The organism is Nonomuraea sp. LP-02, from assembly GCF_036289125.1.
Classification (GTDB): Bacteria; Actinomycetota; Actinomycetes; order Streptosporangiales; family Streptosporangiaceae; genus Nonomuraea; species Nonomuraea bangladeshensis.
The window spans coordinates 4,062,038-4,118,259 of record NZ_JAXCLK010000001.1 but is presented as its reverse complement, the minus strand read 5'-3'; the positions used below and the strand labels follow the sequence as shown (position 1 = coordinate 4,118,259).

Below are 56,222 nucleotides of genomic sequence, written 5' to 3'. Positions count from 1 at the left end.
CCTCTTCGTTCTGAACGCCGTCCTCCGTCTCGTCTGGAAGCAGGTTTGATCATGGGTAAGCACGTCGTCGTCGGATCCGGCCAGGTCGGCGGCCATCTGGCCGCCAAGCTCCTCGACCAGGGGCACGAGGTCGTCGTCGTCACCCGCTCCGGCCGCGGCCCGCGGGGCGCGGTCAAGGTCGCGGCCGACATCGCCGACCAGGCCAGGCTCGTCCAGGTCGCCCAGGGGGCGGACGTCCTCTACAACTGCGTCAACCCCGCCTACCACCGCTGGCTGACCGACTGGCCGCCGATGGCCGCGTCGTTCCTGGCCGCCGCCGAGGCGAGCGGCGCCGTGTACGTGATGCTCGGCAACCTCTACCCCTACGGCCCGGTCGCCGGCCCGATGACCGAGGACCTGCCGCTCGCCTCCACCGACCCCAAGTTCCGGGTACGCGCCAGAATGTGGGAGGACGCCCTCGCCGCCCACCGGGCCGGCCGGATCAGGGTCACCGAGGTGCGCGGCTCCGACTACTACGGCCCCGGCGCCACCGACCAGTCCTACCTCGGCGACCGCTTCCTCAAGCCGCTGCGCGCCGGCAAGGCCGTTCCGATCATCTGGCCGGCCGACATGCCGCACGCGTGGACGTACCTGCCGGACGTGGCCGACGCGCTCATCGTGGCCGGGGGCGACGAGCGGGCCTGGGGCCGGCCCTGGCACGTGCCGACCGCCGAGCCGCTGACCTTCCGGCAGATGGGGGAGCGGATGGCCGCCCTGCTCGGCAGGCCCGCGCCGCGGCTCGTCCAGATCCCGTGGCCGCTGCTGCGGGTGGCCGGGCTGTTCTCGCCGATGATGGGGGAGCTGGGGCACGTACGCCACCAGTTCACCGCGCCGTACGTGCTGGACTCCACGGCCTTCCAGCGGACGTTCGGCGTCGCGCCCACCCCGGTCGACGAGGCGCTGAAGGCTACGCTCGACGCGTGAAGACAGCAATCATCGGCCTGGGCGACATCGCGGAGAAGGCCTACCTGCCCGTGCTCGCCGCCCAGCCCGGCCTCGACCTGCACCTGTGCACCCGCAACACCGCCCGGCTGGACCGGCTCGGCGACGCCTACCGCGTCGCCCACCGGTCCACCAGCGTGGACGAGGTCATCAAGGCGGGGGTGGAGGCGGCGTTCGTGCACGCGGCCACCGAGGCCCATCCGGAGATCGTCGAGCCGCTGCTGGCCGCCGGAGTGCACGTCTACGTCGACAAGCCGATCGCGTACACGCTGGCCGAGTCGGAGCGCCTGGTGCGCCTGGCGCGGGCCGAGGGCAGGTCGCTCATGGTCGGCTTCAACCGCCGCCGCGCCCCCGGCTACGCCGCGCTCGCCGCGCTGCCCCGGCACCTGGTCGTCATGGAGAAGAACAGGGAGAACCACCCCGACGACCCGCGCAGGGCCGTCTTCGACGACTTCATCCACGTCGCCGACACGCTGAGGTTCCTGCTGCCCGGCCCGGTCACGGACACCACGATCAGGACCAGGGTCAGGGACGGCCGCATCGAGCACATCGTGCTGGAGCTGTCCGGCGACGGCTGCACCGCCCTCGGGATCATGAACAGGGTGAGCGGCGCGAGCGAGGAGTCCTGCGAGGTCATGGGCGACGGCGTCAAGCGGCGGGTGGTCAACCTCGGCGACGTGGTCGACTACCGCGGCGGCGAGACGCTCACGCGGCGGCCCGACTGGGTGCCGGTGTCCCGCCAGCGCGGCATCGAGCAGGTCTGCGTGGAGTTCCTGGACGCGGTCCGCGAGGGCCGGGTGCTGGACGCGGGCGACGCCCTCGCCACCCACGCCCTGTGCGAGCGGATCGTCACGCAGGCAGGCTGAGGTCAGTCACGGCGTTCGGCGCGCATCTCCCGGTCGGCCCTCGCCAGCATCCGCTCGAAGGGCCGGCCGCCCAGCCGGGTCAGCACCGTGTAGCCCTTGGCGTCGCTCAGCGGGCTCGACGACGACACCACGCCCGCGACCGCGCCGCCGTACAGCGCGGGCCCGCCGCTGCCGCCCGCGGCGGCGTGGCAGTTGCGGGTGACCATGAGCCCCGGCCCCTCGGAGACGCCCTCGGTCGTGTCGCCCAGGCACCGGTGCAGCCGCACTCCCGGATAGCCCTTGCCGGCCGGGTAGCCCAGCAGCTCCAGGCCGCGCAGCGCGGTGCCGCGGGTGGTCGGCATGGCCGTGAGGCCGCGCCCGGTGACCGCCTCCAGCGGGCGGGCCCCCCGTTCGACGCCGACCAGCCCCACGTCGTACGGCAGCAGCTCCGTCGAGTACGGCCGGTTCCGCCACCGCGCCGGCACCCACGAGCGCACCACCGGCCACACGCCGTGCCGCGCCTGCCCCCGGTCGTAGCCGGGCAGGAAGGCCAGCCGCCCGAGCTGCCGCCCCTGGTGGTAGATGCAGTGCGCGGCCGTCAGCACCAGGCTGCGGCTGCGCGAGCCGATCACGGTGCCGCCGCACATGATGTCCTGGCCGGTCGCCGCGTCACGCCCGACCAGCACGCCGGTGAGCTGCCGCGCCCCGGTGAAGGGGCGCGGCACAGGGGCGTAGCCGAGGCGGTCGCCGTCGGGGGTGAGCACGCGCGGAGCGGGGATGTTGCGTTGGGACACCTCGATGACGGCGCTTGGATCGAGCAGGAGCAGGGACAGCACCAACCTGAGCACCCTCCAACAGGTAGCAGAAGATGATCAGCGCCCCGACCTGCGACATCCGGGTTTACTAACTCGTGTACTGGGAACCGAGCGCGCGCAGCCGCTGGTGCGCGGACTCGTAGACGCCCGGCCCGCCGAGGTACGCCTTGGGCAGCTTGGCCACCATCGTGTAGTTGGTGTCGCACACGTTGCCCACCGGCGCCTCCCCGGCCTGGCTGACGAGCTGGTAGGCGTCCAGGGTGTCGAGCCCGGTCAGCTCGGCGGCCCAGGTGACCAGGTCGTGCTGGCTGATCCGGTAGGCGTCCTCCAGCGGCCGGGCCGAGCCCGTGGACATCAGGTGCAGGTCGTCCTCCAGCCGCGGCCACGGCGTGGCCACGCCCTTGATCAGCTCGACCGCGACCACGGTGTTCATGGCGGACTCGACCGCGGTGCCGCACACCTCGCCGTGGCCCTGCCTGGCGTGCCCGTCGCCGATCGCGAACAGGCCGCCCTCGACGTTGACGCCCAGGTAGACGGTGACGCCCGCGCGCAGCTCGGGGGTGTCCATGTTGCCGCCGTGCGCGTCGGGGGTGATGGTCATGCGGGCCTCGTTCGCGCCGGGGGCGACGCCGACCGTGCCGTGCATGGGGTCGAGCGGCAGCTCCACGCTGAAGTCGCTGGAGCGGGCGTGGTAGACGGCCACGCCCTTGTCGAGGTCGAGGTCGTAGCGCCAGACGCGCTCCTCGAGCGGCGGCTGGAGCATGGCCGTGGTGTGGGTGCCGGTCAGCGCGCCGAAGTGGGGGAACGTCGTGGACACCGCCCAGTCCCGCGCCGGGGTGATGCGTACGAAGTGCAGCGCCAGCGTGTCGCCGGGCTCGGCCCCCTCCACGTGGAACGGCCCGGTCACCGGGTTGAGGTAGGGGAACTCGCACACCCGCGACGGCAGGTCGTCCACCGTCCGCACCAGGCCGCCGAAGCAGTCCTCGGTGAAGATCTCGAGGATCGTGCCCGGGCGCACCTTGCCGACCGGCGGCCGGCCGCCGAAGGTGTAGCTGAGCTCCTCGGGCTTCGGGCGGTAGGAAACGACGTTCACACGACCTCCTTGGGAAGCTCGGGCCGGCGGCCCGCCAGATAGGTGATGCCGAGCACGACCAGGCCGAGCAGCAGCCACAGGCCGCCGACCCACTGGGCCGCGACGTTCTGGTTGATGACGACGGCGGCCAGCACGAGGAAGCCGACCACGGGCACGACCAGGTGCGCCAGCAGGTTACCGCTGCGCTTCCTGATCAGGTAGTGGACCACGACGGAGACGTGCAGCACCAGGAACGCGAACATGGCGCCGAAGTTGACCAGCGAGGCCAGCTCCCCGATGCCGTTGTCCCGGGTGCTCATGAAGATGCCGAGGACGAGCGAGATCGCGGCCACCACGAGCGTGGCGTTGACCGGCACCTTGTGCTTGGGATGCACCTTGGCGAGGAACGACGGCAGCATCCGGTCCCGGCCCATCGCGAACAGCAGCCGCGAGGTGGCCGCCTGCGCGACCAGCGAGTTGGCGAAGCCCCACGCGACGGCGGTGGCCACGGCGGTGAGCACCGCCAGCCAGGGCCCGCCGGCGAACTCGGCGGTGTCGTAGAAGGCGTTGCCGGCCTCGTCGCCGTTCGCGATGAGGTCGGCCCGGCCGGGGGTGAGCAGCGCGGCCACCCACGTCTGCACCACGAAGAGCACGGCGGCGACGGCGAGGGCGGCCAGCATGGACCGGCCGAGCCTGCGGGCGTCCTCGCGGTTCTCCTCGGCGAGCGTCGAGATGCCGTCGAAGCCGAGGAACGACAGCACCGCGACCGACGCCGCGGCCAGCACCACGCTCCAGCTGAACCCGGCGGAGTCGAACAGCGGCGTGAGCGCGCCGGTCTGCGCCTTGCCCTGCGCCAGGGCGACGCCGCCGACCACCAGGAAGATCGCCAGCACGGCCAGCTCGGCGGCCAGCATGATCCGGGTGATCCTGGCGGTCATCTGGATGCCGAGGTAGTTGACGACGGTGTTGAGCACCACGAACGCCACCAGCCAGCCCACGACGGGGACGGCGGGCACGAACGAGTTCATGGCCACGCTCGCCACCAGGTAGAGCAGGGCAGGCACGAGCACGTAGTCGAGCAGGATCGCCCATCCGGCGATGAACCCGACCGGCGCGCCGATGCCGCGCCCGGCGTAGGTGTAGACGGACCCGGCCATCGGGAAGGCGCGGGCCATCTGCGCGTACGACAGCGCGGTGAACGCCATCGCCACCAGGCCGATGAGGTACGCCAGCGCGACCATCCCGTGCGAGACGGCGAAGACGTTGCCGAAGATGCCGAACGGCGCGATCGGCACCATGAAGATCAGGCCGTAGATCATGAGGTCGGCGAAACCCAGGGACCGCTGTAGTTCCTGGCGATAGCCGAACTGCTCGACGGTGCTCATGGACGTGGCTCCTAAGCTGCGTCAGGGGGGCGATTGGCACCTTAGAGCCAAAGCTTTCTAGAGAAAAGGTTTCTCCAGAAAGAATTGAAGGCCGTCCGCGCGGGCGAGGTGGACCGGGTGGGCCACCTGCCGGTCCCGCAGCGTGAGCCGGCCCCGCCCGCTGGTGATCGTGGCGCCCTCGGCCACCGCGTCCAGGGCGGGCACCGCCAGCGAGCCCGCCCGCCCGCACAGCGCCGCCAGCATGGCGATCGCTTCGTAGCAGCCGTGGCCGTGCGCGTTGAGCATGGGGGCGTCGGGGCCGAAGCGGGCCGCGTACCGCTCGGCGAAGTCCAGTGCCGGCTCGGTCGTGAGGTCGCGGAAGTAGCCCATGGACGCGTACAGCTCGCCGGTGCCGTCGCCGCCGATGCCGAGCAGGCCATGCTCCTCCAGCGCCCCGCAGAGCCGGGCCGCGCCCAGCCCGGCGGCGGCGTACGCCCGGTTGAAGGCCACCAGGTCGCTGCCGATCAGCGTGAGCAGGATCGCGTCAGGCCGGGCGCCGGCCACCCGGTCCAGCCAGCGCGTCGCCTGCCCGTAGCCGGCGAGGCCCTCGCCGACGACGCTCGCCCCGGCCGCGCGCAGGCGGGCGCGGGCGGCCGCGTGCACCAGCCGGGGCCAGACGTAGTCGTTGCCCAGCAGGAACCAGCGGCGGGCCCGGCGGGTGCGGATCAGCCAGTCGATGGCCGGTTCGAGCTGGCGGCGCGGGGTCTCGCCCAGGAAGTAGACGCCGGGGGCGTGGCCGCCGCCCTCGTACGGGGGCGCGTACACGAACGGCACCCGCCCGGCGAGCGCCGCCACCACCTCCACCCGCACGTCGCTGGCGTGTGTCCCGGCGACCGCCTGGACCGTGCCCGAGGCGACCAGCCCGGCGACCTCGGCGGCCACCTCGCGGCCCGGCCGGCCGCCGTCCACCAGGACCAGCTCCAGCGGCCTGCCGAGCACCCCGCCGGCCGCGTTGAGCTCCTCGGCGGCCAGCACGGCGCAGTTGATCGCGCAGGGGCCCACCAGCCCGAGCACCCCGGACACCGGCACGACCAGGCCGATCCTGAGCGAGTCGGAGGGAAGGAGCCGCGCTTCTAAGGGATCGACGACCGCCGCCACGCCGACGAGTATCCTCCGGAATAGCTCCCCTAAGAAAGGACCTTCTCCATGAACGACTCCGGTCTCGGGTCCTCACTCGCCTACCTGCTGAGCTGTGCGGAGCGGAGCGTCACCCGCGGCCTCGCCGCCGTGCTGGCCGGCGAGGACGTCACCGTCGAGCAGTGGCGCATCCTGCGGGCGCTGGCCGAGGGCCGCGGGCATTCCATGGGCGAGCTGGCCGAGGCCGTGCTGATGCCGCATCCGACGCTGACCAAGGCGGTGGACCGGCTCATCGACCGGGCGCTGGTCTACCGGGGGCCGTCGAAGGGCGACCGGCGGCGGGTGGCGGTGTTCGTCTCCGACCGGGGGGCCGAGCTGCTGGCCCGCACCGACGGCGCGGTGGCCGAGCACCACCGGCTCATCGCCGACGCCTTCGGCCACGAGCGTACCGAGCGGCTGATGCGCGACCTGGAGACGCTCACGGCCGCGCTCGACTACGCCGAGCTGCGCGCCTGATACACGACGGCCCGGCCGCCCGCGGAGGGCGGCCGGGCCTTTCGAATCCCGGTGTCAGCTCACGGGTAGAGGCCGCGCATCTGGTGGGCCTCGGCCACCCGGCCGACGCCGATGACGTGCGCCGCCTGCCGCAGCGTGAGCCCGCGGGCCCCGGCGAGCGAGCGCACCTCGGCGAAGGCGTTCTCCATGAGGTCGCGCAGCTTGAGCTCGACCTCGCCGGAGCTCCAGGAGTAGGCCTGCATGTTCTGCACCCACTCCAGGTAGGAGACGATCACCCCGCCGGCGTTGGCGAGGATGTCCGGCACGACCGTGGCGCCGCTCGCGTTCACGATCTCGTCGGCCTCGGGCGTGAGCGGCCCGTTGGCGCCCTCGACGATCAGGCGGGCGCGCACGCGAGGCGCGTTGGCCTCGGTGATCGCGCCTTCCAGCGCCGCCGGGACCAGCACGTCGACGTCCAGCTCCAGCAGGTCGTCGAGCGGCAGCTCGTCGGCGTGCGGGTAGCCGCGCACGCTTCCGTGCTCCGCCGCGTGGGCGCGCAGGCGGGAGACGTCGAGGCCGCCGGCCGCGTGGACGGCGCCGCCGACGTCGGAGACCGCGACGACCTTGCAGCCGGCGTCGGAGAGGTACTGCGCGGCGAGCGCGCCCACCTTGCCGAAGCCCTGCACGGCCACGCCCACGCCCTCGGGCGAGCGGCCGAGCGCGGCCAGCGTGGCGATCTGCACGCCGCGCGAGGTCGCGCCGGCGCGGCCGAGCGAGCCGCCCAGCGTCATCGGCTTGCCGGTGACCACCCCGGGCACGGAGTAGCCGGCGCTGACGCTGTAGGTGTCCATGATCCAGGCCATGGTCTGCTCGTCGGTGCCGACGTCGGGCGCGGGGATGTCCTTCTCCGGGCCGATCAGCGGCAGGATCTCGTTGACGTAGCGGCGGGTGAGCCGCTCCTGCTCGCGGACGGTGAGCGTGGCCGGGTCCACGGCGACGCCGCCTTTGGCGCCGCCGTACGGGATGCCGACCAGCGCGCACTTCCAGGTCATCCACATCGCGAGCGCGGTGACCTCGTGGATGTCGGTGCCGGGATGAAAGCGGATGCCGCCTTTGGCGGGGCCGCGGGAGACGTTGTGCTGGACGCGGAAGCCCTGCACGACGTCGAGTCGTCCGTCCTCGCGCCGCACCGGGACCGAGACGGTCAGCGAGCGGCGCGGCGTCGCCAGCATCGTACGCAGTCCGTCGTCGAGCCCGAGGTGCTCGGCGGCCTGGTGGAGCTGGTGAAGGGCGGAGTCGAGGGCCTGCTGGCCCGGGGTGATCAGGGCCGGCGTCTTTGACGGCACCATGATGCTCATGGAAGAGTGTCCTCCTGGTATTTACGCCCGTTTTGCGGGGAAAGCGCCATTGCTTTCCACAAAGGGCGATGTTGTCACGATCATCCTAGGGCGGGGCGTTTCAGCTTGCCTAGTCGTTGGTAGAAATCCAAGCCGATGATCGAGATGCCGTGACCCTGCCACTCTGGCAGGCTGGGCTGCGACAATGTGCCGAAACATCGAAACGGAGGGTCGGATGCCCGCACTCGTGGTGGGGCCGATGCTCAGACACGTCGATTCCCATAGCGCCTCGATCTGGGTGGAGACCGCCGAACCCTGCACGGTCGCCATCGAGGCGGAGGGCAGGACTTACCGGTCGCCTACCTTCACCGTGCACGGACACCACTATGCGATCGTGGATCTCGTCGAGCTCACCCAGGATATCCCGTCGTATTCCGTCACCCTCGACGGGGAGCGCGTATGGCCGCTGGCGGGTCGCCCGCCGAGCCGGATCCGGCTGACGCCCGAGAGCGGGGCCCGGCGGCTGGCGTTCGGCTCGTGCCGCACCAGCGTGCCGCACGACCCCGCCACCGTGCGCGTCCACGGCGAGGACGTGCTGCGCTCCTACGGCCGCCGGCTCTACGAGGCGCCCGACGAGGAGTGGCCCGACCTGCTGCTGCTCATCGGCGACCAGGTCTACGCCGACGCCCCCTCCCAGGACATCCTGGCCTTCATCCGGGCCCGCCGTGACACCGCGCCGCAGGACGAGATCGCCGACTTCGAGGAATACGCCGAGCTCTACCGCCAGGCCTGGACCGAGCCCGACATCCAGTGGCTGCTGTCCACCGTGCCGACCGCGATGATCTTCGACGACCACGACCTGCGCGACGACTGGAACACCTCCCAGCCCTGGCGCGAGCAGATGGCCCGCACCACCTGGTGGCAGCGGCGGGTGGTCGCCGGGCTCGGGGCCTACTGGGTCTACCAGCACCTCGGCAACCTCTCGCCCGCCGAGCGGGCCGCCGACCCGCTCATGCGCACGCTGCTTGACCTCGGCGGCCGTGACGGCGCCGCCGAGCTCGACGCCTTCGCCGAGAAGGCCGACGCCGAGCCGAGCAGCAACCGCTGGAGCTACGCGCGCGAGCTCGGCGGCGCCCGGCTGATCATGGTCGACACCCGGTGCGCCCGGCAGCTCACCCCCGGCGACCGGCGCATGCTCGACCCCGACGAGTGGGCCTGGCTGGAGGAGCAGCTCGCCGCGCCGGCCGAGCGCCTGATCATCGGCTCGTCGATCCCGTTCCTGCTGCCCGAGGGCGTCCACGGCGTTCAGAACTGGAACGAGGCCCTCGCCGACGGCAAGTGGGGGTCCCGGGTGCGGGAGTGGTCGGAGCGGTTCAGGCAGGCGATCGACCTGGAGCACTGGGCGGCGTTCCGCCGCTCGTTCGAGGACCTCGCCAGGCTGCTGATCAAGACCGGCAAGCCGGTCATGATCCTCTCCGGCGACGTCCACTACTCCTACCTCGCGAGGACCAACAAGGGGCAGATCTTCCAGATCGTCTGCTCGCCCATCCGCAACCCGCTGAGCCGCCTGCTGCGCTGGGCCAACGTGGTCACGCAGTTCTCGGTCGCCACGCTGGTGGGCGGCCTGCTGGCCCGCCTGGCGGGCGTCCGGCGGCCGCCGTTCCGCTGGCGGATCACCAAGGGGCCGTTCTTCCAGAACGCCATCGCCACGCTCACCCTCCCCGACGAGGTGAGCTGGTACGAATCCCGCAACGACACCCTGCGCCGGATCGACTCGGTGCGGCTGCGCTGAGCCGCCGGCGCAGGGTGCGCCTTTTAACCCTTGTTTCTGAACTCGTAGACGGCGTCGGCGAGCTGGTCCACCGCCCAGACCAGGTCGTCCTCGCTGATCACGATGGGCGGGGCCAGCCGGATCGTGGAGCCGTGCGTGTCCTTGGCCAGCACGCCCCGCTTCATCAGCGCCTTCGACACCTCGCGCCCGGTGGCGAGGTCGGGGTCGATGTCCACGCCGGCCCAGAGGCCGCGCCCGCGTACCTCGACCACGCCCTTGCCGACCAGCTCGCGCAGCCGGGTGTGCAGCACCTCGCCGAGCTTGGCGGCCCTGGCCTGGAACTCACCGGTGCCGAGGATCTCGATGACGGCGTTGGCGACCGCGCAGGCGAGCGGGTTGCCGCCGAAGGTGGAGCCGTGCTGCCCGGGGTGGATCACGCCGAGCACGTCGCGGTTCGCGGCAATGGCCGACACCGGGACGACGCCGCCGCCGAGCGCCTTGCCCAGCACGTAGATGTCCGGCACGACCCCCTCGTGGTCGCAGGCGAACGTCTGCCCGGTGCGCCCGAGCCCCGACTGGATCTCATCGGCGATCATCAGGACGCCCTCGGCGGTGCACAGGTCCCGGATGTCGCTCAGGTAGCCGTCCGGCGGCACCAGCACCCCGGCCTCGCCCTGGATGGGCTCGACCAGCACGGCCACGGTGTTGGCGTCCACCGCCGCCCTGATCGCCTCGATCGACCCGTACGGCACGAGCCGGAACCCCGGGGTGTACGGCCCGAAGCCGTCGTGCGCGTCAGGATCGGTGGAGAAGCTGATGATCGTGGTGGTGCGGCCGTGGAAGTTGTCCTCCATCACGATGATGTTCGCCTGGTCGGGCTCGACGCCCTTGACGTCGTAACCCCACTTGCGGGCCACCTTGATGGCGGTCTCGACGGCCTCCGCGCCGGTGTTCATGGGCAGGATCAGGTCCTTGCCCGTGAGGTCGCCCAGCCCGGCGCAGAACTGCGCGAACTGGTCGTGGTAGAACGCCCGGCTGGTCAGGGTCAGCCGCTGGAGCTGCTCCTGGGCCGCCTCGATGATCTTCGGGTTGCGGTGGCCGAAGTTGAGCGACGAGTAGCCGGACAGGCAGTCCAGATATCGCTTGCCGTCCACGTCGGTGACCCAGGCCCCTTCGGCCTCGTGGACCACCACGGGAAGCGGGTGATAGTTGTGCGCGCTGCGGCGCTCGCTCAGCTCGATCAGCTCTGCGCTGCTGGTCATGTTAGTTTTCCCCCCTGATTTCCAGTGTGCAGCACTTCGGCCCGCCGCCCGCCTTGCGCAACTCCGACAGGTCGACCGGAATCACCTCGTACCCACGACGCTTGAGCTCCAGCTGCAGGGAGGACGCCTCGGCGTTGATCACCACGTTCCTGCCGTCGCTGACCGCGTTGAGGCCCAGCACCTCGGCGTCCTCGGCCCCGGCGAGCACGGCGTCCGGGAACATCCGGCGCAGCACCTCCTGGCTGCCGGGCGAGAACGCCTGCGGGTAGTAGGCGACGTTGCGGCCGTCCAGCGGGAACAGCGCCGTGTCGAGGTGGTAGAAGCGCGGGTCCACCAGGGTCAGCGAGACGACCGGGCGGCCCAGGAACTCCTGCGCCTCCCGGTGGGCCACCACGTCCGTGCGGAACCCGGTGCCGGCCAGCACGATCTCGTCGAGCGTGAGGAAGTCGCCCTCGCCCTCGTTGACGTGCGCGGGCTCCAGCACCGGGTAGCCGCGCTCGGCGAACCACCGCAGGTAGGCCGGGCCCTCCGGGCCGCGCTGCGGGAAGGCGAAGCGGGCTCCGTAGACGCGGCCGCCGACGACCAGCGCGCCGTTGGCGGCGAAGACCATGTCGGGCAGGCCGTCGATCGGGTCGATGAGGTCGACCCGGTGCCCGAGCTCCTCGTAGGCCGCTTTCAGGCCCTCCCACTGCCGGATCGCGACCTCGCGGTCCGCGCCGGCCTCGGGATGCATCCACGGGTTGATGGCGTACTCGACCGTGAAGTAGTCCGGGCGGCACATCAGGAAGTGTTTGGGCATGCGGCTTCTCCGTCGCACTTATGCGGGCACATGGGGACGGACACAGCCTAGGAATCACATTTGCGCAGGCCAAGCGGGCGGCATTGCGTGCTCGCGCGGGTCTGTTGCGAGTTTCACCCGATCAGCCGCGTTTCGTTGCGCAGCACCCCGGAAGGGGCGTCCACCAGGCGTGACAGCACGATCGCGCTCTTGGTGCGGACCACGAACGTCTCCGCCGCGATGCGCTCGATCACCCGCTCCACGTGGCGCACGTCGGTGGCCCTGATGTGCAGTAAGGCGTCCGCCTCGCCGGTGATCGTGGCCGCCCCCACCACCTCGGGGAACTTGGCGACGGCCAGCGCGATGTCCGACGGCTTGGTCTTGCCCTGGCAGAACAGCTCGACGTACGCCTCGGTGGTCCAGCCGAGCGCCTCCGGCGCCACCCTGGCGCTGAACCCGGTGATCGCGCCGCTCTCGCGCAGCCGGTCGACCCGCCGCTTGACCGCCGAGGCGCTGAGGCCCACGAGCTGCCCCACCTCCGCGTAGGTCGCGCGGGCGTCGTCCACGAGCGCCGCGATGATGTCACGATCAAGCCGGTCCAGTTCCACGCGCCCTGTATACCGCCTGGCCAGGCTGGCGCGCGACGAGCGGCGCGCGGGAGACTGGACCCTCGTGATCGATGACGAAGGGTTTCCGCCGTAATGAGCACCGCAGCCTTCCCCGAGGGTTTCGTCTGGGGAGTGTCCACCTCGGCTTACCAGATCGAGGGGGCGACCTCGGCAGACGGGCGCGGCCGGTCCATCTGGGAAACCTTCTCCGCCGACGGCGCCGAGGCGTGCGACCACTACCACCGCTACCGCGAAGACGTGCGGCTGATGAAGGACCTGGGCATCGCCGCCTACCGCTTCTCGGTGAGCTGGGCGCGGGTCTTCCCCGAAGGCTCGGGCAAGCCCAACGACGCCGGGCTCGACTTCTACGACCGGCTTCTGGACGCGCTGCTGGAGGCGGGGATCACGCCGTACGCCACCCTCTACCACTGGGACCTGCCGCAGGTGCTGGAGGACGCGGGAGGCTGGCCGGAGCGCGAGACCGCGCACCGCTTCGCCGACTACGCGGCGGTCGTCGGCGCGCGGTTAGGGGACCGCGTGGACACCTGGTTCACCGTCAACGAGCCCTGGGTCGCGGCCTTCCTCGGCTACGGCTCCGGCATCCACGCCCCCGGCCGCACCTCGCCCGCCGACGCCTTCCGCGCCGCCCACCACCTGCTGCTCGCGCACGGGCTCGGCGTCCAGGCCCTGCGCGCGGCCGGGGCGGCGAAGGCCGGCGGCGTGCTCAACATCTCGCCGGTGCTGACCCCGGGCCAGGTCGGCGACCCCGGCCGGCCCCTGTCGGAGGAGGACGCCGAGGCGGTGGCCCGCATCGACGCCCTGGTCAACCGGCAGTTCCTGGACCCGATGCTGCGCGGCGCCTATCCCGCCGAGCTGCTGCCCATCGTCGAGCGCACGGCCGGGCTCGGCCACGTGCGCGACGGCGACCTGGAGCTGATCTCCCAGCCGATCGACCTGCTCGGCGTCAACTACTACACCCCGCTCGTGGTGCAGGCCCAGCCCAGCGAGCCCGCCGACCCCACCTATCCGGGCAGCGAGGGCGTGCTGTTCTGCACCGTTCCCACGGCGGTCACCGCCATGGGCTGGCCCATCGTCCCCGGCTGCCTGTCGCTCGTGCTGCGCCGCCTCGCCGCCGAGTTCCCCGGCACCGAGCTGATGGTCACCGAGAACGGCGCCGACTTCGTCGACGTCGTCACCGGTGACGGCATCCACGACGTCGAGCGCATCAGCTTCATCGAGGAGCATTTGCGCGCCGTGCGCGTGGCCGTCCAGGAGGGCGTGCCGGTGCGCGGCTACCTCGTCTGGACGCTGCTGGACAACCTCGAATGGGCCGACGGCTACCGGCGTAAGTTCGGCCTCGTGCACGTCGACTTCGCCACCCAGCGGCGGCGGATGAAGGACAGCGCGCTCTGGTACCGCGACGTCATCCGGCGTAACGGCCTGCTGGAGTCGCGCCCGAAGCGCCCCACCCTGGAGACCGTGGCCGCCCGCGCCGGCGTCTCCCGTGCCACCGTCTCCCGGGTGGTCAACGGCGAGGCGTCCGTCCGCCCCGAGGTCCGCGAGACGGTGCTGCTGGCGATCAAGGAGCTCGGGTACGTGCCCAACGCCGCCGCCCGCAGCCTCGTCACCCGCAGCACGAACTCCGTCGCGCTGGTGCTGTCCGTGCCGCGCCAGGGCGGCGACCAGCTCACCGCCGCCGTCGTCCAGTACGTCACCAGCGTGCTGGAAGGCGCCGGCAAGCAGATCACGCTCATGCTGGCCGACACCGCCGAGAGCCACCGGCGCATCGTCCAGCACGTCGAGGCCCGGCTGGTGGACGGCGTCGTGCTGCTGCCGCCCGACCGCGGCGACACCCTGGCCGAGCGGCTCTCGCGCACCGGCGTGCCGGTCGTGCTGCTGGGCAAGCCCGCGATCGCCTCGCTGGTGCCGTACGTGGACGTCGACAACACCGGCGGCGCCGCGGCCGCCACCGAGCACCTGCTGACCGGCGGCCGGAGCCGGATCGGCATGGTCTGCGGCCCCCTGGACCTGATCGCCATGCAGGACCGCCTGGCCGGCCACCGCGACGCGATGCGCCGGGCCGGCCGGCAGCCGCTGCTCGCGCCCGCCGAGCTCACCCGCTCCTCCGGGGCAGCGGCCACCCGCCGGCTCCTCGGCGACGAGCCCGCGCTCGACGCGGTCTTCGCCGCCACCGACCAGCTCGCGCTCGGTGCGCTGCAGGCGGCGCGGGAGGCCGGGCGGCGGGTGCCCGAGGATCTGGCGGTCGTGGGCTTCGACGACGTGGACGCCGCCTCGGCGGTCGTCCCCGGGCTCACCACGATCAGGGTGCCGGTGGCCGAGCAGGCGCTGGCGCTGGCCCGGCTGCTGCTGTCGCGGCTGGAGGGCCGCCACACCGAGTCGGTGGTGCTGCCTGTGCGGCTGGTCGTGCGGGAGTCGGCCTAGCAGTGCTGTCTAACTGGGTGGCTCGTCGAGGGTCTGGAACAGGCGGGGGAAGACCTTGGAGACCTTCGCCAGCAGGTACTCCCCGTACGTGCCGGTGAAGTCCACCTGGCCGTCCCAGCGGTGGCCGGGCGCGTAGGGGAGCGGCGGCACCTCGCTGTCCCAGCCGGGGTCGAAGAAGAACGGGAAGCTGAGCCGCTCGTTCCCGCTGAGGTTGCGCACCCGGTGCGGGGTCGAGCGGTAGTGGCCGCCGGTCAGCTTGTCGAGCATGTCGCCGATGTTGCACACGAACGTGCCCTCCAGCGGCGGCGCCTCGATCCAGCCGTCCCGGGTGCGGACCTGGAGGCCGCCGTTGGCGTCCTGCAGGAGCAGCGTGAGCAGGCCGTAGTCGGTGTGCTCGCCGACGCCCCAGCTCTCCGGGTCCGGCGGGGCGGGCGGGTAGTGGAAGACGCGGAACAGGATCGTCGGGTCGGCCGTGTAGCCGGTGCGGAAGTAGTCCTCCGCCAGCCCCAGGCTGAGCGCCACGCCGGACATCACCGTCTGCGCCACCCCGGTCATCCGGTCCAGGTACGCCAGCACCGCCTCGCGCAGCTCCGGCACCTGCGCGGGGAACAGGTTGGGGCCGTGCAGCGGCAGCGGGCCGGGCGGCTCCTCCGCGCCGAAGTAGACGCCCTCCTTGAGATCGGGCCGGCCCGAGGTCAGCTCGCCGCCCACGGGGAAGAAGCCGCGCCAGGCCCGGCCGCCCCGGTCCATCGCGATCTCGTTCTTGACCGGCTCGGGCAGGGCGAAGAAACGGCGGGCGGCGGCGTCCAGGTCGGCGATCAGCCCGGCCGGCACGCCGTGGCCGGCGACGTAGAAGAAGCCGTTGTCCCGGCAGGCGGCGCCGATGGCGGCGGCGACGGCGGCCTTGCCCGCCTCGTCCGCGCCGAACAGGGGCGCGATGTCGATGACCGGCAGTTCGCTCATCGCCCCATTGTTGCCCAGATGGACGGATGCCGCGCCCGCGCGGGCCCCCCTGCGCGGGCGCGGCCGCCGGTCAGGAGGTGGAGAAGGTGAACCAGTTGACGTTGACGAAGTCGGCGGGCTGGCCGCTGCTGAAGGTCAGGTACACCGTGTGCGTGCCGGTCACCCCGGAGATGTTGGCCGGGACGGTGCGCCAGCTCTGCCAGCCGCCGGTGTTCGCGAGCGCGAAGTCGCCGATGGGGGTGGCCGTCGGGCTGTCGAGGCGTACCTGCACCAGGCCGCTGACGCCGGCCGCCGCGCCCGACGCCACCCTGGCCTTGAACTGGGTGGCCGCCGTGGAGCCGAAGTTCACGCCGTCGTAGCGGAGCCAGTCGCCGTTGCCGATCGCGCCGACGTTCTGGCCGCCGCCGCTGTCGGTGGTGGTCTCGACGATCGTGCCCGACTGCGCCTGGTAGCGCTCGGCCTGGATGGTGGAGCGGGCGTCCACGCCGCCCGGTGAGGTCGGGGTGATGGTCGGGGTCGGCGTGCTGCCGGTGCCGCTCTGCCACACGGCCACGTAGTCGACGACCATGGGACGGCCGGGCACGGTCGCCGCGGTCGGGGTCTGGCCGCCGAGGGCGTTGGGGAACGCGCCGCCCATCGCCACGTTCAGCAGCAGGAAGTAGCCGGCGTGGCCGGTCATGTTGGCCCAGGTCGTGGCGTCGAACTGGGACTGGTTGACGCCGTGGAACTGCTGGCCGTCGACGTACCAGCGGAGCTGGTTGGGGCTCACGCTCCGGTCCCACTCGAAGCGGAAGGTGTGGAAGGCCGACTGGCAGGTGGAGCCGGGGCAGGCGCGGCTGGCGCCGAGGCCGGTGGTCTCGTTGCACGGCCCGCCCGGGTTGACGCCGCAGTGCAGGACGCCCCAGACGGAGTTGATGCCGTTGACGTTCTCCATGATGTCGAACTCGCCGATCGCCGGCCAGTTCCAGTAGTTGCCCCGGTAGGGCGCGCCGAGCGCCCAGAACGCCGGCCAGTAGCCGAGGGCGGCGTCGCCAGTGACGTTCGGCATCTGGAGGCGGGACTCGATGCGCAGGATCCGGCCGTCGGCGGGCTTGAAGTCGGCGCGCCGGGTCTCGATGCGGGCCGAGGTCCACTCGCCCGAGCTGCTGCGGAGGGGCGTGATGCGCAGGTTGCCCGAGCCGTCGAGGCTGAGGTTGGAGGTGCTGGAGGTGTAGTTCTGAATCTCGCCGGTGCCCCAGTTGGCCGGGCCGCCGGGGTAGGCGTGGCCGGTGTCGATGATCCAGTTGCTGGAGGACGGGAGGGTGCCCGCGGAGCCGTTGAAGTCGTCGGACCAGACGAGCGACCAGCCCGAGGGGGTGGCCGGTACGGCGGCGGAGGCGCTGACCGCGGCGTTGACCAGGAGACCGGTGAGCGCGACCAGCGCGGTGAGCACCGTGGCCACGGGCGCCAGGCGGCGCCGCGGCCTGCTTGCTGTGGTTGTCATAGCGCGTCTCTCCTAGGGGGTGCGGGGAGGCGGGGAAGCCAGAGAGCGCTCTCTGGGATGATCTGAGCACACGGCTCACTTCCCGTCAAGCAGGCGGTGAGAGCGCTCTCCGATCTGGGCTGGTCACGTACCCACACAAAACGGACGGCGCCGCCCCCAGGGGGCGGCGCCGTCCGGAACGACAACAGGAGTCAGGCCTTCTCGGCCTCGCCGGTGGCCTGCTCCATGGCCTCCTCGGGGGACGCCTCCAGGTCCTGCTCGGCGTCGGCCCCCGCCTGCGCGCTCGCCTTGTCGAGACGCACCCAGCTCGTCACGCTCTCCACCGCGAACAGCACGAACAGGTAGGCCGTCAGCACCGCCAGCACGGGCGTCAGGAAACCGGCCGCCGCGCCCACACCGATGATGAGCAGCCGCAGCTCCCAGCCGAGGCCCGCACGGAACACCCAGGCGGGCGGCCAGATGCTCTGCCGCGTCCGGTAGACGGTGTCGTAGGTGTGGTAACCCACCACGTACACCAGCACGAACAGCAGCCACTTCGGCGCGTCGGCGGCCAGGCCGATCGCGATCGTGGCCAGGAACTCGGTGCCGCGCAGCAGCGGCGGCGTCAGCCAGTCGAGGCGGCCCAGGTGGTCACGCGGCGCCGTCGGCAGGATGAGCAGCAGGGCGATGGCGACGGGCACGAGCAGCATGGGGCCGGACTCCGGCAGCCCGGCGACCGTGACCCCGGCCACGGCGAGCAGCGCGACGAGCGCGGCCGGCACGGGCGGCAGGCCTCGCCCCAGCCGGGGCGCCAGCGCCTGGACGAGCGGGCCGTCGTCGCGGTAGGCGAGCAGGCGGGCGGTCTGGATGCGCCGGCGCTCCTCGTCGGGGTCCGGCGTGGGGGTGGCCATGGCCTGCGGTTGGGTGATCATACGAGCGACCTCATGAGGCGTCCGGTGAGGGAGTAGGCGGCGGCGACGGAGCCCCAGATCACCAGCGTCAGGAAGGTGATCCGGGCGTCGAAGAGGGCGGCGGTGATCGCGATGGCCGCGAACCGCTCACCGATGGGGAAAACAATCATCTTGCGCGCCCAGTGGACGGCCCGGAACCTGCCGGCCTTGGTCCACATCTTGAGCACGCCCCGCAGGCCCTGGCTGCGCTCTTCCCGGCGGCGCGACAGCGCGGCACGCAGCTCGCGGTCGTCGGGGGCGTCGAGCGCCAGCGTGGGCAGCTTGGCGGGCGGCTTGCGGCGGTTGGCCGCGCCGAAGGAGAAGTCGAGCAGGTGGCGTATGGACTGCAGGCCCAGCGCGGCCAGCGCGAGGATCCAGATGTCCTCGCCGTTGCCCGCGATCACGTAGCCGAGGGCGAGGCCGGCGAAGACCACGTATTCCTTGAACCGGTCGAACGTGGCGTCCAGCCACGCGCCGAGGACGCCGAACTTGCGGGCGTACCGGGCCACCTGGCCGTCGACGCAGTCGAAGACGAACGCGAAGTAGATCAGCACCCCGCCCAGCACCATCCACGGCCGGTCGCCCGTGGCGAAGCAGGCGGCCGCGGCCACGCCCAGCGCGATCGAGATCAGCGTGACCTGGTTGGGCGTCAGCCCCCGCCGGGCCGCCCAGCGGGCGATGAAGCGGGAGTAGGTGGAGACGAAGTAGGTGGTGAAGAAGCCGTCGGCGCCCTTGACCGCGTTGTTGAGCCGGGCGCGGTCCTCGTCCATGGCGGCCATCTCGGGGCCGGCCTCGTTGACCTCTTCCTGGGTGGTGACCCGGCGGTAGAAGAGGTCGCGGCGGCCCCGGATGCCGACCGACACGCCGTTGCGCACCAGGCCGAACACGACGAGCTGCACCAGGTCGTCGTCGGGGCCGAAGGTGTGGGCCAGGGCGGCGAGCTCGCGGCAGGTCTCCGCGAGCACCGGCGCGTTGCGCGCGCTGACGTGCAGCGGGCCGAGCAGTGCGCCGTTGGGACGGGTCACGGCATGGGTCGCGGTGCCGACCGAGACCACCCGTGACTTGCCGATGCGGGCGCGGACCGGCAGCCCCTCAAGCCGGTTGAGTCCGATCTCGGGATCGGCCTCGTCGATGGGGACGAGCTCGGACTCGGCCTCGGCGGGGTCCTCCGGAGCCTCCTCGTCCGTGCTGCCCGCTCGCGGCTCCTTGGCGACGAGCGCCAGCGCACCGCGCTTGGTCTTGGTGATCTGGTAGATCAGCTCGTCGTGGACGACCGAGTTCTCGGGGATGATGAGCAGGCTCTCCGTTGCCGACTCGGCGACCTCGGCCAGCGCGCGCAGGGCGGCGGCCACGTCGCCGGCGGCGATGGTGGCGGGCCGCGGGTCGTAAGAAGCCAACTGGCCACGCAGCCGCTCGGCCACGGTGGGATTGCCGGGCAGCGCGGCCAGCCTCAGGCCGGTCGGAGAGGTGTCGGGGCCGGGCGAGGCGCCCAGCAGGACCACGCGGGTCATGACTCCCTTTCGAGGCGGTAGCGGGGGGTTGAACAACGGGTAATGCGGGGACAGGCGTCAAAGTCTAGTGAGAGTCACGCAAAGTCGCGTCATCCGAGCATGCCCGTAACGCCCGACCCTTCGGCACACAGGGTGGCCATAAGATGTCGGAGTGAGTCTCTATCGTGACGAAGGCGTGGTTCTGCGTACGCAGAAGCTCGGCGAGGCCGACCGCATCGTCACGGTCCTGGCCAAGCGCACCGGCAAGATCCGCGCCGTCGCCAAGGGCGTGCGCAGGACCACCTCGCGCTTCGGGGCCAGGCTGGAGCCGTTCACCCACGTCGACCTGCAGCTTCACACCGGCCGCACGCTCGACGTCGTCACCCAGGCCGAGACGCTCAGGCCCTACGGCGAGGCGCTGGCCGCCGACTACCCGCGCTACACCGCGGGCAGCGCCATGCTGGAGACCGCCGACCGGCTGACGCACGGGGAGAAGGAGCCGGCGCTGCGGCAGTTCCTGCTGCTCGTGGGCGGGCTCCGCACGCTCGCCGAGCGCACCCATGAGCCCCGGCTGGTGCTCGACGCCTACTTCCTGCGCTCGCTGGCGGTCGCCGGCTACGCGCCCGCCCTGGAGGCGTGCGCCCGCTGCCAGACCCCGGCGATCAGGGCGTTCGCCATCGTCGCAGGCGGGGTGGTGTGCGGGACGTGCCGCCCGCCCGGTGCGGCGGTCCCCGCCGGGGAGACGATCGGGCTCATGGCGGCCCTGCTGCGCGGCGACTGGGCCACCGCCGACGCCTCCGACTCGCGCCACCGCAACGAATGCAGCGGGCTGGTCGCCGCATACCTGCAATGGCACCTCGAACACGGAATACGCTCTCTCCGACACGTCGAAAGGGAGCCAGTGTGAACGTCCGTCCTCCGACCCCCCATCCGTCCGGCGCCACGCCGCCGCCGATCCCGCGAGAGCTGGTGCCCCGGCACGTGGCCATCGTCATGGACGGCAACGGCCGCTGGGCCAAGGCACGCGGCCTGCCGCGCACCGAGGGGCACAAGGCGGGCGAATCCTCCCTGTTCGACGTCATCGAGGGGGCGCTGGAGCTGGGCATTCCCTACCTCAGCGCGTACGCCTTCTCCACCGAGAACTGGAAGCGCTCGCCCGACGAGGTCCGCTTCCTCATGGGCTTCAACCGCGACGTGATCAGGCGGCGGCGCGACGAGCTCAACGCCATGGGCGTGCGCGTGCGCTGGGCGGGCCGGCCGGGCCGGCTCTGGAAGAGCGTGATCTCCGAGCTGCAGACCGCCGAGGAGATGACGGTCGGCAACCGCAAGCTCACATTGCAGTTCTGCGTCAATTACGGCGGGCAGGCCGAAATCGTCGAGGCGGCGCTCAAATTGGCCCAGGACATCGCGGCCGGCCGGGTCAAACCCGGCAAGGTGGACGAGAAGGTCTTCGCCCGCTACCTCGACGAGCCGGAGATCCCCGCGGTCGACCTGTTCGTGCGCTCGTCGGGCGAGCAGCGCTTCTCGAACTTCCTGCTGTGGCAGTCGGCCTACGCCGAGATGGTCTTCCTCGACCGGCTCTGGCCCGACTTCGACCGGCGCGACCTGTGGGAGGCGTGCGAGATCTACGCCAAGCGCGACCGCCGCTACGGCGGCGCCCTCCCCAACAAGGTCTGACCGCCGCATACGGCCCCGGCCGTACCGCACGGGGCCGTACGCGATCAGTCCGAGGAGCGGGGCCTGAAGGACAGCAGGTCGCCGGGCTGGCAGCCGAGCACCTCGCAGATCTTGCTCAGCGTCGAGAACCGGATGGCCTTGGCGCGGTTGTTCTTGAGTATCGACAGGTTCACGTTGGTGATGCCGACCTTGTCGGCCAGCTCGACCACCGTCATGCGGCGTTCTTCGAGCAGCCGATCCAGATGCACCAGGACGACCGGCCCAAGGTGACCGTCATCCTCGACGGCAAGCCGTTCCGGCTTCACCTCACCCAGCTCCCACCGAGCCGGATGGGCGTCGACCAGACAGGGCAGAACGTATCTACACCGTCAAAGGCGGCCGCCCCGCACAACCCGGGACGACCGCCTTCAACGTTCAAGCTATCGGCCACCCCCGATGGTCAGGTAGATCGTTCCGCCGTACTTGACCAGCGCCGCCAGGCCGGCTGCGAAGAGCGCGACCCCGCCGAGGCGGATCGCCCACACGGGAATCTCCAGTGTGATCTTGATAGGCTTCTTCAAGATCAAACTCCTCCTACTTGCGTAAACGGAGGCCCGACCAGGGAAGATGCGCGTATCATCGGGAGTGCTTGTCTCATAATGATGTCCGCGCCGGGGCTCCCCGGTCGGGCGTGCGATCAGCCGGACCTCTGCCAAGGTCCGGCTTTTCGCATTGCATGCGACATCGTATCTCGGTCGGCCTCCGTGCGGAGCGCATTCCCGATTCTCCAAAGGTGCGAAAAATCTGGAGGTCCTGGAGAACCTTGAGACTCTGCAGTCGGTCAGTCAGTCACTAACGCCGGCACTGGAATCCAGAGTGCGGTAACCCCAGGTGTAAGGCGCTGTGCAACGCCCCTTACGCCGTCGCGCCCGCCGTCTCGTCAACCGTTTCGTCCTGCAAATGCGCAGTCATTTAGCGAACCATTTCTCACCGAATTTTCTCCGGTAACGAGTGGTTACCATTCATAAATAGCTGGCTGGCGCCCGTACCCCTCTACCGGGCCGCCAGAAAGGGTCCTGGGCGCTGCTCAGAGCCACGCAGAGCTGATTCGGAACAAAGGCGGCATCTCGCTGGAACGTGTACGGATCTCTGTGTATCCGTCACGGGATGCGACCTGGAGGCATGGCCGTAGGCAGTGATCTCGTCCCCCAGGTCTACACCTTCGCCGACCTTGACACCTGGTCGCACGTCTGCGCCACTGACCAGCACGGCGACTGCGCCGGCCGGTACATCAACCCGGACCCCAACTGCCCGCCCGCCAGTATCGAACTGCTCTGCACGTGGGGCCCCGTAAGACTGATGTTCGCCCACGACGACGCCCGAACAGATACGGCACGCGTGCGCTCACCTCCCGGCTCGACGCTGCCGCGTCCTCGATCGTCCGGCCCGTTGCCTTGTCCTGGCGAATGAGGCAACGGTCGGGCGGCGGCTGAGACCATGTGGGTACGCGGTTGGTCCGGTGCGTGTATGGGTGTCCCGTCCGGGGGTGTGGGGGCTTGCCCCCACAGGGCGCTGCCCGAGCGCTGATCGCGCGCGGAGCGCGCCCTGGCGGCGAGGACCTTGCGGTTGGGGGTCAGGCGCGGCGGCGGGCGCGGTAGGCGGCTACGTGCATGCGGTTGCCGCACGTACGGCTGTCGCAGTAGACCCGCGACCGGTTGCGTGACTCGTCCACGAAGACGTGGTCGCAGTCGGGGGCCGAGCAGGTGCGCAGGCGTTCGCCCTCGCCCTCCACCAGCAGCAGCGCCAGCGCCACGCCGCAGTCGGCGGCCAGGTGCTCGGCCAGGCTGGAGTCGGCGGCGAAGTAGTGGACGTGCAGGGGATGGCCGTCGTGCTCGGTCAGGCGCGGCGTGATGCGGGTCGAGGAGAGCAGGGAGTTGAGCGTGTGGACCGCGGTCGGCTGGTCGGGCGCGGTGAAGACGCGGTGGAAGGCCTCCCGGACCGCGCGGACCTGGGTCAGGTCGCGGGCCGTCAGCTCGCTGACGCCGCTGACCTCGCGGGACTCCACGAACGCCTGGAGCTCGGCCAGGCCGGGCAGCCCTTCTTCGCCGCCCGTGGCCGGTGAGGTGTTGACCAGTTCGACGACGGTGGCCAGAGAATGCACCATGTCATGGCCAAACGGCATGTTGACTCCTGTCCGCGCCGGATCCTAGCGTGGTCGAACTGTATCTCTTACGACGGCCACGGGGGTTTTCATGGGTGCACACCGTCGTATCGTGCTCATCGCGATCGTCGGCGCGCTCGTCATCTCCACCTCCGCGCCGCTGGTGCGGCTGGCCGAGGTGTCGCCGGCGACGTCGGCGTTGTTCCGCTGCGCGTACGCGATCCCGCCCATGCTGGCGCTGGCCTGGCTGGAGCGGCGCAGGCACGGCCCGCTGCCGCGCCGGGCGGTGCTGCTCGCCTGGGCGGCCGGCCTGACGTTCGCGTTCGACCTGCTGTTCTGGCACCACGCCATCGCGTACGTCGGCGCGGGACTCGCGACCGTGCTGGGCAACCTGCAGGTGTTCCTGGTGGCATTCGCTGCCTGGGCGGTGTTCGGGGAGCGGCCGTCGGGGCGGCTCGTGGTGGCGACGCCGGTGGTGTTCGGCGGCGTGGTGCTGATCTCCGGGGTGTTCGACAGCGCGGCGTACGGCGACGATCCCGTCATGGGGGTGCTCGCCGGGGTGGCCACGTCGGTCTCGTACGCGGCGTTCCTGCTGCTCATGAAGGGCGGCTCGGACCGCGCGGCCGGGCCGCTCGCGCACGCCACGGTCGTGGCCACGGTGGCGATCGCCGCGCTCAGCCCCGCCTTCGGCGGCGCGGACCTCGCCCCGAGCTGGCCCGCGCACGGCTGGCTGCTGCTGCTCGCGCTCGGGCCGCAGGTGCTGGGGTGGTCGCTCATCACGTTCACGCTGCCGCGGCAGCCGGCCGCGCTCACCGCGCTGCTGCTGCTCGTGCAGCCCCTGACGACCGTGGCGCTGTCGGCGGTGGCGCTCGGCGAGCGGCCCTCGCCCTGGCAGCTCGCCGGGTGCGCGGTGATCGTGCTCGGCGTGCTGTGGGGCTCGCGCCGCCCCGCTCAGCCGGTTGCCGAGGCGGACGGGGAACAGGACGCGCAGGTGCCGAACACCTCCACCGTGTGAGTGATCTCGGTGAATCCGTGTTCGCTGCCCACGGCCTCGGCCCAGCGCTCGACCGCGGGGCCGGCCACCTCGACCGTGCGCCCGCACTTGCGGCAGACGAGGTGGTGGTGATGGACCTCGCTGGCGCAGGCCCGGTAGACGGACTCGCCGTCGTCGGTGCGCAGCACGTCGACCTGACCGTTGTCGGCCAGCGCCTGCAGCGCGCGGTAGACGGTGGTCAGGCCGATCTTGGCGCCGTGCAGGCGCATCTCCGCGTAGACGTCCTGGGCGCTGCGGAACCCCTCGCTGCGACGAAGGGTGTCGTGCACGGCGTCGCGTCTCGTCGTCATGCGACCTCCTCGACGCGCATTGTTGGACCCACTCTGGACTCCTCGTCGCTCCGGCCTCGGCGTACGAATTTACCGACACCGAGGGCCAGGACGAAGCCGGCGAGAGCGATGAGCACGATCGAGGCGCCCGGCGGCACCTTCGGGGACACGGTGGAGGCGAGCAGCCCGCCCACCGAGGCCAGCACCCCGAACACCATCGCCGTCGCCATCGTGGCACGGAAACCCCGCGTGAGCTGCTGGCTCGTCGCCACCGGGATCACCATCAGCGCGCTGACCAGCAGCAGCCCGACCACTCGCATGGCGATGACGACGGTCAGCGCGGCCGTGATCGCGATCAGCAGGCTGAGGAAGCGCACCGGCAGGCCGCTCGCGCGGGCCATCTCCTCGTCCTGGCAGAGCACGAACAGCTCCCTGCCGAAGATCACGACCACGCCGATCACGGCCACGGCCAGCGCGGCGATGACCCAGATGTCGGCCGGGGTGACGCTCGCGATGGCGCCGAACAGGTAGGAGTTGAGCTTGGCGTTGCTGCCGCCGGGCGCGACGGCCATGAGCATGACGCCGCCCGCGATGCCGCCGTAGAACAGCAGCGCCAGCGCCACGTCCCCGCTGGTGCGCCCGCGCGCGCGTACCAGCTCGATGGCCACCGCCCCGGCGACGGAGACGAGCACGGCGGTCAGCACCGGCGCCGTGCCGGTCAGGAAGCCGAGCGCCACGCCGGTCAGCGCCACGTGCCCGATGCCGTCGCCGAGCAGCGCGAGCCGCCGCTGCACGATGAACGTCCCGACGGCGGGCGCGCACAGCCCCACCAGCAGCGCCGCGACGAGCGCGAGCTGGAAGAGCTGCTCCTGCAGCAGTTCGAAGATCACCTTGGTTCCCCCTGCCACCCGGTCAGCGGCCCGGCCACCGGCTCGGCGGCGTGCGGATGCTGGTGCTCGTGCCCCGGCCGCGCGCACTCGCCCTCGGGACGCGGCGGCGGCCCGTCGTGCGCGATCCGGCCGTCGCCGATGACGACGCCGCGCGTGATGACCGGCTCCAGCGGGCCCAGCTCGTGCGCGACCAGCACCACGGTCTTGCCGCCGAGCACCAGCCCGGCCAGCGTGTCGGCGAGCAGGCGCTGGGTCCCGGCGTCGACGCCCGCGGTGGGCTCGTCCATCACGTACGTGTCCGGCTCGCCCGCCAGGGCGCGGGCGATGAGCACCCGCTGCTGCTGGCCGCCCGACAACGACTGGACGGGGTCGCCCGCGCGGTCGGTCAGCCGTACGGCCTCCAGCGCCGCGGCGACCGCCGCCCGGTCGGCCGCGCTGGTGCGGCGCAGGCGGCGCTGGCGGGCGATGCGGCCCGAGGCGACGACCTCGCGTACGGTGGCGGGCACGCCGCCGCCGACCTGGAGGCGCTGCGGGACGTAGCCGATGCGCCACCAGTCGCGAAAGCGCGCCGGCGGGCGGCCGTAGATCAGAGTGCTGCCGCCCGAGAGCGGCGTGAGCCCGAGCAGGGCGCGTACCAGCGTCGACTTGCCCGAGCCGTTGGCCCCCAGGAGTGCGACGACCTCGCCCGTCCCGACGGTCAGGTCGATCCCTCGAAGGATCGGCTTGCCGTCGTAGGCGACCCGGCCGCCGGTCATCGCGAAGGCCGTCTCGCTCATGCCGTACACCCCAGTGCTGTTTGAAGAGTCTTGAGGTTATCGCGCATGGCGGAGACGTAGTCACCGGAGGGCTTGCTCTCCAGCGGGTCGAGCACGGCGGTCTTCGCGCCGACCTCGTTGGCCAGCACCTCGGCCACCTTCGGGCTCACCAGGGCCTCGGTGAAGATCGTGGTCACGCCCTCGGCCCTGGCGAGCTTGGCCACCTCCGACAGGCGGGCGGGGGACGGCTCGGTCTCGGGGTCGAGGGTGATGCCGACCTGCTTCAGCTTGTAGCGGTCGGCCAGATAGCCGAACGCCTCGTGCGCCGTCACCAGTGTCTTGGACCGGCAGGTGGTCAGGCCCTTGGTGAACTCCTGGTCGAGCGTGGTCAGGGTGGCGGCCGTCTTCGCGGCGCGATCCCGGTACGCCTGGGCGTGCGCGGCGTCGGCGGCGGCCAGGCGCTCGCCGAGCTTGCCCGCGACCGTGGCCATGCGGGACGGGTCGAGCCAGAGGTGCGGGTCGTAGCCCACCTCGTCGTGGCCGTGCTCCTCCTCGCCCTCGTGCTCGTGCTCGCCGGCGGGGATCGTGGTGACGGCGGTGGCGGCGTCGAAGCTCTTCTCCTGGTCGACCGCGTCGTCCACGGCCGGCTGGACGCCCTTGACGTAGACGGTGAGCGCGGCGTTCTGGAGGTCGGTGACCTGCTGGATGCCCAGCTCCAGGTCGTGCGGCTCGACGCCGGGGGCGGTGAGGCCGGTCACCTGGACGTCGGATCCCCCGACCTGCTCGGTCAGCCATTGCAACGGATAGAAGGCGGCGACCACCTCGGGCTTGCCGTCGGAGGTCGCGCCGACCTCCGACACACCGGAACCGCCGCCGCAGGCCGTGGCGCTGAGCAGGGCGCCGGCAGTCAACAGACCGAGCGCACCCAGCCGGGAAAATCCTGACATCATGGGAGTCAGTATGCGCCAAAATGAAAACGGTTGTCAAAATCTGTCCCCCGGACGCAGCCATGAACGCGCGCACGGGATTGAAGGGCGCTGCGCGTACGGGATTGGGGCCGCTGCGCGTACGGGATTGGGGCCGCTGCGCGCCAGGGGTTTGCGAGGGAGCGCCGTCGCCTGGACTGAGGAGCGCAGGGAGCGAAGCGACCGGAGCGACGAGGGAAGGCGGCGGGTCCGAGCGACCGAGCCAGCCCGCGCGGAGCGCGGGCAATCAGACGGAGATGCCGGTCGGCGTCCGGGGGCTGGTGAAAGGCGCCGAACGGCATCCCGCTTCATCACCCCGCCGTACGCGCCCCGGCAGAGCCAGTGCCGGCGCTGGGGGTGACGTCATGGGCGGCGGAGAGCCGCCGTTCCCCGGTGTAGACGTTCATCGAGTTCCCGCGCAGGAACCCGATCAGCGTCAGCCCCTCCTCGGCGGCGAGTTCGGCGGCCAGCGACGACGGCGCCGAGACGGCGGCGAGCACCGGCACCCCACCCATCACCGCCTTCTGCACCAGCTCGAACGACGCCCGCCCGGACACCATGAGCACGCAGCCGCGCAGCGGCAGCCGTCCTTCGCGCAGCGCCCAGCCGAGGAGTTTGTCGACCGCGTTGTGCCGGCCGACGTCCTCGCGCACGCACAGGGGTTCGCCGTCGGCGGTGAACAGGCCGGCGGCGTGCAGGCCGCCGGTCCGGTCGAAGACGCGCTGGGCGGCCCGCAGCCGGTCGGGCAGGCTCGTCACCGTGGCCGGCCGCAGCGTGACGGGGTCGTCGGCGGCGCTCCAGCGGGCGACGGTGCGTACCGCCTCCAGGGACGCCTTGCCGCACACGCCGCAGGAGGAGGTGGTGTAGAAGTTGCGCGGCTCGGGCGCGGGCACGCCGGGGGCGAGCCGTACGTCGAGCACGTTGTAGGTGTTGCCGCCGTCCACGGTGGCGCCCGCGCAGTAGCGGATGGTGGCGATCTCACCGGGCGCGCCGACGGCCCCCTCGCTGACGAGGAAGCCGGCGGCGAGGTCGAAGTCGTCGCCCGGCGTGCGCATGGTGACGGTCAGCGGGGTGCCGTCGAGCCGGATCTCCAGCGGCTCCTCGGCGGCGAGCGAGTCGACGGCCGGCAGCCTGGCCCGGTCCTTGACGCGGACGATCCGCCGCTTGACGGTGACCCTAGACATAGCCGTACCCGAAGCGGCCCTTCACGCAGAGGTTGCCCTTCGTGACGGGGTTGTCGTGCGGCGACGTCACCTTGACGATCTTGTTGTCCTGGACGTGCAGGGTGAGGTTGCAGCCGACGCCGCAGTAGCTGCAGATGGTGGTGGTCTCGCTCTGCCGCGACTCGTCCCAGGTGCCCTCGGCCCGCATGTCGAACTCGGTCTTGAACGACAGCGCGCCCGTCGGGCAGACCTCGACGCAGTTGCCGCAGTAGACGCAGGCCGAGTCGGTGAGCGGGGCGTCGAACTCGGTGGAGATCGTGGCGTCGAAGCCCCGGCCGGCGACGCCGATGGCGAAGGTGTTCTGCCACTGCTCGCCGCAGGCGTCCACGCACTTGTAGCAGAGGATGCATTTGCTGTAGTCGCGGACGTAGAGGTCGTTGTCCACCTTGGCGGGCTGCTCGACGGTGGCCGCGTCGGCGCCGAACCTGGCGGGGTCGGCGCCGTACTCGGCGTTCCATTCGGCGGCGCGCGGCGTCGTGGACATGTCCACGGAGGAGCCGAGGAGCTCCAGCACCACCTTGCGGCTGTGCCGGGCGCGCTCGGTCTCGGTGCCGACCTTCATGCCCGACTCGGCCTTGCGCGAGCAGGCGGGGGCGAGGGTACGGGCGCCCTCGACCTCCACCACGCACACCCGGCAGGCGTTCTTCGGGGTGAGGGTGTCGCCGTGGCAGAGGGTGGGCACGTCCTTGCCCGCCGCCCGGCAGGCGTCGAGGATCGTGGCGCCCTCCGGCACGCGTACGGTCTCGTCGTCGATCTGTACGTCGATGAGCCGCCGGGGCGGCGGCAACGGGATCATTCGAATACTCCCAAGCGGTCGATGGCCGATTCGACGGCGTTCCACGCGGTCTGCCCGAGGCCGCAGATCGAGGCGTCGCGCATGGTCCGGCCCACGTCGCGCAGCAGCACCAGGTCGTCGTGCGAGACCCGCCGCGACAGCCGGTGCAGGGCCTCCTCCTGGCGTACGGTGCCCACCCGGCAGGGCACGCACTGGCCGCAGGACTCGTCGCGGAAGAACTCGGCGATGCGGAGGAGCAGCTGTTTGAGGTCCACGGTGTCGTCGATGACGAGGACGACGCCGGAGCCGAGGGTGGCGCCGGCGTTCCTGGTGCCCTCGAAGGTGAGCGGGATGTCCAGGTCCGTGACGAACGCCCCTGCCGCTCCGCCGAGCAGCACCGCGCGGGTGGTGCCGGTGGTCCCGGCCAGCTCCAGCAGCTCGCGCAGGGTCGCGCCGAACGTCAGCTCGTACACGCCGGGCCGTTCCACCGCGCCGGAGACGCAGAACAGCTTGGGCTCGGCCGCCGCGTACGCCCGCGCCCCGCGCTCCAGGATCGGCAGCACGTTGACCAGCGTCTCGACGTTGTTGACCACGGTCGGCTTGCCGAACAGGCCCTTCTCCACGGGGAACGGCGGCTTGCTGCGCGGCTCGCCGCGGTGGCCCTCGATGGAGTTGAAGATCGCGGTCTCCTCGCCGCAGATGTACGCGCCCGCGCCCCGGCGCAGCTCGATGTCGAAGGAGAAGCCCTTGCCGAGGATGTCGGGGCCGAGCAGGCCGCGGGCGCGGGCGGTGGCGATGGCGTGCGCCAGGCGGGCGGCCGCCCTCGGGTACTCGCCCCTGACGTAGAGGTAGCCCAGGGCGCAGCCGGTCGCGTACGCCGCCACGGTCATGGCCTCGACCAGCGCGTACGGGTCGTTCTCCACGACCACCCGGTCCTTGAACGTGCCCGGCTCGCTCTCGTCGGCGTTGCACACCAGGTAGTGGGGGTGGTCGGGCTGGCGGGCGGCGGCGTCCCACTTGCGGCCCGTCGGGAAGGCCGCGCCGCCCCTGCCGACCAGGCCCGACTCCAGGACCTCGCGGATCACCCCGGCGGGGCCGAGCTCGAAGGCACGGCGGAGCGCGGTGTAGCCGCCGGTGGCGCGGTAGTCGTCGAGGCTCGCGGGGTCGGCCCGTCCGGCCCGCCGCAGCAGGATGAGCCCGTCCTGGCCGGCCTGCGGCACAGCGGCCACGGCGGGGGCGTCGCCGGCCACGTCGAGGCGCGGCCCGCTGCCGTTGGCGCTGGGGGAGCCGGCGACGGCGTCGGCGGGGGTCCTGGCCATGGCGTCGGCGTCCGCGGGGGCGTACACCTCGGCGCGCCGCGCGGGCCCCGCCTCCAGGGCGAGCGCGGCCGGGGCCCGCTCGCACAGGCCGAGGCAGGGGCTCTCCTGCCAGGTCTCACCGGGCGGGCCGAGCCGCTCCTCGACCTGCTCGCGCAGCCGCCCGCCGCCCTTGGCCTGGCAGGCCAGGTCGGTGCACACGTGCAGCACCCGCGGCGGGCGCGGCCGCAGCGAGAACAGCGAGTAGAACGTCGCCACCCCGTACGCCTCCGCGGGCGGCACGGTGAGCCGCCGGCAGACGTAGTCGAGCGCGCCCTCGCTGATCCAGCCCACCCGGTCGTTGACCGCGTGCAGGGCGGGCAGCAGCAGGTCGCGCCGGGGCTCGGCGCGGGCGGCGAAGCGCAGGTCGGCCGCGGACCTGGCGCCGCCCTCCCAGCCGGTGGCGGGCGGGCCGAGCACGGCGTCGACGGCCGCGCGCTCCTCGTCGGACGGTTCGGCGTCGCGGAATCGGATGTCCATGTCTCACCCGGCCTTGACGAGCTTCTCGACGCGGACCGCGGCCGCCTTGAACTCGGCGGTGCCGGCGATCGGGCAGGTGGCCTCGATGGTCAGCGAGTTGACGTCCACGTCGTCGGGGAAGTGGAAGGTCATGAACACCAGGCCGGGCCGCAGCGCCGGGTCGATGAAGACGGGCGCGACGACCGAGCCGCGCCGCGAGGTGATCCGTACGTCCTCGCCGGCCGCGACGCCGAGCCGTTCGGCGTCCTCGGGGCACAGCTCGACGGTCTCGCCGCGGCGCAGCGGCGAGGCGAACCCGGACGACTGCACGCCGGTGTTGTAGGAGTCGAGGCGGCGGCCGGTGGTCAGCCGCAGCGGGTACTCCTCGTCCAGCAGGTCCACCGGCGGCGAGTGCTCCAGCACCGCGAACGGCGCCGGCGCGCCGCGCCGCTCCGGGTCGTTCTCCCAGAGCCGCCCGTGCAGGTACGGCGGCTCCAGCGCGTCGTCCGACGGGCACGGCCACTGGATGCCCTGCAGCTCGGTCAGCCGCTGGTAGCTCATGCCGCGGTGCTGCGGCGACAGGGAGCGCAGCTCGTTCCAGACCTCCTCGGCGCCGTCGTAGGCCCAGTCGTGGCCGAGCCGGCGGGCCAGCTCGCACAGGATCCAGATGTCGTCGCGGGCCTCGCCGGGCGGTTCGAGCGCCTTACGGACCCGTTGCACCCGCCGCTCGCTGTTGGTGAACGTGCCCTCGGCCTCGCACCAGGCGGCGCTGGCCGGCAGCACGACGTCGGCCATCTGGGCGGTCTTGGTGAGGAAGATGTCCTGGACCACCAGGTGGTCGAGCATGGCCAGGCGCTTGGCGCAGGCGAGGGAGTCGGCCTCGGACTGCACGGGGTTCTCGCCGATGAGGTAGCAGGTGGTGACCTCGCCCTCGGCCATGGCCTCCAGCATCTGGGTGAGGTTGAGCCCGTAGCGGGGCTGGATGGGGGCGCCCCACGCGCTCTCGAAGCGGGCCCGCAGGTCCGGGTCGAGGATGTCCTGGAAGCCGGGCAGCCGGTTGGGGATGGCGCCCATGTCGCCGCCGCCCTGCACGTTGTTCTGGCCGCGCAGCGGCGACAGGCCGGAGCCGTAGCGGCCGACGTGGCCGGTCAGCAGGGCCAGGTTGATGAGGGCCCGGACGTTGTCGGTGGCGTTGTGGTGCTCGGTGATGCCGAGCGTCCAGCAGAGCTGGGCGCGGTCGGCGCGGGCGTACGCGTGCGCCAGCTCCCTGATCGCCGCGGCCGGTACGCCGGTGACCTGCTCGGCGGCCGTGAGCGTCCAGGGCTCGACGCACTCCTTGAACTCGGCGAAGCCGACGGTGGCCCGCTCGATGAACGCCTCGTTGTGCAGCCCGGCGTGGATGATCTCGCGGGCGACGGCGTGGGCGAGCGGGATGTCGGTGCCCACGTTCAGCCCGAGCCACAGGTCGGCCCACTGGGCGGTGCCGGTGCGGCGCGGGTCCACCGCGAACATCCTGGCGCCGTTCCTGATGCCCTTCAGCACGTGCTGGAAGAAGATGGGATGGGCGTTGCGGGCCGCCGAACCCCACATGACGATCACGTCGGTGTCCTCGACCTCCTGGTAGGAGGAGGTGCCGCCGCCGCTGCCGAACACGGCGGAGAGCCCCGCCACGCTGGGGGCGTGGCAGGTGCGGTTGCAGGAGTCCACGTTGTTGGTGCCGATGACCACGCGGGTGAACTTCTGCCCGACGTAGTTCATCTCGTTCGTGGAGCGGGCGCACGACAACATCGCGAAGCAGTCGGGGCCGTGCTCGGCGACGTTGCGGCGGAAGCCCTCGGCCGCGCGGTCCAGGGCTTCCTCCCAGGTCGCCTCGCGCAGCACGCCGTTCTCGCGCACCAGTGGACGGGTCAGGCGGTCATAGCTCATGATCCCTCCATTCTGTATACAGGCTACGGTATTCGGAGCTACACCGCGCGGACAAGGTTGGCGTTCAGCAGGTCGCTCACCGCGTGGATCGCCCGCAGCGTCGGGACGTCCGCGCCGGTCAGGTCGGCGAGCTCGACCACGGCCGCGAGGAGCACGTCCAGCTCCAGCGGCTTGCCCTTCTCCAGGTCCTGGAGCGTGGAGGTCTTGTGCTCGCCGGCCTTCTCCGCGCCCCGCAGCCGGCGTTCGATGGAGACGCCGGGGTCGCAGCCGACGCGCCTCGCCACCTCCACCGTCTCCCGCATCATGGCCACGACCAGCTCGCGCGCCCCGTCGTGGCGGCAGATGCCGGCCATGGTGGCGCGGGCGAGCGCGCTGATCGGGTTGAAGGCGATGTTGCCCATGAGCTTGATCCACACGTCGCGGCGCAGGTCGCGCTCGACGGGGCACTTCAGGCCGCCCTCGACGGCGGCCTCGCTGAAGGTCCGGCACCGGTCGGTGAGCAGCCCGCTCGGCTCGCCGATGGAGAACCGGGTGCCCTCCAGGTGGCGGATGACGCCGGGGCTCTCGATCTCGGTGGCCGCGTACACGACGCAGCCGACGGCCCGGTGCAGGGGCAGCGCGGCCGTGACCGCGCCGCCGGGGTCGACGCTCTCGATGCGGTAGCCCTCGTAGGGGCCCTTGAGCCGGTGGAAGTACCACCACGGGATGCCGTTCTGCGCGGCGATGATGCTCGTGGACGCGTGCAGCAGCGGCGCGATCATGGGGCCTGCCGAGGCGTAGCTGTTCGCCTTGAGGCCCAGGAAGACGTGGTCCACCGACCCGACCTCGGCAGGGTCGTCGGTGGCGTGGGGGTGGGCGGTGAAGTCGCCCCTGGGGGACAGCACCCGCACACCGGCGCGGCGGATGGCCTGGAGGTGCTCGCCGCGGGCGATCAGATGCACCTCGGCTCCGGCCTGGTGGAGGGCGGCTCCCACGTACGCGCCGATGGCGCCGGCGCCAAGAACAGCGACCTTCATGCTGCGCGCTCCGTTCTCGCGTCGGATTTGCATTCGGTATACAGTATGGAAAAACGCGGGTCAAGGAGCTTGCGGATGACGGTTGTGCGGCATGATCCAGTGGTGGACGCGATGTCATGGGAGGCCGCGCGGCGCGTCGCGGCCGGGAGCGTGGAGCCGCTCGGAGCCGTGCCGGTGCCGCCGGTCGAGGCGCTCGGATGCCGGCTGGCGGGGCCGCTGCGGGCCCTGGTGGCGGTGCCCGGCGTGGACGTCTCCGCCATGGACGGCTACGCCGTGGCCGGTGACGGGCCCTGGCGGCTCGTCGGGCGGGTGCTCGCGGGGGGCCGGGTCCATCCCGGCCCGCTGGCGGCGGGGGAGGCCGTGGAGATCGCCACCGGGGCGCCGGTGCCGGCGGGGGCGGTGGCGGTGGTGCCGTACGAGCGCGCCGTGGCCGGCCCGGGGACCGTGGAGGGGGCCGTGGAGGCCGGTCGGCACATCCGGCGGCGCGGCGAGGACGTCCCCGAAGGGGCCGTGGTGCTGGAGGCGGGCGCGGTGGTGACGCCGGTCGCGCTCGGGCTGGCCGCCGCGCTCGGCCACGACGACCTCCTCGTACGGCCCCGCCCCGGCGTCCTGGTGCTGATCACCGGGGACGAGGTGGTGCACAAGGGGCGGCCCGGCGCGGGCCGGGTCCGCGACGCCATCGGACCGTTCCTGCCCGGCCTGGTGGAGTGGGCGGGCGGCCGGGTCACGGACACCGTCCACCTCCCGGACGGCCCGTCCGCCCTCCGCGCCGCCCTGTCAGGGAGGGGAGCGGACGTCGTGGTGGTCTGCGGGGCCTCGTCCAAGGGGCCCGCAGACCATCTGCGCGGCGTGCTCGCCGCCCTCGGCGCCGACGTGCTCGTGGACGGGGTCGCGGTCCGGCCGGGTCATCCGCAGGCGCTGGCGCGGCTGCCGCACGGCCCGCTCGTGGCCGGGCTGCCCGGCAACCCGTTCGCCGCGCTCGGCGCGGCGCTCACGCTGCTCGTCCCCGCCCTGCGCGGGCTGACCGGGACGCCCGTGACCCGGGAGACCGGCACGCTGAGCGGCGAGGTCCGCCCGCACCCGCGCGACACCCGGCTCGTGCCGGTCCGCCGCACGCCGGAAGGCGCGGCGCCCGTGGGCCATGACCGGCCGGGATCCCTGTGGGGAGCGGCCCTGGCGGACGCCCTGGCGGTGGTGCCTCCGGGCTGGGACGGCGAGCGGGTCGAGCTGATCGAGTTGCCCTGAGGGGCTGGACAGGCCGATCGGGAGAGAGTAACCATTGCCTTCATACGGTATGCAGTATGCGGAAGACAGCGCGGAGAAGGGTGGCAGGAATGTCGGAAACGATCTCTGGCGGTCATCTCGTGGCCAAGGCGCTCAAGGCCGAGGGCGTGGACGTGATCTACACGCTCTGCGGCGGCCACATCATCGACATCTACGACGGCTGCGTCGATGAGGGCATCGAGGTCATCGACGTACGCCACGAGCAGGTCGCCGCACACGCCGCCGACGGACACTCCCGCATCACCGGCCGGCCCGGCTGCGCGGTCGTCACCGCCGGCCCCGGCACGACCGACGCGGTGACCGGTGTGGCCAACGCCTTCAGGGCGGAGAGCCCGATGCTGCTCATCGGCGGCCAGGGCGCGCTGAGCCAGCACAAGATGGGCTCACTGCAGGACCTGCCGCACGTGGACATGATGGCCCCGATCACGAAGTTCGCCGCCACGGTGCCGAGCACCGAACGGGTGGCCGACCTCGTGTCGATGGCCTTCCGCGAGTGCTACCACGGCGCTCCCGGGCCGTCGTTCCTGGAGATCCCGCGTGACGTGCTGGACGCGAAGGTGCCCCTGGACAAGGCCCGCATCCCGAAGGCGGGCCACTACCGGGCCTCCACCCGCCAGCAGGGCGACCCGGAGGCCATCGAGCGGCTGGCCGACCTGCTGGCCCACTCCGAGAAGCCGTGCATCCTGCTCGGCAGCCAGGTCTGGACCTGCCGGGCCACCGACGCGGCCATCGACTTCGTCCGCGCGCTCAACGTGCCGGCCTACATGAACGGCTCCGGCCGCGGCACCCTGCCGCCGGGCGACCCCCACCACTTCCAGCTCAGCCGCCGCTACGCCTTCACCGAGGCCGACCTCATCATCATCGTCGGCACCCCGTTCGACTTCCGGATGGGCTACGGCAAGCGGCTGTCCCCGGCGGCGACCGTCGTCCAGATCGACCTCGACTACCGCACGGTGGGCAAGAACCGCGACATCGACCTCGGCATCGTCGGCGACGCCGGTCTCGTGCTGTCGGCTGCCGCGCAGGCCGCGAGCGGGCGGATCGGCGACGCCGCCGCCAAGCGCAAGGCGTGGATGGACGAGCTGCGCGCGGTCGAGACCCAGGCCTACGAGAAGCGCCTGCCCCGCCAGCACTCCGACGCCCGGCCGATCGACCCGTACCGGCTGGTGCACGAGATCAACGAGTTCCTCACCGAGGACACCATCTACATCGGCGACGGCGGCGACATCGTGACCTTCTCCGGCCAGGTCGTGCAGCCCAAGTCGCCCGGCCACTGGATGGACCCCGGCCCGCTCGGCACGCTCGGCGTCGGCATGGCCTTCGCGATGGCGGCCAAGAAGGCCCGGCCGGACAAGGAGGTGCTGTGCCTGTTCGGCGACGGCGCCTTCAGCCTCACCGGCTGGGACTTCGAGACGATGGTCCGCTTCGACCTGCCGTTCATCGGGATCGTCGGCAACAACTCCTCGATGAACCAGATCAGGTACGGCCAGGCCGCGAAATACGGCGAGGACCGCGCCCGCGTCGGCAACACCCTCGGCGACATCCGTTACGGCGACTTCGCCAAGCTCCTCGGCGGCCACGGCGAGGAGGTACGCGACCCGGCCGAGATCCGCCCCGCGCTGGAGCGGGCGCGCGAGTCCGGCAAGCCCGCACTCATCAACGTCTGGGTCGATCCGGAGGTCTACGCCCCCGGAACCATGAACCAGACGATGTACAAGTGACGGCGCACCAGCGAAGGGCGGTCAGATGATGAAGGCTCTCGAAGGCGTCCGCATCCTCGACATGACGCACGTCCAGTCCGGCCCGTCGTGCACCCAGCTGCTCGCCTGGCTCGGCGCGGACGTGGTCAAGCTGGAGGCCCCCACCGGCGACATCACCCGGCAGCAGCTGCGCGACGTGCCCGGCGTCGACAGCCTCTACTTCACGATGCTCAACTGCAACAAGCGCAGCATCACGCTCAACATGAAGAGCGAGCGTGGCAAGCAGCTCTTCACCGAGCTGGTGAAGGACGCCGACGTCCTGGTGGAGAACTTCGGGCCGGGCGCGGTGGACCGCATGGGCTTCCCGTGGGAGCGGCTCCAGGAGCTCAACCCGCGCCTGATCTACGCCTCGATCAAGGGCTTCGGCGCCGGCCGGTACGCGAAGTTCAAGGCGTACGAGGTGATCGCCCAGGCGATGGGCGGCTCGATGAGCACCACCGGCTTCGAGGACGGCCCGCCGCTCGCGACCGGCGCCCAGATCGGCGACTCGGGCACCGGCATCCACGCGGTGTCCGGCATCCTGGCCGCCCTCTACCAGCGCGAGCGGACCGGGCGCGGGCAGCGCGTGCAGGTGGCCATGCAGCACGCCGTGCTGAACCTGTGCCGCGTCAAGCTCCGCGACCAGCAGCGCCTCTCGCACGGCCCGCTGCGCGAGTACCCCAACAAGACGTTCGGCGACGAGGTGCCGCGCTCGGGCAACGCGAGCGGCGGCGGCCAGCCGGGCTGGGCGGTGCGCTGCGCGCCCGGCGGCCCGAACGACTACATCTACGTCATCGTCCAGCCGGTGGGCTGGCAGCCGCTCTCGGGCATCATCGGCCGGCCCGAGCTGGCCGACGACCCCGAGTGGGCGACGCCGGAGGCCCGGCTGTCCAAGCTGGACAAGATGTTCCAGCTCATCGAGGAGTGGACGATCCGCCACGACAAGTGGACGGTCCTGGACCGGCTCAACGCCGCGAACATCCCGTGCGGGCCGATCCTGTCCACCAGGGAGCTGGCGGAGGACGAGAGCCTGCGCGAGGAGGGCATCGTCGTCACGGTCCCGCATCCCGAGCGCGGCGACTTCGTCACCGTCGGCAGCCCGTTGCAGCTGTCCGACTCGCCGGTGGAGGTCCGCACCCCGCCCCTGCTCGGCGAGCACAACGAGGAGATCTACGGCCGGCTCGGCGTCGGCACCGAGGAGCTGGCCGAGCTCAAGGCGAACGGAGTCATCTGAATGGATCCCAGGCAAGTCATCGAGCGGGCCCGCGCCGAGGGACGCGCCGCGCTGACCGCTCCCGAGGGCCGGCTGCTGTGCGAGGCGTACGGCATCGCCACGCCCGGCGAGGGGCTGGCCGGCTCGGCGGAGGAGGCGGCGGAGCTCGCGGGGAAGATCGGGCTCCCGGTCGTCCTGAAGATCGTCTCGCCGGACATCCTGCACAAGACGGACGCGGGCGGCGTGCTGGTCGGCCTGCGGACCCCCGAGGAGGTACGCCAGGGCTACGCCACCATCCTCGCCAACGCCCGCGCGCACGCCCCGGACGCCAGGATCGACGGCGTCCAGGTGCAGCAGCTCGTCGGCGGCGGCCTGGAGGTGATCGTGGGCGCGGTCACCGACCCGACGTTCGGCAAGGTCGTCGCGTTCGGCCTCGGCGGCGTCCTCGTCGAGGTGCTGAAGGACGTGACCTTCCGGCTCGCCCCGGTCTCCGGCGACGACGCGCTCGCGATGCTCGACGACATCCGGGCGGCCGAGGTGCTGCGCGGCGCCCGCGGGGCCGAGCCCGTGGACCGGGCGGCGCTGGCCGCGCTGATCGAGCGCGTCGGCCGGCTGGTCACCGACCATCCCGAGATCGTCGAGGTGGACCTCAACCCGGTCTTCGCCGACGCCAGGGGAGCCGTGGCCGCCGACGTGCGGATCATCGTCGGCGACCGGCCGGAGGAGGTCACCCGGCTGCCCAGGGAGGAGATCCTGCGGCAGATGACGCGCATCTTCCGGCCGCGTTCCGTCGCCGTCATCGGCGCCTCCGCCGAGACCGGCAAGATCGGCAACTCGGTCATGCGCAACCTCATCGACGGCGGCTACCGGGGCCGGATCCTGCCGATCAACCCCAAGGCCGACGAGATCATGGGGCTGCCCGCGTACAAGAGCGTCGCCGACGTGCCCGGCGACGTGGACGTGGCGGTCTTCGCCATCCCCGCCAAGTTCGTCGCCGCCGCGCTGGAGGAGGTGGGGGAGAAGGGCGTGGCAGGGGCGGTGATGATCCCGTCCGGGTTCGCCGAGACCGGCAACGTCGAGGGGCAGAAGGAGATCGTCGAGATCGCCAGGCGGCACGGCGTGCGCATGCTCGGCCCCAACATCTACGGCTACTACTACACGCCCGAGAACCTCTGCGCGACCTTCTGCACCCCCTACGACGTGCGCGGCAGCGTCGCGCTGACCTCGCAGAGCGGCGGCATCGGGATGGCCATCCTGGGCTTCAGCCGTACCACCCGGATGGGCGTGTCCGCCATCGTCGGCGTCGGCAACAAGGCCGACGTGGACGAGGACGACCTGCTGACCTTCTTCGAGCAGGACGACAACACCAAGGCCGTGGCCATGCACCTGGAGGACCTCAAGGACGGGCGCGGCTTCGTCGACGCGGCCCGCCGCGTGGTCAGCCAGAAGCCGGTCATCGTGCTCAAGGCCGGGCGCACCGCGATGGGCGCGCGGGCGGCCGGCTCGCACACCGGCGCGCTGGCCGGCGACGACAAGGTCTACGACGACATCCTCCGCCAGGCCGGCGTGGTCCGCGCCCCCGGGCTCAACGACATGCTGGAGTACGCCCGCGCGCTGCCCCTCATGCCCGCGCCCGCGGGCGAGAACGTCGTCATCATCACCGGGGCGGGCGGCTCCGGCGTGCTGCTCTCCGACGCCTGCGTGGACGCCGGGCTGACGCTCATGGAGATCCCGCCCGACCTCGACGCCGCGTTCCGCGCCCACATCCCGCCGTTCGGCGCGGCCGGCAACCCCATCGACATCACCGGCGGCGAACCGCCCGCGACCTACGAGAACACGATCCGCCTCGGCCTCGGCGACGACCGCGTCCACGCGCTCGTCCTCGGCTACTGGCACACGATCGTGACGCCGCCGATGGTCTTCGCCGAGCTCGTCGCGCGGGTGGTGGCGGAGGAGAGGGAGAAGGGCAACGTCAAGCCCGTCGTGGCGTCCCTGGCCGGGGACACCGAGGTTGAGGAGGCCAGCGAGTACCTGTTCGAGCACGGCGTGGTCGCGTACCCGTACACGACGGAGAAGCCCGTCGCGGTCCTCGGCGCCAAGTACCGCTGGGCGAGGGCCGCCGGACTGCTGCGCTAGAGCCAGGCGGAGCAGGACGAGGCGAGGGGGCTGGATCGGGGCGCACGAGGAAGGCAACACACCCCCCAGGAGGTCCGTAGGTGGACACATCGAACACACCACCGGCGACGGCCACGCCGCCGGTCGAGGATCAACGAGTATGGAAAGCGGGCCGGCTGGAGCCGATGCCCATCAGGAAGCTCCCCGACGCGCCGCCCTCGGTGCACCTGCTCGGGCCGACGGTCTTCCTGGTCGCGCTCGGCGTCGGCATGGGCGAGTCGTACATGTGGCCCCGGCTGGTGCTGCTGTTCGGGCCGGAGATCAGATGGCTGTTCCTGATCGGCGTGACCCTGCAGGCCGTGGTCATGCTGGAGATGGCGCGCTACGCCATGGCCACCGGGGAGAGCATCTTCTCCGGCGCGGCCCGGGTGTTCAAGCCGCTGATGTGGTTCTTCTTCGTCGTCGCCGTCGCGGTCTACATCTGGCCGGGGCACCTGTCGGCGGGGGCGGCGGCGTTCGAGGAGATCACCGGCATACCGTGGATGGTGACCGCGATCGCCGGGCTGATCCTCGTCGGCGTGGTCTTCACCCTCGCCAAGGTGATCTACAACCTCCTGGAGAACGTGCTGTCGCTGCTCATCGGCGCGCTCGTGCTCGGCACGGCCGTGGTCGCGGCCATGGTCGGCTCCTGGAGCGACGTGGTCACCACGATCACCGGCATGTTCTCCTTCGGCTACCTGCCGCCGCAGGCGTTGTCGGCGGCCTGGTTCCCGGTCATCGTCGGGGCGTGCGCGTTCGCCGGGCCCTCCGGCATGCAGCAGATGTGGTACACCCTGCACCTGCGTGACTCCGGGGCCGGCATGGGCGCCCACCAGCCGCAGATCCGCGGGCTGCGGCACGCCGGCGAGGAGGAGGAGCGGCCCGCCCGCGGCTTCATGTTCGACACCTCCGACCCGGCCGAGATGGCGAAGTGGAAGGGCTGGCGGCGCTGGGTCACCTTCGACGCGCTGCTGCTGTTCTGGGGCATCACCATGCTGGTCACGATCTCCTTCACGGTGATCGCGCAGGCGGCGGTGCGGATCGACCCGGGCGTGCGGCAGGTCATTCAGGGCGACGACCGGGAGGTGGCGCTGACCGCGATGTCCAACGCCGTCTCCTCGGCGGGCAGCTCGGTTCTCGGGGTCGTGTTCCTCGGGTTCATCGCGCTGATCGGCCTGAACGCGACGCTCGGCCTGTTCGACTCGTTCTCGCGCGGCCAGGCGGACATGACCTTCCACTTCATCCCCGGCGCGAAGAAGCTGGGCATGTCCAAGCTGTACGCGATCTTCCTGTGGGGAGTGATCCTCTTCGGGATCCTGATCCTGCTCTTCGGGCCCGCCGACGGGCCGAGCGGGATCCTGGACACGCTGGCGTTCCTGTCGACGTTCGCGATGGGCGCGTACTGCGTGACGCTGCTGCTGGTCAACAACCGCATGCTGCCCAAGCCGATCAGGCCCAGGTGGTGGTCGAACGTGATCATCGGGTTCGGCGCGGTGTTCTACCTCGGCATGCTGTTCTACAGCCTCTTCGCCTACGGCGTGGTCGTGGGCTGATGGAGCGACGGCACAGTTTCGAGCTCGCCCTGCCAGGGGCGTCCATCGGAGCCGTCGCCGGCGCCATGGCCGGTGGGCTGACCCTGTTCGCGGGGGCGCCCACCGGACTGGCCGCCCAGGCGGCCCTGGCGCTGGCCACGCCGCTCGCCCTCTTCGGCGGGCTGTTCGGCGTGCTCGCCGGCCACGGCGTGCTCCGGCCCGGCACCTTCGGGCCGGCCGGCCTGTACTGGATGGCGGCCTTCCCGCTGTCCCGGCTGCTCCAGGAGAGCGTGGCGGGGGTGGGCATGAACGACGGCGTGCTTCCCTTCCTCGCCTACCAGGCCATGGTGGGGCTCGGCTTCGCCATCGGCTTCGTCTGGCTGCACGAGCGGTTCATGCCGTACTGGCTGTCGCACCGCGCGGCCGTCAACCCGCTGGCGGCCGAGTTGCTCGCCGTCTACGTCAGGTACGCCACGACGTTGCGTGCAGGAAAGAAGGGAAGCAGGCGGTGAACCTGCCCTTCTGGATCTGGGCGGCCACCCTCGGGGGCTTCGCCGTGATCCTCGCGTTCGACTTCTGGATGGTGGCCCGCAACCCGCACGAGCCGTCGATGCGCGAGTGCGTCGGCTGGGTGTCGTTCTACGTCGGACTGGCCGCGGCCTTCGGCGCCGGACTGCTCCTGCTGTCCGGCCCCGCGCACGGCGGGGAGTTCTTCGCGGGATGGATCACCGAGTACTCGCTCAGCGTGGACAACCTCTTCGTGTTCCTGCTGATCATGAGCAGGTTCCGGGTGCCTCGGGAGTACCGGCAGAAGGTGCTGCTCATCGGCATCGTGCTGGCGCTGCTCATGCGCGGGGCGTTCATCGCGGCCGGCGCGGGCGCCGTCCAGCGCTTCGACTGGCTCTTCTACGTGTTCGGCGCCTTCCTCGTCTACACGGCGTGGAAGCTGATCGGGCACGAGGAGGAGGCGGAGTTCTCCGAGAACCTCGCGCTGCGGACCGTGCGGCGGGTGCTGCCGACCACGGACACCTACCACGGCGCCCGCCTCACCGTGCACCACGGGCGCAGGCTGGTGACCCCGATGCTGATCGTGATGGTCGCCATCGGGACCACCGACCTGCTGTTCGCGCTCGACTCCATCCCGGCCATCTTCGGGCTCACCAAGGAGCCCTATCTGGTGTTCACCGCGAACGCCTTCGCCCTCATGGGGCTGCGGCAGCTCTTCTTCCTCATCGGCGGGCTGCTCGACCGGCTCGTCTACCTGAGCAAGGGGCTGTCGGTGGTGCTCGCCTTCATCGGGCTGAAGCTCATCATGGAGGCGCTGCACCACGACGGCGTCTCCTGGGCGCCGGAGGTGCCGATCATGGTCTCCCTCGGCGTCATCGTCGGCACCCTCGCGGTGACGACGGTGCTGAGCCTGGTCAAGTCGGCCCGCGACGCCAGGAGGGCGAGGGAGCCGGAGCCGGCGGGCCGGTCCTCGGGGCAGTCGTAGCGGTACTGAGCCGCGGCGGGGGCGTACGGCTTCCGCCGCGGCTCAGTGCCGCGGGCTCTCATGGACGTCGTGCCCGGCGGCGGCCCACAGCCGCAGGTAGCGCTCGGCGTCGTCGGCCGAGCCCTGCCTGCGCAGGGCCGTGCTCAGCCCGAGGCCGAGCGCGCGGCCGTCCGACGGCGAGCCCGCCGGTTCCGCGAGGAGAAAGCGGAGGAACGCTCTCATGGTCATGCACCTCCCATCCGTGCCGCCCCATCCTCCGCCGGAGGTGTTTCTGAGCGGGTGTCGCGATGTGAACGTCAGGTCAAACGGCGCTCAGCCGGCCGTGCGGCGGCGCCGGCGCACGGGCTTGGGAGCGGGCTGGACCGGCTCCTTCTCCCGCTGCTCCATGTAGGACACGCGGGTGTGCTCGGTGTGCTCGCGCATGACCTTCGCCGCGCGGCGCTCGTCGCCGGCCTCGATGGCGTCGATCAGGCTCGTGTGCTCCTCCCAGGAGGCCATGCCGCGCTGGCGGGCCACCGGCGTGTGGTACCACCGCACCCGCCTGGCCACCTGGCTGGTCAGCTCGGCCAGCACCTTGTTGCCGGACAGCGCGGTCACCAGGGCGTGCAGCTCGGAGTTGGTGGCCACGGCGGCGTCCACGTCGTCGGCCTGCACGGCCGCGATGCCGCGGGCGCAGAGGTCGCGCAGCCGCTTCACGCCGTCCTCGCCGGCGTGCTGGGCGGCGAGGCGCGCCGCCTCGGTCTCCAGCAGCGCGCGGACGGCGAGCAACTGGTCGGCCTCCTCCACGGTGGGCACGTGCACGAACGCGCCCTGGCCGGGGTGCAGGTCCACCCAGCCCTCGCCGCTGAGCTGCTGGAGTGCCTCGCGCACCGGCTGCCTGGAGACGCCGAGGAGGTCGGCCAGCTCGCTCTCGACCAGGTGCTGGCCGGGCTTGAGCTGGCCGGAGACGATCAGCTCCTGGATGGCCTCGATGACGCTCTCCCGCAGCGTGGCGGGGCGCTGGATCTTGGTGGCCGCCGGCTGACCGGCCTGCTCCGACAGCAACATGGTCACCTCTCCAGGGAACTGCGTATCGTACGGGTTCGGGCGTTTCGCTGTTTTTGGTCGACTGCCTACAGCATACCGTTCGCGGCACGGACGCGGCCCGTGAGCCTCGTCACAGAGTGCCTGCCCAGGGGCCATGTCGGCTTTTGCGCGGGCTGATGTACGGGCCTCACGCGGGGATCGTGGCGGGCAGGCCGGGCAGGCGCAGGCGGGGTGCGGCCAGCGCGGGCAGGGCCGCCAGCGCGGCGGCGGCCAGCAGGGCGGACGCGGGCGCGGCCGGCGCGGCGGCGGCCAGCGCGACCGCGCCGACCCCGGCCAGGGCCTTGGCGCTGTAGACGACGGCGTGGATCTCGCCGTGCCGTTCGACCCCGAAGAACTCCCTGACGAGGCTGGCGAGCAGCGGATAGAAGGCCCCGCCCCCGAGCCCGGCCGCGACCACCCCCAGCCAGAGCAGCGCCCCGTGCCCGGCTCCTGCCGTCATGTCGGCCCCCGCCGTCATTTCGGCGGCGAGGAGGAGCTGGCCCAGGGCGAGCGAGCCGAGGACGGCGGCCAGAGTGCGGCGCCGCCCGAAGCGCTCGGAGCAGCGCATCGCCAGCGACCGCCCCGCGCCGTTGAGCGCGACCAGCAGCGCCACCGCCGCCCACGCCCCGCTCGCCGCCACCACGATCACGTCGAACACCGACACCGCCCCGGCACAGGTCAGGATGAGCGCCAGCGCTGGGAGCGCGCGCGTGCGCAGCGCCTGGGGCAAAAGGAACTGGCGGGCGGCGTCGGGGGTGACCCGCAGCCGGGCCGCGTCCAGCGCGTGCGTACGCGGATCCAGGCTCTCCGGCCACCACAGCGCCGGAGCCGCGCGCAGCCCCCGCGCCGCCGCCCCGACGACGACGGCGGCCACGACCGCGGCGGTCACGAAGGCGGCCGGCGTCGCCCCCGGGGCGAGCCCGGCCCACACCAGCAGCGGCACGGCGCCGTAGCCGAAGGCCCCGGTGATCAGCCCGACCCGGGCGGCGGCCCGCTCCGGGTACCACGAGGCGACGACCTCGCAGCACACCCCGTAGACCAGGCCCGCGCCCAGCCCGCCGAGCAGCGCGTACCCGGCGAGGGCGAGCGGCCAGGCGGCCCCGGCGAGCCCGGCGGTGGCGAGGCCGGCGGCGGTCAGCGCCGCCCCGGCGGCCAGCGCGGGCCGGACGCCGAGGCGGCCCCTGCGTACCAGGTGGAGGGCCGGCAGCGCCCCCGCGGCCTGGGCGGTGATCCAGACGGCGAGCAGGGTCAGGCCGGCGCCCTCGCGGGCGAGGAGCGCGGCGAAGCCGTACTGGAGCGGGCTGATCGCCGCCATGGCGGCCAGGGCGAGCCGGAACATGCGGGTGCGGTCTGCGGGGACGGGCCCGGGGAGGTACGCGCGGCCCCGCCAGTCTCGGATTGCATTCTCCATACTGTATGGAATATCCCGCTGATCACCGACTGTCGAGCCCTAGACGGAGAATATTCCATACGGTATACCGTACACAAAGGAGGCTCGCATGGACCTGTACGAGTACCAGGCGAAGGAGCTCTTCAGGCGGCACGGCATCCCGGTCCCGCGTGGCGCGGTCGCGGAGACCCCGGCCGAGGCCCGCGCGATCGCGGCCGACCTGAACGCGCCCGTCGTCATCAAGGCCCAGGTCAAGACCGGTGGACGAGGCAAGGCGGGCGGGATCAGGCCGGCGGCGGGGCCGGTCGCGGCCGAGCACGAGGCCGCCCGCGTGCTCGGGATGGACATCAAGGGGCACCGCGCGCGCCGCGTCCTGGTGGAGGCCGCGACCGTGCCGTTCGAGGAGTACTACGCGGCCTTCCTGGTGGACCGCGCCGAGGGCGGTTTCCTCGCGATGGTGTCCGGCCAGGGCGGCGTGGAGATCGAGGAGCTGGCGGCGAGCGACCCCGGCGCGATCGTCCGGCTCCCCGTGGACCCGGTCGAGGGCGTGGACGCCGACGCGGCCCGGCTGCTCGCGGCCGGGGCGGGTCTGCCCGAGCAGGCCGCCGAGGTGCTGGAACGGCTGTGGCGGGTGCTGGTGGCCGAGGACGCGCTGCTGGTCGAGGTCAACCCGCTCATCTGCACCACCGACCAGCGCGTCGTGGCGCTCGACGGCAAGGTCACCCTGGACGACAACGCCGCCTTCCGGCACCAGCGCGAGGCCGAGGAGCCGACCGGCGGCCTGGAGGACCGCGCCCGCGCCAAGGGACTGAACTACGTGAAGCTGGACGGCACGGTCGGCGTGATCGGCAACGGCGCGGGCCTGGTGATGAGCACGCTGGACGTGGTGGCCGGCGCCGGCGCGGCCCCGGCGAACTTCCTGGACATCGGCGGCGGAGCCTCCGCGCAGGTGATGGCCGACGGGCTGGAGATCATCCTGTCCGACCCGGACGTGCGCTCGGTGCTGGTCAACGTCTTCGGCGGCATCACCGCCTGCGACGCCGTGGCCAACGGCATCGTCACCGCACTGCGACTCCTCGGCGAGCGGGGCCACGGCCGGCCCATCGTCGTACGGCTCGACGGCAACAACGCCGAGCTGGGCCGGCGCATCCTCGACGAGGCCCGGCACCCGGCCGTCCGCCAGGTCTCCACCATGGACGCCGCCGCAGCCGCGGCGGCCCGACTCGCGGCAGGGGCGTGAACATGGCGATCTTCCTGACCAAGGACAGCCGGGTGCTCGTGCAGGGCATGACCGGCGCGGAGGGCACCCGGCACACCGCCCGCATGCTGGCCGCCGGCACCGACGTCGTGGCCGGGGTGACCCCGGGCAAGGGCGGCCGGTCGGCGGACTTCGGCGAGCGCACGGTGCCGGTGTTCGGCTCGGTGGCCGAGGCGGTGGAGGAGACCGGCGCGGACGTGTCGGTGGTGTTCGTGCCGCCGCGCTTCACCGGCGGGGCCGTCGAGGAGGCGGTGGCCGCCGGGGTGCCGCTGTGCGTGGTGATCACCGAGGGCGTGCCGGTGCACGACACCGTACGCTTCCGGGCGCTCGCGCGGGGACGTACCCGGATCATCGGCCCCAACTGCCCCGGACTGATCAGCCCCGGGCAGTCGTCGGCCGGCATCATCCCCGCCGACATCACCACCGCCGGCCGCGTCGGCCTGGTCTCCAAGTCCGGCACCCTCACCTACCAGCTCATGTACGAGCTGCGCGACCTCGGCTTCTCCACCGCCGTCGGCATCGGCGGCGACCCGGTCGTCGGCACCACGCACATCGACTGCCTGCGGGCGTTCCAGGACGACCCGGGCACCGACGCGATCGTGATGATCGGCGAGATCGGCGGCGACGCCGAGGAACGGGCCGCCGCCCACATCGCCGGGCACGTCACGAAGCCGGTGGTGGCGTACGTGGCCGGGTTCACCGCCCCCGAGGGCAGGACCATGGGCCACGCCGGGGCCATCGTCTCCGGCTCGTCCGGCACCGCGCGGGCCAAGAAAGAGGCGCTGGAGGCCGCCGGCGTCCGCGTCGGCGAGACCCCCTCCGAGACCGCCCGCCTCCTGCGCTCCGTCCTGGCGGGTGTCCGGTGAGGTTCGCCGTCAACCTGTCCATCCTGCTCACCGAGCTGCCGCTGCTGGAGCGGCCCGCCGCGGCGGCCAAGCACGGGTTCGACGCCGTCGAGCTGTGGTGGCCGTTCGACGGGCCGGAGCCGACGGCCGCGGAGACGGCCGCCCTGCGCCGCGCCATCGAGGCCGCCGGGGTGCGCCTCACCGGACTGAACTTCGACGCCGGCGACATGGCGGCGGGCGAGCGCGGCCTGCTGGCCCGCCCCGACGGCGCGGAGCGGTTCCGCGCCGGCATCGGGCCCGCCGTCCGGCTGGCCGGGGAGCTGGGCTGCCCGGTGCTGAACGCCCTCTACGGCAACGGCCCCGGCACCGACAGGGAACTGGCCATGGCCAACCTGCGCCGGGCGGCGGACGCGGCGGCCGGCGTCGGCGCGACCGTGGTCGTCGAGGCGCTCAACGCGTACGAGAACCCGCACTATCCGATCACGTCGTCGGAGGCGGCGTTCGCGCTGATCGACGAGGTGGACAGGGAGAACGTCGCCTTCCTGGCCGACCTCTACCACCTGCACCGGATGGGCGAGGACGTGCTCGCGCTCATCGACCGCCACGCCGCCCGCTTCGGCCACGTGCAGATCGCCGACGACCCCGGCAGGGGACGGCCGGGCAGCGGGGACATGCCGTACCCGGAGATCCTCGCGCGGCTGGCGGCGGCGGGCTACGAGGGGCACGTCGGCCTGGAGTACCGGCACGAGGGGCCGGGCGCGTTCGACTGGAGGCACGCGTGAAGATCGGCTTCATCGGTCTGGGGATCATGGGCGGCCCGATGGCCGCCAACCTCGTCAAGGCGGGGCACACCGTACGCGGCCACGACGTGAGCGCCGCGCCCGTCGAACGGCTGGCCGCGCTCGGCGGCGAGGCCGCCGCCGGCGTGCCCGACGCCGTCGAGGGCGCGGACGTCGTGATCACCATGCTGCCCGACTCGCCGCAGGTCGAGGAGGTCGCGCCGCTCGTCGTCGCGCACGGCCGCCCCGGCCTGCTCTACCTCGACATGAGCACGATCAGGCCGGAGACCTCCCGCCGGGTGGCGCGCGAGGCCGCCGCCGCCGGCGTACGGGCGCTGGACGCCCCGGTGAGCGGCGGCGAGCGCGGCGCGGTCGACGCCACCCTGTCGATCATGGTGGGCGGCGAACGGGAGGCGTACGAGGCGGCCCGCCCGATCCTCGGGGCGCTCGGCACGACGATCGTGCACGTGGGCCCCGCCGGGGCCGGGCAGACCGTGAAGGCGGCCAACCAGCTCGTCGTCGGCGGCATCTACGGCCTGGTGGCGGAGGCGATCGTGCTGCTGGAGGCGAGCGGCGTGGACCCGGTCGCCGGGCTGGACGTGCTGGCGGGCGGCCTGGCCGGCTCCCGGATCCTGGAGCTCAAGCGGCACACCATGATCAGGCGCGAGTTCACCCCGGGCTTCCGCATCGACCTGCACCACAAGGACATGGGCATCGCCGTCGCCGCCGCCCGCGAGGCCGGCGTCGCGCTGCCGCTCACCGGCCAGGTCGCCCAGCTCGTGGCCGCGGCGCGAGCGCAGGGGCACGGCTCGCTCGACCACTCCGCCCTGCTCAAGGTCGTCGAAAGGCTGAACACGTGAAGCGCATCCCGTGCATGGAGGCCGTGGTCGCGGTGCTGGAGTCGGAGGGGGTGGACACCGTCTTCGGCATCCCCGGGGCGGCCATCCTGCCGTTCTACGCCGCGCTGCGGGGCAGCTCGATCCGGCACGTGACGGTCCGCCACGAGGAGGGCGGCACGCACGCGGCCGACGGCTGGGCCAGGGTCACCGGGAACGTCGGCGTCTGCGTCGGCACCTCCGGCCCGGCCGGCACCAACATGATCACCGGCCTCTACACCGCGCTCGCCGACTCGATCCCCATCATCTGCGTCACCGGCCAGGCCGAGAGCGCCAAGCTGCACCAGGAGGCGTTCCAGGCGGTCGACATCGTGGAGATCGCCCGGCCGGTCACCAAGTGGGCGGTGCAGCTCAAGGAGCCCGCCCAGGCGCCGTGGGTGTTCCGCGAGGCGTTCAGGATCGCCCGCTCGGGACGGCCGGGGCCGGTGCTCATCGACCTGCCGCTCGACGTGCAGCGCGGCACCTGCCGCTACGACCGCGACCTCGACGCCCCGCTGCCGGTCGAGGTGCCGCGCCCGCTGCCGAAGGCGGTGCGCCGGGCCGTGGACCTGCTGGAGGGCGCCCGGCGGCCGATCATCCTCGCGGGCGGCGGCGTCATCATCGGCGAGGCGGCGGAGGAGCTGCGGGCGCTGGCCGAGTACCTCCAGGTGCCGGTGCAGGTGACGCTCATGGGCAAGGGGGCCTTCCCCGAGGACCATCCGCTGTTCGCCGGGATGGCCGGCATCCAGACGCAGACCCGGTGGGGGAACGCCGCGTTCCTGGACAGCGACCTCGTGCTCGCGGTCGGGGCCCGCTTCGGCGACCGGCACACCGGCGACCTGGACGTCTACCGGCGCGGCCGCTCCTTCATCCACGTGGACATCGAGCCGACCCAGCTCGGCCGGGTCTTCGAACCCGACCTCGGGATCGTCGGGCACGCCCGGCCGGCGCTCGCCGCGCTCCTCGACGAGGCCCGCGCCCGCGGCGGCCCCCGCGCGCCGGGCAAGTGGGCGCGCAAGGTGGCCGGGCTGCGCCGCACGCTGAACCGCCGCGACGACTTCGACGACGTGCCGATCAAACCGCCCCGGGTGTTCCGCGAGATCAACGACTTCTTCGGCAGGGACACCACGTTCGTCACCGCGATCGGGCTCTACCAGATCTGGTCCGGCCAGTTCCAGGCGACGTACCTGCCGCGCCGCTACCTGGTGTGCGGGCAGGCCGGGCCGCTGGGGTGGGAGGTGCCGGCCGCGATGGGCGTCAAGTGCGCGCATCCGGAGCGGCAGGTGGTGGCCGTCGTCGGCGACTACTCCTTCCAGTTCCTCATGGAGGAGGTCGCGGTGGCCGCGCAGCACCGGATCCCGTTCGTCATCATCATGATCAACAACGAGTACCTGGGGCTCATCCGGCAGGCCGAGCTCCCGTACGGGATGAACTACGCCGTGGACCTGCACTACGGCGAGGGCGGCATCGACCACGTCAAGGCCATGGAGGCGTTCGGCTGCCCGGCGCGCCGGGTCGAGCTGCCCGGCGACCTCCGGGACGCGCTCGCCTGGGCGAGCGCCGAGGCCGCCCGCGAGCGGCTGCCGGTGCTGGTGGAGGTGATGGTCGAGCGCGAGGCCAACGCCGCCATGGGGCCGGCGCTGGACGCGATCAAGGAGTACGAGCCGCTGCCCGAGCTCATCTCCGCCGACTGGTCCGACTGAGGAGGGATCCGACATGCGGCTCAAACCGGGCACGGCCTGGCACGACGCGTACGACCGCTGCCGGACGGCGGCCCCCGAAGCCTTCCACGACGACCGGGTGCTCAACCACTGGGGCGGCATCTGGCACCGCGACGGCCGCCCCGTGCCCGGCTTCTCGCCCCTCGACGGCACCGCCATCGCCGGGCCGCCGCGCCTCGACCGGGCCGGCGCGGGCCGGGCCGTGGCCGGGGCGGTCGAGGAGCACCGGCGCTGGCGGCACGTCCCGCTCGCCGCGCGCAAGGCCATGGTCACCGCCGCCGTCGAGTCCATGGCCGCCCACCGCGACCTGCTGGCCCTGCTGCTGGTCTGGGAGATCGGCAAGCCGTGGCGGACCGCCTGCGCCGACGTGGACCGCTGCCTGGACGGCGTGCGCTGGTACGTGGACGAGATCGACCGGATGATCGCCGGCCGCACCCCGCTGCCCGGCCCGGTCAGCAACATCGCGAGCTGGAACTACCCGATGAGCGTGCTCATGCACGCCATGCTCGTGCAGGCGCTGGCCGGCAACGCGGTCATCGCCAAGACCCCCACCGACGGCGGGCTGAGCTGCCTCACCCTGGCCTGCGCGCTCGCCGTACGCGAGGGGCTGCCGTTCACCCTCGTCAGCGGGGGAGGGGCGGACCTGTCGCCGGTGCTGGCCGGCGGGCGGTCACTCGGCTGCGTGTCGTTCGTCGGCGGCAGGGACGCCGGGGCGAAGGTCGCCACCTCCCTGGCCGACCTCGGCCGGCGGCACGTGCTGGAGCAGGAGGGGCTCAACTGCTGGGGCGTGTGGCGCTACGGCGACTGGGACACCCTCACCCGCCAGATCCGCGCCACCTTCGACTACGGCAAGCAGCGCTGCACCGCCTACCCGCGCTTCGTCGTGCAGCGCGCGCTGTTCCACGACTTCCTGCGGGCCTACCTCGGAGCGGTGGACGCGCTGCGCTTCGGCCACCCCCTCGCCGTCGCCGGCCCGGACGGCCCGCTGCCCGAGCTGGACTTCGGGCCGCTCATCAACGCCTCCAAGGCCAAGGAGCTCGCCGACCAGGTGGACGAGGCGGTGGCGCGCGGCGCCGTACCCGTGCACCGGGCCTCACCGTCCGCCGGGCACTTCCTGCCGGGCCAGGACACCTCCGCCTACCTCGCCCCGACCGCCCTGCTCGACCCGCCCCGCTCCTCGCCGCTCCACCACGCCGAGCCGTTCGGCCCGGTGGACACGATCGTCCTGGTGGACACCGAGGCCGAGCTGCTGGCCGCCATGAACGCCAGCAACGGCGCGCTCGTCGCCACCCTCTCCTGCGACGAGGAGGAGACCTTCCGCCGCCTCGCCCCCGAGGTGCGGGCCTTCAAGGTCGGACACAACCGGCCCCGCTCGCGCGGCGACCGCGAGGAGCTGTTCGGCGGGCTCGGCGCGTCCTGGCGCGGCGCGTTCGTCGGCGGCGAGCTGCTGGTCAAGGCCGTGACCGAGGGCCCGGACGGCGAACGCCTGCCGGGCAACTTCCCGCACTACACGCTGCTGCCCCCGGCCTAGCCGGGGATCAGGCCGAAGCGGGTCGCCGCCACCGCCGCCACGAACAGCACCATGGCGACCCGCACCACCTTCGCGCCCGGCCCCAGCGACGGCCAGGACAGGAACGCCAGCCAGCCGATGAACGCGAGCACCGCCAGCGCCGCCACCCCGCCGAGCGGGTTCGCCACCGCGAGCGCGGTCAGCAGCAGCACCACCAGCACCACGGGCGGCACCCAGCGGGGCACCTGCGTGAAGAGGTACGCCATCGGCACCGCGCTCCGCCGCTCCACGGCCTTGCGCAGCCCGCTCGCGCCTTCGGTGAAGAACCGCTCGCCCCGGGGAAGCGGGCGCTTGTGTTGAGAGGCCACGCCCAGAGCCTACGGGAGCGGCCGATGCGCCTCTAGGCTGTTCAGGTGCTCGCCGTGATCCGATACACCGTCCCAGAGTCCCAGTCCCAAGACTTCGCCAAGCAAGGGCAGACCATCCTCGACACGTTCGCCGGCCAGCCGGGCTTCCTGCGCGGGAGGCTGGCCCGCTCGGTGGACGAGCCCAACCTGTGGGCCCTGGTCACGGAGTGGGAGGGCGCCGGGTTCTACCGCCGGGCGCTGTCCGCCGCCCGTGTGGTGATGTATCCGCTGATGATCCTCATGGTCAACGAACCCAGCGCGTACGAGGACGTCCACGCGCAGGACGGGACGTAGGTCCACTCGCGCACGGACGCCCCGCCGGTCCCCTAAGCTGGGAGCTCACACTTTCACACTCGCCGACCTCCAGCCGGAAAGAGAACCAACCAAAATGGCACGACGCACCGACGTCATGGACACCATCGTCAGCCTCGCCAAGCGCCGCGGGCTCGTCTACCCGTCGAGCGAGATCTACGGCGGACTGCGCGCGTCGTGGGACTACGGTCCGCTGGGTGTCGAGCTGAAGAACAACGTCAAGCGGCAGTGGTGGCTGTCGATGGTCCAGGCCCGCGAGGACGTCGTGGGCCTCGACTCCTCGGTCGTCCTGGCCCCCGAGGTGTGGCGGGCCAGCGGCCACGTCGAGACCTTCACCGACCCGCTCACCGAGTGCATGTCCTGCCACAAGCGCTTCCGCGCCGACCACCTCGTCGAGGCGTACGAGGAGAAGCACGGCGCCGAGCCCGAGGGCGGCCTGGCCGGCATCACCTGCCCCAACTGCGGCAACAAGGGCACCTTCACCGAGCCCCGCCAGTTCAGCGGCCTGCTCAAGACCTTCCTCGGCCCGGTCGAGGACGAGTCCGGCCTCGCCTGGCTGCGGCCCGAGACCGCCCAGGGCATCTTCATCAACTACCTCAACGTGCAGCAGTCCGCGCGCAGGAAGATCCCGTTCGGCATCGGCCAGATCGGCAAGTCGTTCCGCAACGAGATCACGCCGGGCAACTTCATCTTCCGCACCCGCGAGTTCGAGCAGATGGAGATGGAGTTCTTCGTCAAGCCGGGCACCGACGAGGAGTGGCACCAGTACTGGATCGACGAGCGCTACCGCTGGTACTCCGACCTGGGCATCAACAAGGACAACCTGCGCCTGTACGAGCACCCCAAGGACAAGCTGTCCCACTACTCCAAGCGCACCGTCGACATCGAATACCGCTTCAACTTCACCGGCTCGGAGTGGGGTGAGCTGGAGGGCGTCGCCAACCGCACCGACTTCGACCTGACCGCCCACTCCAAGGCATCGGGCGTCGACCTCAGCTTCTTCGAGCAGGACACCGGGGAGCGCTACGTCCCCTTCGTCATCGAGCCGGCGGCGGGCGTCGACCGGGCCACGCTGACGTTCCTGCTCGACGCCTACAGCGAGGACGAGGCCCCCAACGCCAAGGGCCAGCTGGAGAAGCGCACGGTCATGCGGCTCGACCACCGGCTCGCGCCGGTCAAGGCCGCCGTGCTGCCGCTCTCGCGCAACGCCGACCTGTCGCCGAAGGCCCGCGACCTGGCCGCGCAGCTCCGCCGCCGGTGGAACGTCGAGTTCGACGACGCCGGCGCCATCGGCCGCCGCTACCGCCGCCAGGACGAGATCGGCACGCCGTTCTGCATCACCGTCGACTTCGACACCCTTGAGGACCACGCGGTGACGATCCGCGAGCGCGACAGCATGACGCAGGAGCGCATCGCGATCGACGGCGTCGAGTCCTACCTGCGCCAGCACCTCAACGACTGATCTGGCCTCCTTGCCCCCTCGCCCGCGGCACAACGCCCGGACGAGGGGGGAAGGCCGCCCCCGGCGACACGACCACCACCTGACAGACCTCCACCGACACAGCCGGCAGCACGCGGGCCGCCCGCGACGCTTGTGGGCCGGCCGCGACACGGTGGGCCGCGCTGGGGGTCGGCCGCCGACACGGTGGGCCACGTCGCACGGTTGACCGCCGACACGCTCGGCCGCGCTTCGGGCTGGCAGCCGCGTAGGCCGGCCGCACAGGCCGATCGGGAGCATGCCCTCCCCGACAGACCCAGCGCGCCCTCCCCGGCAGCACCAGAAAGGCGCCCCGCCCGGCACCCCCGCACGGCCCTGTCGGCGCCACGCACAGCCCCGCCAGGCCGTCACGCCCCCGCCCGGCCTCGCGCGACGGGCCCCTCCCTGCAGCTCCGCCCTGCGGTCGCGCGCGGCGCTTCCGCCCTGTGGCCCGGCGCGGTGCCTCGGCCCAGCGGCCTCGCCCTGCAGCACCGTCCGGCGCCCCCGCGCGGCCTCGCGCGCGGGCTCTGCACGGCGGCCCCTCCCGGCGGCCCTGCACGGTGGCCCCGCGCGACGCCCCTCCCGGTGGCCTCTCCCGTGGGCCCTTCTGGTGGCCTCTCCGAGCGGCGCGCGGTGCGTACGCCTCGTGCTCTCACGTCGTTCCGGCGAGCAGCGTGACGCGCTCCGCTTCTCCGAGGCACTTGGTGTGCCGCCACGCGAGGACCAGCGCGTGCGGCACCGCCGTTGGCAGGACGTGACGAAGGGCCTGAGCGTCGGCTCGGCAGGGAAAGCGTCCCCGAATCCGGACGCCGACAGGCATGTCCCGGCCAGCGGCACCGCCCCTGCCCCTTCCCACCGCCTGACGCAGGCCGGCGGATCGCCCACGCCCGCGC

General features: G+C 72.2%; 52 protein-coding genes (1 of these 52 cut by a window edge). 24 read left to right on the top strand and 28 right to left on the bottom strand.

Features of this window, described 5'->3' with window-relative positions; translation table 11 throughout:
- The 3 genes in view from SMD20_RS19050 to SMD20_RS19040 are tightly spaced (at most 2 nt apart) and all read left to right on the top strand, a layout consistent with a single transcriptional unit that may run on beyond the window.
- A protein-coding gene (locus SMD20_RS19050; protein WP_329582760.1) for a YrdB family protein crosses the window boundary here: on the top strand, nucleotides 1-49 show its 3' end. The gene continues 305 nt to the left of window position 1, outside the view; 49 of the gene's 354 nt are visible here — the last part of the coding sequence; the start codon falls outside the window, past its left edge; the stop codon is at nucleotides 47-49.
- 2 nt (nucleotides 50-51) lie between these two features.
- Entirely contained in the window at nucleotides 52-963 is a 912-nt protein-coding gene (locus SMD20_RS19045) for an NAD-dependent epimerase/dehydratase family protein (RefSeq protein ID WP_329582757.1), read from the top strand.
- Nucleotides 960-1,847, top strand: coding sequence for a Gfo/Idh/MocA family protein (locus tag SMD20_RS19040; protein ID WP_329582754.1), 888 nt, complete (start codon nucleotides 960-962; stop codon nucleotides 1,845-1,847). Before SMD20_RS19045 ends, SMD20_RS19040 begins: the two co-directional genes overlap by 4 nt.
- A 2-nt stretch (nucleotides 1,848-1,849) precedes the next feature.
- Here the strand turns inward: SMD20_RS19040 and SMD20_RS19035 are convergent, their stop codons facing one another.
- From SMD20_RS19035 to SMD20_RS19020, 4 genes are read right to left on the bottom strand one after another with little or no spacing between them, the layout of a single operon-like run.
- On the bottom strand, nucleotides 1,850-2,674 hold the full coding sequence (locus SMD20_RS19035; protein WP_329582751.1) for a trypsin-like serine peptidase: 825 nt from the start codon (nucleotides 2,672-2,674) through the stop codon (nucleotides 1,850-1,852).
- Nucleotides 2,675-2,729: 55 nt separating this feature from the next.
- Nucleotides 2,730-3,734 carry an acetamidase/formamidase family protein gene (locus SMD20_RS19030; RefSeq protein ID WP_329582748.1) on the bottom strand — a complete coding sequence of 335 codons (1,005 nt, stop codon included), beginning with the start codon at nucleotides 3,732-3,734 and terminating at the stop codon, nucleotides 2,730-2,732.
- On the bottom strand, nucleotides 3,731-5,098 hold the full coding sequence (locus SMD20_RS19025) for an APC family permease (protein WP_329582745.1): 1,368 nt from the start codon (nucleotides 5,096-5,098) through the stop codon (nucleotides 3,731-3,733). Before SMD20_RS19025 ends, SMD20_RS19030 begins: the two co-directional genes overlap by 4 nt.
- 57 nt (nucleotides 5,099-5,155) lie before the next feature.
- Entirely contained in the window at nucleotides 5,156-6,235 is a 1,080-nt protein-coding gene (locus tag SMD20_RS19020) for a substrate-binding domain-containing protein (protein WP_329582743.1), read from the bottom strand.
- A gap of 48 nt (nucleotides 6,236-6,283) precedes the next feature.
- On the opposite strand from SMD20_RS19020, the gene SMD20_RS19015 reads away from it, so the two are divergent.
- Nucleotides 6,284-6,730 (top strand): MarR family winged helix-turn-helix transcriptional regulator, encoded by a 447-nt coding sequence (locus tag SMD20_RS19015; protein ID WP_329582741.1) that lies wholly within the window; start codon nucleotides 6,284-6,286, stop codon nucleotides 6,728-6,730.
- A gap of 59 nt (nucleotides 6,731-6,789) precedes the next feature.
- Here SMD20_RS19015 and SMD20_RS19010 read toward each other — a convergent pair whose 3' ends face one another.
- Entirely contained in the window at nucleotides 6,790-8,067 is a 1,278-nt protein-coding gene (locus SMD20_RS19010; RefSeq protein WP_329582738.1) for a Glu/Leu/Phe/Val family dehydrogenase, read from the bottom strand.
- A gap of 214 nt (nucleotides 8,068-8,281) precedes the next feature.
- Between SMD20_RS19010 and SMD20_RS19005 the strand changes: the two genes are divergently transcribed.
- A complete protein-coding gene (locus SMD20_RS19005; RefSeq protein WP_329582735.1) occupies nucleotides 8,282-9,838 on the top strand; it encodes an alkaline phosphatase D family protein in 1,557 nt (518 codons plus the stop codon).
- Nucleotides 9,839-9,861: 23 nt separating this feature from the next.
- On the opposite strand, the gene rocD is transcribed toward SMD20_RS19005, so the two are convergent.
- From rocD to SMD20_RS18990, 3 genes are all read right to left on the bottom strand, one after another.
- Nucleotides 9,862-11,079: an ornithine--oxo-acid transaminase gene (gene rocD / locus SMD20_RS19000; RefSeq protein WP_329582733.1), complete on the bottom strand. Its 1,218-nt coding sequence runs from the start codon at nucleotides 11,077-11,079 to the stop codon at nucleotides 9,862-9,864.
- Nucleotide 11,080: 1 nt separating this feature from the next.
- A complete protein-coding gene (gene ddaH, locus SMD20_RS18995) occupies nucleotides 11,081-11,878 on the bottom strand; it encodes a dimethylargininase (protein ID WP_329582730.1) in 798 nt (265 codons plus the stop codon).
- Nucleotides 11,879-11,991: 113 nt separating this feature from the next.
- Complete coding sequence (locus tag SMD20_RS18990) at nucleotides 11,992-12,465, bottom strand: Lrp/AsnC family transcriptional regulator (RefSeq protein WP_329582728.1); 474 nt, start codon at nucleotides 12,463-12,465, stop codon at nucleotides 11,992-11,994.
- A gap of 93 nt (nucleotides 12,466-12,558) precedes the next feature.
- Between SMD20_RS18990 and SMD20_RS18985 the strand changes: the two genes are divergently transcribed.
- Nucleotides 12,559-14,907 (top strand): GH1 family beta-glucosidase, encoded by a 2,349-nt coding sequence (locus SMD20_RS18985; RefSeq protein WP_329582725.1) that lies wholly within the window; start codon nucleotides 12,559-12,561, stop codon nucleotides 14,905-14,907.
- A 9-nt stretch (nucleotides 14,908-14,916) separates the two neighbouring features.
- On the opposite strand, the gene SMD20_RS18980 is transcribed toward SMD20_RS18985, so the two are convergent.
- From SMD20_RS18980 to SMD20_RS18965, 4 genes are all read right to left on the bottom strand, one after another.
- Nucleotides 14,917-15,870: an isopenicillin N synthase family dioxygenase gene (locus SMD20_RS18980; RefSeq protein WP_329582722.1), complete on the bottom strand. Its 954-nt coding sequence runs from the start codon at nucleotides 15,868-15,870 to the stop codon at nucleotides 14,917-14,919.
- Between the two features lie 70 nt (nucleotides 15,871-15,940).
- Nucleotides 15,941-17,353, bottom strand: coding sequence for a glycoside hydrolase family 16 protein (locus SMD20_RS18975; protein ID WP_329582720.1), 1,413 nt, complete (start codon nucleotides 17,351-17,353; stop codon nucleotides 15,941-15,943).
- 191 nt (nucleotides 17,354-17,544) lie between these two features.
- A complete protein-coding gene (locus tag SMD20_RS18970) occupies nucleotides 17,545-18,264 on the bottom strand; it encodes a DUF5941 domain-containing protein (RefSeq protein ID WP_329582716.1) in 720 nt (239 codons plus the stop codon).
- Entirely contained in the window at nucleotides 18,261-19,793 is a 1,533-nt protein-coding gene (locus SMD20_RS18965; RefSeq protein WP_329582714.1) for a CDP-alcohol phosphatidyltransferase family protein, read from the bottom strand. Before SMD20_RS18965 ends, SMD20_RS18970 begins: the two co-directional genes overlap by 4 nt.
- Nucleotides 19,794-19,944: 151 nt before the next feature.
- On the opposite strand from SMD20_RS18965, the gene recO reads away from it, so the two are divergent.
- Both recO and SMD20_RS18955 read left to right on the top strand, forming a co-directional pair.
- Complete coding sequence (recO, locus tag SMD20_RS18960; protein WP_329582711.1) at nucleotides 19,945-20,679, top strand: DNA repair protein RecO; 735 nt, start codon at nucleotides 19,945-19,947, stop codon at nucleotides 20,677-20,679.
- Nucleotides 20,676-21,449 carry an isoprenyl transferase gene (locus tag SMD20_RS18955; protein WP_442942487.1) on the top strand — a complete coding sequence of 258 codons (774 nt, stop codon included), beginning with the start codon at nucleotides 20,676-20,678 and terminating at the stop codon, nucleotides 21,447-21,449. Before recO ends, SMD20_RS18955 begins: the two co-directional genes overlap by 4 nt.
- A gap of 44 nt (nucleotides 21,450-21,493) precedes the next feature.
- On the opposite strand, the gene SMD20_RS18950 is transcribed toward SMD20_RS18955, so the two are convergent.
- The 3 genes from SMD20_RS18950 to SMD20_RS18940 all read right to left on the bottom strand — a co-directional run bounded on the left by SMD20_RS18950 (nucleotide 21,494) and on the right by SMD20_RS18940 (nucleotide 23,610).
- Nucleotides 21,494-21,754: a helix-turn-helix domain-containing protein gene (locus SMD20_RS18950; RefSeq protein ID WP_329582705.1), complete on the bottom strand. Its 261-nt coding sequence runs from the start codon at nucleotides 21,752-21,754 to the stop codon at nucleotides 21,494-21,496.
- 114 nt (nucleotides 21,755-21,868) lie between these two features.
- Nucleotides 21,869-22,009, bottom strand: coding sequence for a hypothetical protein (locus SMD20_RS18945; protein ID WP_329582702.1), 141 nt, complete (start codon nucleotides 22,007-22,009; stop codon nucleotides 21,869-21,871).
- A gap of 1,052 nt (nucleotides 22,010-23,061) precedes the next feature.
- Nucleotides 23,062-23,610 (bottom strand): CGNR zinc finger domain-containing protein, encoded by a 549-nt coding sequence (locus SMD20_RS18940; RefSeq protein WP_329582700.1) that lies wholly within the window; start codon nucleotides 23,608-23,610, stop codon nucleotides 23,062-23,064.
- A 91-nt stretch (nucleotides 23,611-23,701) separates the two neighbouring features.
- Between SMD20_RS18940 and SMD20_RS18935 the strand changes: the two genes are divergently transcribed.
- Entirely contained in the window at nucleotides 23,702-24,604 is a 903-nt protein-coding gene (locus SMD20_RS18935; protein WP_329582697.1) for a DMT family transporter, read from the top strand.
- On the opposite strand, the gene SMD20_RS18930 is transcribed toward SMD20_RS18935, so the two are convergent.
- The 9 genes from SMD20_RS18930 to SMD20_RS18890 form a co-directional block, all read right to left on the bottom strand.
- Nucleotides 24,541-24,933 (bottom strand): Fur family transcriptional regulator, encoded by a 393-nt coding sequence (locus tag SMD20_RS18930; protein WP_329582694.1) that lies wholly within the window; start codon nucleotides 24,931-24,933, stop codon nucleotides 24,541-24,543. The two genes, SMD20_RS18935 and SMD20_RS18930, sit on opposite strands and share 64 nt — an antisense overlap.
- Nucleotides 24,930-25,799 carry a metal ABC transporter permease gene (locus tag SMD20_RS18925; RefSeq protein WP_329592600.1) on the bottom strand — a complete coding sequence of 290 codons (870 nt, stop codon included), beginning with the start codon at nucleotides 25,797-25,799 and terminating at the stop codon, nucleotides 24,930-24,932. Before SMD20_RS18925 ends, SMD20_RS18930 begins: the two co-directional genes overlap by 4 nt.
- A complete protein-coding gene (locus tag SMD20_RS18920; protein ID WP_329582692.1) occupies nucleotides 25,799-26,578 on the bottom strand; it encodes a metal ABC transporter ATP-binding protein in 780 nt (259 codons plus the stop codon). The genes SMD20_RS18925 and SMD20_RS18920 overlap by 1 nt, the downstream gene beginning before the upstream one ends.
- Nucleotides 26,575-27,468 (bottom strand): metal ABC transporter substrate-binding protein, encoded by an 894-nt coding sequence (locus tag SMD20_RS18915; RefSeq protein WP_329582690.1) that lies wholly within the window; start codon nucleotides 27,466-27,468, stop codon nucleotides 26,575-26,577. Before SMD20_RS18915 ends, SMD20_RS18920 begins: the two co-directional genes overlap by 4 nt.
- Nucleotides 27,469-27,833: 365 nt before the next feature.
- Nucleotides 27,834-28,706: a formate dehydrogenase accessory sulfurtransferase FdhD gene (gene fdhD, locus SMD20_RS18910; protein ID WP_329582688.1), complete on the bottom strand. Its 873-nt coding sequence runs from the start codon at nucleotides 28,704-28,706 to the stop codon at nucleotides 27,834-27,836.
- Entirely contained in the window at nucleotides 28,699-29,541 is an 843-nt protein-coding gene (locus SMD20_RS18905) for a 2Fe-2S iron-sulfur cluster-binding protein (protein ID WP_329582686.1), read from the bottom strand. Before SMD20_RS18905 ends, fdhD begins: the two co-directional genes overlap by 8 nt.
- On the bottom strand, nucleotides 29,538-31,355 hold the full coding sequence (locus tag SMD20_RS18900) for an NAD(P)H-dependent oxidoreductase subunit E (protein WP_329582685.1): 1,818 nt from the start codon (nucleotides 31,353-31,355) through the stop codon (nucleotides 29,538-29,540). Before SMD20_RS18900 ends, SMD20_RS18905 begins: the two co-directional genes overlap by 4 nt.
- Before the next feature lie 3 nt (nucleotides 31,356-31,358).
- The gene (locus tag SMD20_RS18895; RefSeq protein WP_329582683.1) at nucleotides 31,359-33,260 is read right to left on the bottom strand and encodes a molybdopterin oxidoreductase family protein; all 1,902 of its coding nucleotides are present in this window, start codon (nucleotides 33,258-33,260) and stop codon (nucleotides 31,359-31,361) included.
- Between the two features lie 38 nt (nucleotides 33,261-33,298).
- Nucleotides 33,299-34,276, bottom strand: coding sequence for a 2-dehydropantoate 2-reductase (locus SMD20_RS18890; RefSeq protein ID WP_329582680.1), 978 nt, complete (start codon nucleotides 34,274-34,276; stop codon nucleotides 33,299-33,301).
- 75 nt (nucleotides 34,277-34,351) lie between these two features.
- Here SMD20_RS18890 and SMD20_RS18885 point away from each other — a divergent pair, with 75 nt between their 5' ends.
- The 7 genes from SMD20_RS18885 to SMD20_RS18855 all read left to right on the top strand — a co-directional run bounded on the left by SMD20_RS18885 (nucleotide 34,352) and on the right by SMD20_RS18855 (nucleotide 43,690).
- Entirely contained in the window at nucleotides 34,352-35,521 is a 1,170-nt protein-coding gene (locus tag SMD20_RS18885) for a molybdopterin molybdotransferase MoeA (RefSeq protein ID WP_329582678.1), read from the top strand.
- Between the two features lie 89 nt (nucleotides 35,522-35,610).
- Complete coding sequence (locus tag SMD20_RS18880) at nucleotides 35,611-37,281, top strand: thiamine pyrophosphate-binding protein (RefSeq protein WP_329582675.1); 1,671 nt, start codon at nucleotides 35,611-35,613, stop codon at nucleotides 37,279-37,281.
- Between the two features lie 25 nt (nucleotides 37,282-37,306).
- Complete coding sequence (frc, locus tag SMD20_RS18875) at nucleotides 37,307-38,533, top strand: formyl-CoA transferase (RefSeq protein ID WP_329582673.1); 1,227 nt, start codon at nucleotides 37,307-37,309, stop codon at nucleotides 38,531-38,533.
- The gene (locus tag SMD20_RS18870; RefSeq protein WP_329582670.1) at nucleotides 38,534-40,648 is read left to right on the top strand and encodes an acetate--CoA ligase family protein; all 2,115 of its coding nucleotides are present in this window, start codon (nucleotides 38,534-38,536) and stop codon (nucleotides 40,646-40,648) included.
- An 80-nt stretch (nucleotides 40,649-40,728) separates the two neighbouring features.
- A complete protein-coding gene (locus SMD20_RS18865; protein WP_329582665.1) occupies nucleotides 40,729-42,219 on the top strand; it encodes an Nramp family divalent metal transporter in 1,491 nt (496 codons plus the stop codon).
- A complete protein-coding gene (locus SMD20_RS18860; protein WP_329582663.1) occupies nucleotides 42,219-42,710 on the top strand; it encodes a hypothetical protein in 492 nt (163 codons plus the stop codon). Before SMD20_RS18865 ends, SMD20_RS18860 begins: the two co-directional genes overlap by 1 nt.
- Complete coding sequence (locus tag SMD20_RS18855; protein ID WP_329582660.1) at nucleotides 42,707-43,690, top strand: TerC family protein; 984 nt, start codon at nucleotides 42,707-42,709, stop codon at nucleotides 43,688-43,690. The genes SMD20_RS18860 and SMD20_RS18855 overlap by 4 nt, the downstream gene beginning before the upstream one ends.
- Before the next feature lie 42 nt (nucleotides 43,691-43,732).
- Here the strand turns inward: SMD20_RS18855 and SMD20_RS18850 are convergent, their stop codons facing one another.
- The 3 genes from SMD20_RS18850 to SMD20_RS18840 form a co-directional block, all read right to left on the bottom strand.
- Entirely contained in the window at nucleotides 43,733-43,912 is a 180-nt protein-coding gene (locus tag SMD20_RS18850; RefSeq protein WP_329582657.1) for a hypothetical protein, read from the bottom strand.
- Nucleotides 43,913-44,002: 90 nt separating this feature from the next.
- On the bottom strand, nucleotides 44,003-44,737 hold the full coding sequence (locus SMD20_RS18845) for a GntR family transcriptional regulator (RefSeq protein ID WP_329592598.1): 735 nt from the start codon (nucleotides 44,735-44,737) through the stop codon (nucleotides 44,003-44,005).
- Between the two features lie 166 nt (nucleotides 44,738-44,903).
- Nucleotides 44,904-46,166, bottom strand: coding sequence for an MFS transporter (locus SMD20_RS18840; RefSeq protein ID WP_329582654.1), 1,263 nt, complete (start codon nucleotides 46,164-46,166; stop codon nucleotides 44,904-44,906).
- 88 nt (nucleotides 46,167-46,254) lie between these two features.
- On the opposite strand from SMD20_RS18840, the gene sucC reads away from it, so the two are divergent.
- Genes sucC through SMD20_RS18810 form a run of 6 tightly spaced genes read left to right on the top strand, consistent with a single transcriptional unit; the run spans nucleotide 46,255 to nucleotide 53,154 of the window.
- Nucleotides 46,255-47,385 carry an ADP-forming succinate--CoA ligase subunit beta gene (gene sucC / locus SMD20_RS18835; protein WP_329582651.1) on the top strand — a complete coding sequence of 377 codons (1,131 nt, stop codon included), beginning with the start codon at nucleotides 46,255-46,257 and terminating at the stop codon, nucleotides 47,383-47,385.
- A 2-nt stretch (nucleotides 47,386-47,387) separates the two neighbouring features.
- A complete protein-coding gene (gene sucD, locus SMD20_RS18830) occupies nucleotides 47,388-48,269 on the top strand; it encodes a succinate--CoA ligase subunit alpha (protein WP_329582650.1) in 882 nt (293 codons plus the stop codon).
- Nucleotides 48,266-49,030 (top strand): hydroxypyruvate isomerase family protein, encoded by a 765-nt coding sequence (locus SMD20_RS18825; RefSeq protein ID WP_329582649.1) that lies wholly within the window; start codon nucleotides 48,266-48,268, stop codon nucleotides 49,028-49,030. The genes sucD and SMD20_RS18825 overlap by 4 nt, the downstream gene beginning before the upstream one ends.
- A complete protein-coding gene (locus SMD20_RS18820) occupies nucleotides 49,027-49,887 on the top strand; it encodes a 2-hydroxy-3-oxopropionate reductase (RefSeq protein WP_329582647.1) in 861 nt (286 codons plus the stop codon). The genes SMD20_RS18825 and SMD20_RS18820 overlap by 4 nt, the downstream gene beginning before the upstream one ends.
- Entirely contained in the window at nucleotides 49,884-51,605 is a 1,722-nt protein-coding gene (gcl, locus tag SMD20_RS18815) for a glyoxylate carboligase (protein ID WP_329582645.1), read from the top strand. The genes SMD20_RS18820 and gcl overlap by 4 nt, the downstream gene beginning before the upstream one ends.
- 13 nt (nucleotides 51,606-51,618) lie before the next feature.
- Complete coding sequence (locus tag SMD20_RS18810) at nucleotides 51,619-53,154, top strand: aldehyde dehydrogenase family protein (protein ID WP_329582644.1); 1,536 nt, start codon at nucleotides 51,619-51,621, stop codon at nucleotides 53,152-53,154.
- Here the strand turns inward: SMD20_RS18810 and SMD20_RS18805 are convergent.
- Nucleotides 53,151-53,501, bottom strand: coding sequence for a DUF6703 family protein (locus SMD20_RS18805; RefSeq protein ID WP_329582642.1), 351 nt, complete (start codon nucleotides 53,499-53,501; stop codon nucleotides 53,151-53,153). The two genes, SMD20_RS18810 and SMD20_RS18805, sit on opposite strands and share 4 nt — an antisense overlap.
- Nucleotides 53,502-53,555: 54 nt before the next feature.
- On the opposite strand from SMD20_RS18805, the gene SMD20_RS18800 reads away from it, so the two are divergent.
- Complete coding sequence (locus SMD20_RS18800) at nucleotides 53,556-53,834, top strand: antibiotic biosynthesis monooxygenase family protein (protein WP_329582641.1); 279 nt, start codon at nucleotides 53,556-53,558, stop codon at nucleotides 53,832-53,834.
- 94 nt (nucleotides 53,835-53,928) lie between these two features.
- Nucleotides 53,929-55,314 (top strand): glycine--tRNA ligase, encoded by a 1,386-nt coding sequence (locus SMD20_RS18795; protein ID WP_329582639.1) that lies wholly within the window; start codon nucleotides 53,929-53,931, stop codon nucleotides 55,312-55,314.
- Nucleotides 55,315-56,222 lie beyond the last annotated feature (908 nt).

Coding starts and splice junctions, on each gene's coding strand:
- SMD20_RS19045 (WP_329582757.1), top strand. CDS start 52: ATGGGTAAGCACGTCGTCGTCGGATCCGGCCAGGTCGGCGGCCATCTG.
- SMD20_RS19025 (WP_329582745.1), bottom strand. CDS start 5,098: ATGAGCACCGTCGAGCAGTTCGGCTATCGCCAGGAACTACAGCGGTCC.
- SMD20_RS19015 (WP_329582741.1), top strand. CDS start 6,284: ATGAACGACTCCGGTCTCGGGTCCTCACTCGCCTACCTGCTGAGCTGT.
- SMD20_RS19010 (WP_329582738.1), bottom strand. CDS start 8,067: ATGAGCATCATGGTGCCGTCAAAGACGCCGGCCCTGATCACCCCGGGC.
- SMD20_RS19005 (WP_329582735.1), top strand. CDS start 8,282: ATGCCCGCACTCGTGGTGGGGCCGATGCTCAGACACGTCGATTCCCAT.
- rocD (WP_329582733.1), bottom strand. CDS start 11,079: ATGACCAGCAGCGCAGAGCTGATCGAGCTGAGCGAGCGCCGCAGCGCG.
- ddaH (WP_329582730.1), bottom strand. CDS start 11,878: ATGCCCAAACACTTCCTGATGTGCCGCCCGGACTACTTCACGGTCGAG.
- SMD20_RS18985 (WP_329582725.1), top strand. CDS start 12,559: ATGAGCACCGCAGCCTTCCCCGAGGGTTTCGTCTGGGGAGTGTCCACC.
- SMD20_RS18980 (WP_329582722.1), bottom strand. CDS start 15,870: ATGAGCGAACTGCCGGTCATCGACATCGCGCCCCTGTTCGGCGCGGAC.
- SMD20_RS18975 (WP_329582720.1), bottom strand. CDS start 17,353: ATGACAACCACAGCAAGCAGGCCGCGGCGCCGCCTGGCGCCCGTGGCC.
- SMD20_RS18970 (WP_329582716.1), bottom strand. CDS start 18,264: ATGATCACCCAACCGCAGGCCATGGCCACCCCCACGCCGGACCCCGAC.
- SMD20_RS18965 (WP_329582714.1), bottom strand. CDS start 19,793: ATGACCCGCGTGGTCCTGCTGGGCGCCTCGCCCGGCCCCGACACCTCT.
- SMD20_RS18940 (WP_329582700.1), bottom strand. CDS start 23,610: ATGCCGTTTGGCCATGACATGGTGCATTCTCTGGCCACCGTCGTCGAA.
- SMD20_RS18930 (WP_329582694.1), bottom strand. CDS start 24,933: ATGACGACGAGACGCGACGCCGTGCACGACACCCTTCGTCGCAGCGAG.
- SMD20_RS18920 (WP_329582692.1), bottom strand. CDS start 26,578: ATGAGCGAGACGGCCTTCGCGATGACCGGCGGCCGGGTCGCCTACGAC.
- fdhD (WP_329582688.1), bottom strand. CDS start 28,706: ATGTCTAGGGTCACCGTCAAGCGGCGGATCGTCCGCGTCAAGGACCGG.
- SMD20_RS18905 (WP_329582686.1), bottom strand. CDS start 29,541: ATGATCCCGTTGCCGCCGCCCCGGCGGCTCATCGACGTACAGATCGAC.
- SMD20_RS18900 (WP_329582685.1), bottom strand. CDS start 31,355: ATGGACATCCGATTCCGCGACGCCGAACCGTCCGACGAGGAGCGCGCG.
- SMD20_RS18895 (WP_329582683.1), bottom strand. CDS start 33,260: ATGAGCTATGACCGCCTGACCCGTCCACTGGTGCGCGAGAACGGCGTG.
- SMD20_RS18890 (WP_329582680.1), bottom strand. CDS start 34,276: ATGAAGGTCGCTGTTCTTGGCGCCGGCGCCATCGGCGCGTACGTGGGA.
- SMD20_RS18885 (WP_329582678.1), top strand. CDS start 34,352: ATGACGGTTGTGCGGCATGATCCAGTGGTGGACGCGATGTCATGGGAG.
- SMD20_RS18880 (WP_329582675.1), top strand. CDS start 35,611: ATGTCGGAAACGATCTCTGGCGGTCATCTCGTGGCCAAGGCGCTCAAG.
- frc (WP_329582673.1), top strand. CDS start 37,307: ATGATGAAGGCTCTCGAAGGCGTCCGCATCCTCGACATGACGCACGTC.
- SMD20_RS18870 (WP_329582670.1), top strand. CDS start 38,534: ATGGATCCCAGGCAAGTCATCGAGCGGGCCCGCGCCGAGGGACGCGCC.
- SMD20_RS18860 (WP_329582663.1), top strand. CDS start 42,219: ATGGAGCGACGGCACAGTTTCGAGCTCGCCCTGCCAGGGGCGTCCATC.
- SMD20_RS18850 (WP_329582657.1), bottom strand. CDS start 43,912: ATGAGAGCGTTCCTCCGCTTTCTCCTCGCGGAACCGGCGGGCTCGCCG.
- SMD20_RS18845 (WP_329592598.1), bottom strand. CDS start 44,737: ATGTTGCTGTCGGAGCAGGCCGGTCAGCCGGCGGCCACCAAGATCCAG.
- SMD20_RS18840 (WP_329582654.1), bottom strand. CDS start 46,166: ATGGAGAATGCAATCCGAGACTGGCGGGGCCGCGCGTACCTCCCCGGG.
- sucC (WP_329582651.1), top strand. CDS start 46,255: ATGGACCTGTACGAGTACCAGGCGAAGGAGCTCTTCAGGCGGCACGGC.
- sucD (WP_329582650.1), top strand. CDS start 47,388: ATGGCGATCTTCCTGACCAAGGACAGCCGGGTGCTCGTGCAGGGCATG.
- SMD20_RS18810 (WP_329582644.1), top strand. CDS start 51,619: ATGCGGCTCAAACCGGGCACGGCCTGGCACGACGCGTACGACCGCTGC.
- SMD20_RS18795 (WP_329582639.1), top strand. CDS start 53,929: ATGGCACGACGCACCGACGTCATGGACACCATCGTCAGCCTCGCCAAG.